This is a genomic window from Granulicatella sp. 20925_1_45 (genome assembly GCF_041433555.1).
GTDB lineage: Bacteria > Bacillota > Bacilli > Lactobacillales > Aerococcaceae > Granulicatella.
The window spans coordinates 1-57,671 of record NZ_JAPWBR010000003.1; the positions used below are offsets into that span (position 1 = coordinate 1).

The 57,671-nt window shown below is 37.2% G+C and carries 51 protein-coding genes, 1 tRNA gene, 1 other RNA gene and 1 pseudogene; 7 read left to right on the forward strand and 47 right to left on the reverse strand.

The annotated features are described in order from the left end of the window. Nucleotides 1–19: 19 nt before the first annotated feature. From dtd to prmA, 4 genes are all read right to left on the reverse strand, one after another. Complete coding sequence (dtd, locus tag O3798_RS01635) at nucleotides 20–469, reverse strand: D-aminoacyl-tRNA deacylase (RefSeq protein ID WP_285252033.1); 450 nt, start codon at nucleotides 467–469, stop codon at nucleotides 20–22. Between the two features lie 9 nt (nucleotides 470–478). After that, nucleotides 479–2,695, reverse strand: a complete 2,217-nt coding sequence (locus O3798_RS01640; RefSeq protein ID WP_371462762.1) for a bifunctional (p)ppGpp synthetase/guanosine-3',5'-bis(diphosphate) 3'-pyrophosphohydrolase — start codon at nucleotides 2,693–2,695, stop codon at nucleotides 479–481. 78 nt (nucleotides 2,696–2,773) lie between these two features. Continuing rightward, nucleotides 2,774–3,520 (reverse strand): 16S rRNA (uracil(1498)-N(3))-methyltransferase, encoded by a 747-nt coding sequence (locus tag O3798_RS01645; protein ID WP_371462764.1) that lies wholly within the window; start codon nucleotides 3,518–3,520, stop codon nucleotides 2,774–2,776. Next, nucleotides 3,520–4,464, reverse strand: a complete 945-nt coding sequence (gene prmA / locus O3798_RS01650) for a 50S ribosomal protein L11 methyltransferase (protein ID WP_175814809.1) — start codon at nucleotides 4,462–4,464, stop codon at nucleotides 3,520–3,522. Before prmA ends, O3798_RS01645 begins: the two co-directional genes overlap by 1 nt. Nucleotides 4,465–4,629: 165 nt before the next feature. Here prmA and gpsB point away from each other — a divergent pair, with 165 nt between their 5' ends. The 3 genes from gpsB (at nucleotide 4,630) to O3798_RS01665 (ending at nucleotide 6,669) form a co-directional block, all read left to right on the forward strand. Then, nucleotides 4,630–5,043: a cell division regulator GpsB gene (gene gpsB / locus O3798_RS01655; RefSeq protein WP_285252489.1), complete on the forward strand. Its 414-nt coding sequence runs from the start codon at nucleotides 4,630–4,632 to the stop codon at nucleotides 5,041–5,043. Between the two features lie 40 nt (nucleotides 5,044–5,083). Further along, an RNA gene (gene rnpB / locus O3798_RS01660) (RNase P RNA component class B) lies at nucleotides 5,084–5,441 on the forward strand. A 79-nt stretch (nucleotides 5,442–5,520) separates the two neighbouring features. Continuing rightward, entirely contained in the window at nucleotides 5,521–6,669 is a 1,149-nt protein-coding gene (locus O3798_RS01665) for a class I SAM-dependent RNA methyltransferase (protein ID WP_371462767.1), read from the forward strand. Nucleotides 6,670–6,766: 97 nt separating this feature from the next. Here O3798_RS01665 and O3798_RS01670 read toward each other — a convergent pair whose 3' ends face one another. From O3798_RS01670 to O3798_RS01685, 4 genes are all read right to left on the reverse strand, one after another. Continuing rightward, complete coding sequence (locus tag O3798_RS01670) at nucleotides 6,767–7,255, reverse strand: hypothetical protein (RefSeq protein ID WP_371462768.1); 489 nt, start codon at nucleotides 7,253–7,255, stop codon at nucleotides 6,767–6,769. Nucleotides 7,256–7,278: 23 nt separating this feature from the next. Next, nucleotides 7,279–9,171, reverse strand: coding sequence for an AAA family ATPase (locus tag O3798_RS01675; protein ID WP_371462770.1), 1,893 nt, complete (start codon nucleotides 9,169–9,171; stop codon nucleotides 7,279–7,281). A 390-nt stretch (nucleotides 9,172–9,561) separates the two neighbouring features. Further along, a complete protein-coding gene (clpB, locus tag O3798_RS01680; RefSeq protein WP_371462772.1) occupies nucleotides 9,562–12,168 on the reverse strand; it encodes an ATP-dependent chaperone ClpB in 2,607 nt (868 codons plus the stop codon). Nucleotides 12,169–12,307: 139 nt separating this feature from the next. Beyond that, entirely contained in the window at nucleotides 12,308–13,420 is a 1,113-nt protein-coding gene (locus O3798_RS01685; RefSeq protein ID WP_371462774.1) for a hypothetical protein, read from the reverse strand. A gap of 98 nt (nucleotides 13,421–13,518) precedes the next feature. Between O3798_RS01685 and O3798_RS01690 the strand changes: the two genes are divergently transcribed. After that, nucleotides 13,519–14,460, forward strand: coding sequence for a diacylglycerol kinase family protein (locus O3798_RS01690; protein ID WP_371462776.1), 942 nt, complete (start codon nucleotides 13,519–13,521; stop codon nucleotides 14,458–14,460). A 33-nt stretch (nucleotides 14,461–14,493) separates the two neighbouring features. On the opposite strand, the gene O3798_RS01695 is transcribed toward O3798_RS01690, so the two are convergent. From O3798_RS01695 to O3798_RS01800, 22 genes and pseudogenes are all read right to left on the reverse strand, one after another. Next, nucleotides 14,494–14,856 (reverse strand): DUF956 family protein, encoded by a 363-nt coding sequence (locus O3798_RS01695; protein WP_048710435.1) that lies wholly within the window; start codon nucleotides 14,854–14,856, stop codon nucleotides 14,494–14,496. A gap of 23 nt (nucleotides 14,857–14,879) precedes the next feature. Continuing rightward, nucleotides 14,880–15,806, reverse strand: a complete 927-nt coding sequence (locus tag O3798_RS01700) for a PTS system mannose/fructose/sorbose family transporter subunit IID (RefSeq protein ID WP_371462780.1) — start codon at nucleotides 15,804–15,806, stop codon at nucleotides 14,880–14,882. 14 nt (nucleotides 15,807–15,820) lie between these two features. After that, a complete protein-coding gene (locus O3798_RS01705; RefSeq protein WP_371462906.1) occupies nucleotides 15,821–16,636 on the reverse strand; it encodes a PTS mannose/fructose/sorbose transporter subunit IIC in 816 nt (271 codons plus the stop codon). 17 nt (nucleotides 16,637–16,653) lie between these two features. Beyond that, nucleotides 16,654–17,646 (reverse strand): mannose/fructose/sorbose PTS transporter subunit IIB, encoded by a 993-nt coding sequence (locus O3798_RS01710; RefSeq protein ID WP_371462782.1) that lies wholly within the window; start codon nucleotides 17,644–17,646, stop codon nucleotides 16,654–16,656. Nucleotides 17,647–17,816: 170 nt separating this feature from the next. Beyond that, nucleotides 17,817–18,017, reverse strand: a pseudogene (locus tag O3798_RS01715) (CHAP domain-containing protein); the annotation flags it as partial. Between the two features lie 36 nt (nucleotides 18,018–18,053). Continuing rightward, the gene (locus O3798_RS01720) at nucleotides 18,054–18,932 is read right to left on the reverse strand and encodes a YitT family protein (RefSeq protein WP_371462784.1); all 879 of its coding nucleotides are present in this window, start codon (nucleotides 18,930–18,932) and stop codon (nucleotides 18,054–18,056) included. 12 nt (nucleotides 18,933–18,944) lie between these two features. Then, nucleotides 18,945–19,838 (reverse strand): YitT family protein, encoded by an 894-nt coding sequence (locus O3798_RS01725; RefSeq protein ID WP_371444984.1) that lies wholly within the window; start codon nucleotides 19,836–19,838, stop codon nucleotides 18,945–18,947. Continuing rightward, nucleotides 19,835–20,713: a VOC family protein gene (locus O3798_RS01730; protein ID WP_371444986.1), complete on the reverse strand. Its 879-nt coding sequence runs from the start codon at nucleotides 20,711–20,713 to the stop codon at nucleotides 19,835–19,837. Before O3798_RS01730 ends, O3798_RS01725 begins: the two co-directional genes overlap by 4 nt. A gap of 68 nt (nucleotides 20,714–20,781) precedes the next feature. Continuing rightward, nucleotides 20,782–21,711 carry a manganese-dependent inorganic pyrophosphatase gene (locus O3798_RS01735; protein ID WP_371462789.1) on the reverse strand — a complete coding sequence of 310 codons (930 nt, stop codon included), beginning with the start codon at nucleotides 21,709–21,711 and terminating at the stop codon, nucleotides 20,782–20,784. A gap of 138 nt (nucleotides 21,712–21,849) precedes the next feature. Then, entirely contained in the window at nucleotides 21,850–22,611 is a 762-nt protein-coding gene (pflA, locus tag O3798_RS01740; protein WP_048710461.1) for a pyruvate formate-lyase-activating protein, read from the reverse strand. A 188-nt stretch (nucleotides 22,612–22,799) separates the two neighbouring features. Next, complete coding sequence (pflB, locus tag O3798_RS01745) at nucleotides 22,800–25,028, reverse strand: formate C-acetyltransferase (RefSeq protein WP_048710464.1); 2,229 nt, start codon at nucleotides 25,026–25,028, stop codon at nucleotides 22,800–22,802. A gap of 336 nt (nucleotides 25,029–25,364) precedes the next feature. Further along, nucleotides 25,365–25,438, reverse strand: a tRNA-Arg gene (locus O3798_RS01750). Between the two features lie 57 nt (nucleotides 25,439–25,495). Then, nucleotides 25,496–25,723: a hypothetical protein gene (locus tag O3798_RS01755; protein ID WP_371462791.1), complete on the reverse strand. Its 228-nt coding sequence runs from the start codon at nucleotides 25,721–25,723 to the stop codon at nucleotides 25,496–25,498. A gap of 2 nt (nucleotides 25,724–25,725) precedes the next feature. Further along, the gene (locus tag O3798_RS01760; RefSeq protein WP_371462793.1) at nucleotides 25,726–26,496 is read right to left on the reverse strand and encodes a TrmH family RNA methyltransferase; all 771 of its coding nucleotides are present in this window, start codon (nucleotides 26,494–26,496) and stop codon (nucleotides 25,726–25,728) included. A 4-nt stretch (nucleotides 26,497–26,500) separates the two neighbouring features. Then, on the reverse strand, nucleotides 26,501–26,866 hold the full coding sequence (locus tag O3798_RS01765; RefSeq protein WP_371462795.1) for a hypothetical protein: 366 nt from the start codon (nucleotides 26,864–26,866) through the stop codon (nucleotides 26,501–26,503). Then, nucleotides 26,832–28,019 (reverse strand): DEAD/DEAH box helicase, encoded by a 1,188-nt coding sequence (locus tag O3798_RS01770; RefSeq protein ID WP_371462797.1) that lies wholly within the window; start codon nucleotides 28,017–28,019, stop codon nucleotides 26,832–26,834. The genes O3798_RS01765 and O3798_RS01770 overlap by 35 nt, the downstream gene beginning before the upstream one ends. Before the next feature lie 133 nt (nucleotides 28,020–28,152). Next, nucleotides 28,153–28,800: an amino acid ABC transporter permease gene (locus tag O3798_RS01775; protein ID WP_371462908.1), complete on the reverse strand. Its 648-nt coding sequence runs from the start codon at nucleotides 28,798–28,800 to the stop codon at nucleotides 28,153–28,155. 13 nt (nucleotides 28,801–28,813) lie between these two features. Continuing rightward, nucleotides 28,814–29,689 (reverse strand): transporter substrate-binding domain-containing protein, encoded by an 876-nt coding sequence (locus tag O3798_RS01780; protein WP_217950522.1) that lies wholly within the window; start codon nucleotides 29,687–29,689, stop codon nucleotides 28,814–28,816. 141 nt (nucleotides 29,690–29,830) lie between these two features. Continuing rightward, nucleotides 29,831–31,606 carry an excinuclease ABC subunit UvrC gene (gene uvrC, locus O3798_RS01785; RefSeq protein WP_371462800.1) on the reverse strand — a complete coding sequence of 592 codons (1,776 nt, stop codon included), beginning with the start codon at nucleotides 31,604–31,606 and terminating at the stop codon, nucleotides 29,831–29,833. A 20-nt stretch (nucleotides 31,607–31,626) separates the two neighbouring features. Beyond that, nucleotides 31,627–33,126: a hypothetical protein gene (locus O3798_RS01790; RefSeq protein ID WP_371462802.1), complete on the reverse strand. Its 1,500-nt coding sequence runs from the start codon at nucleotides 33,124–33,126 to the stop codon at nucleotides 31,627–31,629. Between the two features lie 47 nt (nucleotides 33,127–33,173). After that, the gene (locus O3798_RS01795) at nucleotides 33,174–34,352 is read right to left on the reverse strand and encodes an iron-containing alcohol dehydrogenase (protein ID WP_371462804.1); all 1,179 of its coding nucleotides are present in this window, start codon (nucleotides 34,350–34,352) and stop codon (nucleotides 33,174–33,176) included. 111 nt (nucleotides 34,353–34,463) lie between these two features. Then, a complete protein-coding gene (locus O3798_RS01800) occupies nucleotides 34,464–34,790 on the reverse strand; it encodes a hypothetical protein (protein ID WP_371462805.1) in 327 nt (108 codons plus the stop codon). Nucleotides 34,791–34,940: 150 nt separating this feature from the next. Between O3798_RS01800 and O3798_RS01805 the strand changes: the two genes are divergently transcribed. Continuing rightward, a complete protein-coding gene (locus tag O3798_RS01805; RefSeq protein ID WP_371462806.1) occupies nucleotides 34,941–35,975 on the forward strand; it encodes a glycosyltransferase family 4 protein in 1,035 nt (344 codons plus the stop codon). Between the two features lie 11 nt (nucleotides 35,976–35,986). Then, nucleotides 35,987–36,613: a TVP38/TMEM64 family protein gene (locus tag O3798_RS01810; RefSeq protein ID WP_371462808.1), complete on the forward strand. Its 627-nt coding sequence runs from the start codon at nucleotides 35,987–35,989 to the stop codon at nucleotides 36,611–36,613. Nucleotides 36,614–36,659: 46 nt separating this feature from the next. Here O3798_RS01810 and O3798_RS01815 read toward each other — a convergent pair whose 3' ends face one another. Further along, entirely contained in the window at nucleotides 36,660–38,168 is a 1,509-nt protein-coding gene (locus tag O3798_RS01815) for a serine hydrolase (protein ID WP_371462809.1), read from the reverse strand. Between the two features lie 90 nt (nucleotides 38,169–38,258). After that, complete coding sequence (locus O3798_RS01820; protein WP_371462810.1) at nucleotides 38,259–38,858, reverse strand: hypothetical protein; 600 nt, start codon at nucleotides 38,856–38,858, stop codon at nucleotides 38,259–38,261. 183 nt (nucleotides 38,859–39,041) lie between these two features. Here O3798_RS01820 and O3798_RS01825 point away from each other — a divergent pair. Continuing rightward, nucleotides 39,042–40,183 (forward strand): IS3 family transposase gene (locus O3798_RS01825; RefSeq protein WP_175814681.1). Its coding sequence is split into 2 segments (ribosomal slippage): nucleotides 39,042–39,327 and nucleotides 39,327–40,183, totalling 1,143 coding nucleotides; the frame shifts between segments, so codons are not numbered across the junction. A 71-nt stretch (nucleotides 40,184–40,254) separates the two neighbouring features. Here the strand turns inward: O3798_RS01825 and guaC are convergent. The 15 genes from guaC to folD form a co-directional block, all read right to left on the reverse strand. After that, nucleotides 40,255–41,241 (reverse strand): GMP reductase, encoded by a 987-nt coding sequence (gene guaC / locus O3798_RS01830; protein ID WP_371462812.1) that lies wholly within the window; start codon nucleotides 41,239–41,241, stop codon nucleotides 40,255–40,257. 150 nt (nucleotides 41,242–41,391) lie between these two features. Continuing rightward, complete coding sequence (locus tag O3798_RS01835) at nucleotides 41,392–42,108, reverse strand: Bax inhibitor-1/YccA family protein (RefSeq protein ID WP_048710504.1); 717 nt, start codon at nucleotides 42,106–42,108, stop codon at nucleotides 41,392–41,394. Between the two features lie 35 nt (nucleotides 42,109–42,143). Further along, on the reverse strand, nucleotides 42,144–43,148 hold the full coding sequence (gene ftsY / locus O3798_RS01840; protein ID WP_048784006.1) for a signal recognition particle-docking protein FtsY: 1,005 nt from the start codon (nucleotides 43,146–43,148) through the stop codon (nucleotides 42,144–42,146). A gap of 14 nt (nucleotides 43,149–43,162) precedes the next feature. Continuing rightward, complete coding sequence (locus O3798_RS01845; protein ID WP_371462815.1) at nucleotides 43,163–43,984, reverse strand: Cof-type HAD-IIB family hydrolase; 822 nt, start codon at nucleotides 43,982–43,984, stop codon at nucleotides 43,163–43,165. Nucleotides 43,985–44,114: 130 nt separating this feature from the next. Further along, nucleotides 44,115–47,684 carry a chromosome segregation protein SMC gene (gene smc / locus O3798_RS01850; protein ID WP_371462817.1) on the reverse strand — a complete coding sequence of 1,190 codons (3,570 nt, stop codon included), beginning with the start codon at nucleotides 47,682–47,684 and terminating at the stop codon, nucleotides 44,115–44,117. A 17-nt stretch (nucleotides 47,685–47,701) separates the two neighbouring features. Beyond that, the gene (rnc, locus tag O3798_RS01855; RefSeq protein ID WP_371462819.1) at nucleotides 47,702–48,412 is read right to left on the reverse strand and encodes a ribonuclease III; all 711 of its coding nucleotides are present in this window, start codon (nucleotides 48,410–48,412) and stop codon (nucleotides 47,702–47,704) included. Nucleotides 48,413–48,526: 114 nt separating this feature from the next. Next, nucleotides 48,527–49,729 (reverse strand): GTPase HflX, encoded by a 1,203-nt coding sequence (hflX, locus tag O3798_RS01860; RefSeq protein WP_371462821.1) that lies wholly within the window; start codon nucleotides 49,727–49,729, stop codon nucleotides 48,527–48,529. A gap of 1 nt (nucleotide 49,730) precedes the next feature. Next, complete coding sequence (gene miaA, locus O3798_RS01865; RefSeq protein ID WP_371462823.1) at nucleotides 49,731–50,684, reverse strand: tRNA (adenosine(37)-N6)-dimethylallyltransferase MiaA; 954 nt, start codon at nucleotides 50,682–50,684, stop codon at nucleotides 49,731–49,733. Continuing rightward, nucleotides 50,674–51,402: a glycerophosphodiester phosphodiesterase gene (locus tag O3798_RS01870; RefSeq protein ID WP_371462825.1), complete on the reverse strand. Its 729-nt coding sequence runs from the start codon at nucleotides 51,400–51,402 to the stop codon at nucleotides 50,674–50,676. The genes miaA and O3798_RS01870 overlap by 11 nt, the downstream gene beginning before the upstream one ends. After that, nucleotides 51,399–53,120: a DNA repair protein RecN gene (recN, locus tag O3798_RS01875; RefSeq protein ID WP_371462827.1), complete on the reverse strand. Its 1,722-nt coding sequence runs from the start codon at nucleotides 53,118–53,120 to the stop codon at nucleotides 51,399–51,401. Before recN ends, O3798_RS01870 begins: the two co-directional genes overlap by 4 nt. A 3-nt stretch (nucleotides 53,121–53,123) precedes the next feature. After that, complete coding sequence (locus O3798_RS01880) at nucleotides 53,124–53,939, reverse strand: TlyA family RNA methyltransferase (protein WP_048713769.1); 816 nt, start codon at nucleotides 53,937–53,939, stop codon at nucleotides 53,124–53,126. Nucleotides 53,940–53,948: 9 nt separating this feature from the next. Then, nucleotides 53,949–54,827 carry a polyprenyl synthetase family protein gene (locus tag O3798_RS01885; RefSeq protein WP_371462829.1) on the reverse strand — a complete coding sequence of 293 codons (879 nt, stop codon included), beginning with the start codon at nucleotides 54,825–54,827 and terminating at the stop codon, nucleotides 53,949–53,951. Nucleotides 54,828–54,831: 4 nt separating this feature from the next. Next, nucleotides 54,832–55,044 carry an exodeoxyribonuclease VII small subunit gene (gene xseB / locus O3798_RS01890; protein WP_371445025.1) on the reverse strand — a complete coding sequence of 71 codons (213 nt, stop codon included), beginning with the start codon at nucleotides 55,042–55,044 and terminating at the stop codon, nucleotides 54,832–54,834. Beyond that, entirely contained in the window at nucleotides 55,044–56,378 is a 1,335-nt protein-coding gene (xseA, locus tag O3798_RS01895) for an exodeoxyribonuclease VII large subunit (RefSeq protein ID WP_371462831.1), read from the reverse strand. The genes xseB and xseA overlap by 1 nt, the downstream gene beginning before the upstream one ends. 3 nt (nucleotides 56,379–56,381) lie before the next feature. Further along, nucleotides 56,382–57,230 carry a bifunctional methylenetetrahydrofolate dehydrogenase/methenyltetrahydrofolate cyclohydrolase FolD gene (folD, locus tag O3798_RS01900; RefSeq protein WP_371462833.1) on the reverse strand — a complete coding sequence of 283 codons (849 nt, stop codon included), beginning with the start codon at nucleotides 57,228–57,230 and terminating at the stop codon, nucleotides 56,382–56,384. Nucleotides 57,231–57,671 lie beyond the last annotated feature (441 nt).

Below are 57,671 nucleotides of genomic sequence, written 5' to 3' on the forward strand. Positions count from 1 at the left end.
TTCTCCTGTGCTTCTTTTTTTATTGATTTTTGGTGTCGAGTAAGATGGTTACTGGCCCATCATTTACAAGACTGACTTGCATATCCGCCGCAAACTCTCCTGTTTCAACAATTAACCCATACTCCGTGCGCAGGATTTCATTGAATTCTTCGTAGAGCTTATTTGCAGCTTCAGGACTAGCAGCTCCAGTAAAAGAAGGTCTGTTTCCTTTTTTCGTATCAGCAAACAGCGTAAACTGCGAAACGGATAAAATCTTTCCGCCGACTTGATCAATCGACAGATTCATTTTTCCATTCTCATCGCTGAAGATACGCATTCCAGCAATCTTTCTTGCTAAGTAAGACGCATCATCTCTAGTATCATCAGGCCCTACTCCTACTAGTAACAGAAACCCTTGTTCGATTTCACCAACAACAGTCCCTTCAATCGATACGCTAGCGGACTTCACTCGCTGTAATACAATTCTCATGAACTCCTCCTATGAAATCACACGACGTACACTATATACATCAGGAATTTGTTTGATTTTATCTACAATAAAATCTAATTGTTGCGTATTCATAATTCCGATATTGACAGAAATCGTCGCCATCTTATTCGCATCAACTTTACCATTGACAGAATTTAACGATTTAGTCGTACTGTTGATGACATTCAAGACTTCATTCAACAATCCATTACGGTTGTATCCTTCAACAACCAACTCTGTATCGTATTGTTGACCAGTATTGGCTGTATCTTCCCAATCCACTTCGATTAGACGGTTTTGTTCACTCTCAGGAAGTTGAACGTTAGGACAGTCTTTTCTATGAACTGAAATCCCGCGACCTTTTGTAATATAACCAACGATATCGTCTCCAGGAACTGGATTACAACAACGGCTTAAGCGGATGAGAAGATTGTCCACACCTTCGATGATGACACCACCTTCGTGACGAATTTTCATCTTTTGGCTTTCCTTCTTCAGTCCTTGAGTCGTCGTTTTCTCAAAAGCAGTTTCGACCACTTTTTGATCTTCGATTTCCTTACGCGCTTTGTCCGTCATCTTATTAGCAACGGTTTGGTATGAGATTTCTCCAAAACCAATCGATGCTAGTAGATCTTCTTCTGTTCCAAAGTTGAAACGGGCTGCAATGTCTTTCATGCCCTGTTTCGTCATAAAGTCTTTGAAGTTAAATCCAAGTTCTGTAATTTGTTTTTCAAGTAACTCGCGACCTTTGATAATATTTTCATCACGGTCTTGTAACTTGAAGAAACGTTTGATTTTATTTTTTGCACGAGTCGTATAAACCAGATTAATCCAGTCACGTGAAGGTCCAAATGAATTCGCAGACGTTAATACTTCTACGATATCTCCAGTCTTCAACTGATAGTTCAATGGAACAATCTTATTATTGACTTTTGCACCTACAGTTTTGTTTCCAACTTCAGTATGGATATTATATGCAAAATCAAGTGGCCCTGAACCTAAAGGAAGTTCTGAGACATCTCCTTTTGGTGTAAATACATAGACCTTATCTCCAAAGATGTCTTCCTTCACGCTATTCATGAAGTCTTTGGCATCTTTCGTTTCATTTTGTAGTTCGATTAAGTCTTTGAACCAATCCAATTGTTTTTGTAATGGATCGTTCGTCACTTTTTCTTTATTTCCTTCTTTATATGCCCAGTGAGCCGCAACCCCGTATTCGGCAACTTGGTGCATTTCGAACGTACGGATTTGAATCTCCACAGGACGTCCACCAGGACCAATCACGGTTGTATGGATAGACTGATACATATTCGCCTTTGGAATCGCGATATAATCTTTAAAACGCCCTGGCATTGGTTTCCATTTTGTATGAATCGCCCCAAGAACGGCGTAGCAATCTTTAATACTATCGACTAATACACGAATCGCAAGTAAGTCATAAATCTCGCTAAACTGTTTCTTTTGGTCCTTCATCTTACGGTAGATGGAATAAATATGTTTTGGGCGTCCATAAATAACCGCTTCGATATCTAAGTCTTTTGTAGCTTCTTTAATATTTTCGATTGTTGTATTAATATACTCTTCTCGTTCATCACGTTTTGAATTCATTAAATGAACAATACGATAATATTGCTGTGGGTTTAAATAACGGAGAGACGTATCTTCTAACTCCCACTTAATTTTATTCATCCCAAGACGGTGTGCAAGAGGTGCATAAATCTCAAGTGTTTCTTCTGCAATCATGCGTTGTTTTTCAGGCTTGTGGAATTTCAACGTACGTAAATTATGCAAACGGTCCGCTAGTTTCACCATGATTACACGAAGGTCATTGGCCATCGCAAGAAGCATCTTACGGTGATTTTCCGCTTGTTGCTCTGCATGAGATTTATATTTAATTTTCCCTAGTTTTGTTACACCTTCAACGAGAAATGCAACATCTTTTCCAAATTCATATTCAATATCATCAATACTAAAACCAGTATCTTCGACGACATCATGAAGAAACCCAGTCGCAATCGTGTCTGGATCTAACTTTAATTCAGCAAGAATTCCAGCTACTTGAATGGGATGCACAATATAAGCTTCTCCAGATTTACGAATTTGATCTTTATGAGCATATGTCGCAAAATAGATGGCTTTTTCAATAAATTTAATATGTGTTTCGTTCATGTACTCCTTACACATTGCAAGGACATCATCTGCGGTATAAGTCTTATTTTTAGACATTTGTAAACTCCTTAAGCATTGCGCTCTAATGTATTCCTAATAGTACCGCGACAATAGACTATCGTCAACTATTGGTTCCTATAATAACTCACATTGATATGAAACTGCTGCTAGTGCATATAAAGGTGCTGTTTCAGCGCGTAAAATACGTGGGCCTAGTGAGCAAGGAAGATACCCACTTTGCTCTAATAACTCCACTTCTTGTTCTTCGATGCCACCTTCTGGACCAAAAACAAAAATAATGCGCTCATTTTCCTGTAAGGACTGCAAACTTTTAACGAGTTGAAGGCTTTCTCCAACCTTGGCAGATTCTTCATAAGCAATTAATTTTTGTTCGAAATCACTTGTGTAATTTGCTAACTCTTTTAGTGTCATCACACTTGTTACACATGGGACTTTCAGGCGATGCGATTGTTCACTCGCTTCTTCGGCAATCTTTTGAAGACGTTCAATCTTCTTGTCTGCCTTATCTCCAGTCCATTTAACCACATTCCGTGTCAATGAGAGCGGAATGATTTCACTTACACCAAGTTCAGTTGCCTTTTGAACAATAAAGTCGAGTTTATCTCCTTTAGAGAGTCCCACTGCAATCGTAACTGATACGGGAAGTTCTACTTTTTGCTCCAAAAGTTCAACCACTTTCACTTCAAATGGGTCTAATTCAGTGACTTCAACAATGGCTAATTGACTCGAATCATCCACTACTTCGAATTGTTCTCCCGCTCGAACGCGCATCACTTTCTTCAACTGATGGACTTGGTCTTTTGAGAACACTAATGAATGCGTCGTTTCACTTACGTTTCCTTTTACAAAATACCGTTGCATTACTCAACATCCTTTTTCATTACAAAGCAATTCCACTCTTTCATCGTCATGCGTTCTACTAGAGTGAAGCCTGCTTTTTCATATGCTTCTTGTACTTCTTTTGCTTTTGATTCGATAATTCCTGATAAGATTAATGTTCCATTATCATTCAAATTACGATAAGCATCTTCAGGCATCTGCACTAAAATCTCCGCTAAAATATTCGCTACAATTAAATCACTCTTTTGGTCTACACCAACAAGTAAGTTGTTTTCGTAGACATAGATTGCGCCAATCGTAGGGTTTAATGCGATATTTTCCTTAGCCACTCGTGTAGCCATTTCGTCAATATCAAAAGCCGTCACTTGACCAGCTCCTAAGAGTTTAGAGGCGATACTTAATACTCCAGAACCAGTACCAACGTCTAGCACACTTTCCCCACCACGAATCGTTTGTTCAAGGGCTGTGAGTGAGAGCTGTGTCGTTGGGTGCGTTCCTGTTCCGAATGCAAGTCCTGGATCGAGTTCAATTAGAAGTTCATCTTCTTGTTCTTTCTCGTAGTCTACCCAGCTAGGAACGACTGTTAAGTAACGTGTTACACGTACTGGGAAGTAGTATTGTTTCCAGGCTGTTGCCCAGTCTTCCTCTCCAACTTCACTAACACGAACGGTTAAAGGTCCTGTTTGTAGGCCGTAACTTTCTAGTTCTTTTAATTGTTCGTCTAATTGCGTTTTGGCTTCTTCAGTCCATTGGCTTGGTTGGAAATAGCCCTTCACAATCACGGTATCCGTTTCATATAAGTCTTTTTGTTGTACTTTCAACCATTCTAATTGTTCATCAGTTAATTGATAATAGTCTTGAGGGTCATCAATTGAGACTCCTTTTGATCCTAATTCAATTAAAATCGAACTTACGACTTCGACACTCTCAGAATGCGTATTTACTGTGACTTCTAACCAGTTCATGTTAACCCTCTTCTTTACTTGTATTTTTTAAAAATTATAACAAATTTCATTAAAAATAACTAAAAATAACCCTATCCTATTTGTATTTTTGCATGGATTTTAGTATCATTAAGAAGATAAATTAATTAATGACTATTTGACAGATTAAAAAAGGGGAAAGCAATTATGGCACGTATTTCATTAAGTACAAAAGATATTTTACAAAAACAATTCAAACGCTCATTCAGAGGTTTCGACATTGAAGAAGTCGATGCATTTTTAGATTTAATTATTCGTGATTATGACACATTCCAAAAAGAAATTAGCTTCCTACAAGCTGAAAATGAACGCTTATTAACTAAAGTAGACGAATTATCTCGTCAAGCAACTGTTTCAAAAGCTAACCGTTCAAGCAATGTATCATCTTCAGGTGTAACAAACTTTGATATCTTGAAACGTTTATCAAACTTAGAAAAACACGTTTTCGATTCTAAATTAGAAGAAGACAGCTACTCTTCTCCTTCTCAAGATGTTGCAGAAGACGATGATGATTTCTACAAAACTCGCGTGATTACACCAGTACGCGACAATAATTATTAATATATCAAATTTGATATAACGAACTTTTTTAAATTTAGTAAACTTTGAGTAATCGCGGCATTAATTTGCTGAGGAAAGTCCATGCTCGCACAGGCTGAGATGCTTGTAGTGATCGTGCTTAGCGAAACAATAAGCTAAGGCAACTTTAGGTTGACGGCAGAAAAACGAGCTAAGGCAATGCTATGCTCTAGTATTCTTGAAAGTGCCACAGTGACGAAGCAATTTTGGAAACGGAATTGGTGGAACGCGGTAAACCCCTCGAGCGAGCAACCCAAACTTATGGTAGGGGCACTCTTACTAGGAAATGAACGAAAAAAGAGACACATGATGTGTAGACAGATGATTACTGAAATTTAATAGATCCTGCTATTAAATGGAACAGAACATGGCTTACAGAAGTTTACTTCAGGATTTTAGCGAATTGTAAGGAGTGTGGCCTTGTGTCCACTCCTCTTTTTACGAATAAAGGAGAAATCTATGACAAAATATAAATTAGTAGCGACTGCAGCTGCAGGAATTGAAGCTCTTGTTGGTAAAGAATTACGCAACATGGGTTACGACGTACAAGTAGAAAACGGCAAAGCCTTCTTTGAAGGTGACGATTACGATATTGCTCGTACAAATATTTGGCTTCGTACAGCCGACCGTATCAAAATCATTATGGGACAATTCACTGCAAAAACATTCGACTCGCTCTTTGAGCAAACAAAGGCGATTCCTTGGGAGAAAATTCTTCCAGTTGATGCGGAATTCCCAGTATCTGGTAAATCTGTGAAATCTACTCTTCACAGTGTTCCTAACTGCCAATCCATCGTTAAGAAAGCGATTGTGAATCGTTTAAGCGAGGCTTACCACCGTCGTACTCACTTACCTGAGACAGGTGCCCTCTATCCTATCGAAGTGGCCATTTTAAAAGATGTTGTGACCCTTACGATTGATACAAGTGGAACTAGCCTCTTCAAACGTGGTTACCGTACTGAAAAAGGTGGCGCACCGCTAAAAGAAAACATGGCTGCGGCTCTTGTGATGCTTACAAGCTGGTATCCTGATAAACCGTTCTACGACCCTACTTGTGGTTCTGGTACGATTCCAATTGAAGCGGCTCTTATCGGTAAGAACATTGCTCCTGGTTTGAATCGTTCATTTGCCGCTGAAAAATGGACTTTCTTTACTCCCGGTGTCTTCGATAAAGTCAGAGAAGAAGCTAGAAAAGAAATCCGCACTGAACTTCAACTCGATATTCTTGGTGCCGATATTGATGGTTCTATGATTGAAATTGCGAAGCAAAATGCCATTAAAGCCGGTGTCGCAGACCAAATCGAGTTCAAGCAAATGCAATTGAAAGACTTCCGCACAAAGAAAGAAAATGGAATTATCGTTTCTAACCCACCATACGGAGACCGTCTTCTTTCAGAAGAACAGGCTCAAGCTATCTATAAGCAAATGGGTGAAACTTATGCTCCACTTGAAACTTGGAGTAAGTATATCTTAACGAGCGATTTAACATTCGAAGACCACTATGGTCAAAAAGCAACGAAGAAACGCAAACTCTATAACGGTGCCATCCGTACCGACTACTTCCAATTCTGGGGGGTTAGAAAACGTCGCGTTCAAGAAGACAAATAAATCGCATTTTTGATATAAAACAAAGACTTAAAAACAAGAAATTTAATTTCTTGTTTTAAGTCTTATTTAATTACAATTAAATTCTTAATTCTTTAAATTATGATAATTTTTCAACATATAGGATTTTGTCGTTTTTGACTGCTTTTCTCCAAGTTTTAATCCCACTAAAAGGTGCTATAAATGTAATCCATAAATATACTAAAACATGTTGTAAAATTGTTCTTCCAACTAGATTCCAAAAAGTTCCAAAACGAATATAATTTCTTAAGAAAGTATCAATGAGACCTCCTTGATAACTCCAATATGAATAATGCCAAAATTTAAATGAAAGTACAGTCATTACTGAAGCCAATAATAAAGGAATAATTGACGATTTAGTCATTGAAGCAAAAATAATAATCCAGATAAGGAAAATAAAAAAGCAACATAAGATTTTACGTACTAGATATTTTTTTCGGTATTCCGGAGTTAAATGGTCATTTATTGAGTTCCATAGACTAAATATACTCTTGTCTGTACCATTATCTCCATTCGGTAATACATATTCAATTTCTTCTTTAACTTCATTTTCAATTTTCTCTGTCATTTTAGTTCCTCATTTCTTATATTTTATAAATAACATTGTTTTATAACTTCATTAGGAATAGTATTTAAATCCTCTGTTCCTTTCTCGAACATAAATACAGCTAATTTCCTTAAGATTTTCTCGTTTTGATTTCTTACCCAACGACCATTGCTGTGATCATTCGATTTTTCTAAATTATTTTCGATTAAATTTTTGTATAAATCATATTCAACTTTATATCCATTCGCAGTTAACTCATCAAATCCAATTTTCACTAATTGTTCAACAGTATAATCATCAAAAGTAAATGTATTTGGAATTCGACTTCTTAACCCTTCGTTCATTTCTAAAAATCTTTCCATATCTTTAGTGTATCCTGCAAAGATAATCACTAAATCCTGTCTATGGTCCTCCATGAACTTTAGAATCTCATTAATAGCCTCTATTCCAAAATCGTTATCTCCGCCAGTAGCTAAAGTATATGCTTCATCAATAAATAGTACTCCACCTAAGGCAGATTCAAGAACTTCTCTTGTTTTTTGAGCTGTATGTCCTATATATTGTCCTACTAAATCACTTCTGGATGTTTCAACATATTTATCAGCAGAAATAATTTGATTTTCATACAAAAGTTGTCCCATCAATCTTGCTACAGTAGTTTTTCCTGTACCAGGATTTCCTAGGAATAACGAATGTAATGTAAAACCGGAAACGTTGTATCCCTGATCTTTTCTAATTTTATTCATTTTAGAAATTGCTATAAACTCTTTCACTTCATTTTTTAAGTTATCGAGCCCAATCATCTCTTCCAATTTTTCATTTGCTGTTTTTTCACCAAAAAACTCTGATTGAATTTCTCTTTCGTCAATCAATAATGAACCATCTTCATCTACTATCAAATTATCTTCTTTATCAGTACGTAAAGATAAAATATTTTTTACATCAAATGAAACACCGCGTTCAATTTTTATATCCGGGTTCGACTCAGCACCAATAGCTAATGTTTTCAACTCAACGCAACTTTTTCCATTAACAAAGAAGTTTACGTCACCATTATATTTACCAGCAATAAATAATTCATTTCCGTAAAGACGTGTATTACTTCCAACACTGGCAGTTTGATTAACTAATAATCTACTTTTTAGGAAAATTTTTGAATTTATAGAATGTAATGTCTCAACATTCACAGAATCTATTTCGATATTTGTATTTATAAGTCCTAATGCACAATGGTATTCATTGTCATCATTTAGAAATGAAATAGATGTTCCTGACATACTCCCTTCTGAATCCTTAGAAACGAAAACCTGATGTTCTAAAACGTTTTCACACAGTAAATTAGATTTATTAACATTAAAAATTGAACTATTTACTATTTCTAAACATGGTCCGATTTCAGTTTTAATTTCTGAAGAATCTATTGTGATTGTTGAATTATCACTAATCACACTACCATTGATATGTGATTCAACGGCTTTAAAAGTAGAATGGTGTGAAGAGACACTTATTTCACTTATAAAAACAGAATTTTGTAAAATTAATTCAGAATCTTCTAAAAAGCACAGAGGATACACTTCTCCACCAGTAAATTGATTTTCAACAATTAAATTACTAGTAATAACTTTAGAATTCTCTTTAATAACTAAGGCATTTGATTCCTCACAGATATTAATAATTAGATTATTTAAAACTACATTACAGTTTTTAACTATAATTGCATTTCTAATCTCTGGAAATTCATTCAAGTTATTACTACTAACTTTTCCAATGATGGAGATATCTTTATCAATTAATAAATTAGTTCCTTGAAATACATATCCAGGCTGAATTTCAATAACATCCCCTGATTTAGAAGCATTTATAGCTGCTTCTAAATCCCATGTTGTTCTTTTAGAGAAAAAAGACGAATTATCATTTCCAACTAAAAAATAAGCCATATTTTAACCTCAATCTAATAAAATTTAATATAAATAGGGTAATTCCTATCTGTAGCTTCATTCTATACAGTAGAATTATATATCTCTTATGAAATAATTATATTATTCAAAGCGAATAAAAAAATGAATAATTACGAAGAGATAGCAGTGTTGACACTACCTCACAAAAAGTTCTATTATTTTTGACCATTCTACCCTCTCCTCATAATACATACTTTATTTTTTAACACATTATTCATATTATCACATTTTTTATTCTAAAACAATATCATTTTAATTCATATTTCATTTATAAAAACGAATATCAAACCTAATACTATAATGATATTCTCACATAAAAAAGAAAGAAAAACGCAATGGACAGTTGTCCATTGCGTTTTCATTTATCGATTATTCATTCTTTCCAATGACTTCAAATGTCACGTGATCGATTCCTAAATCACATTTCACTTGGTCTCCTGGAAGGATGCTTGCACGAATGATTTCTTTTGCAAGTGGTGTCTCAATTTCACGTTGGATGTAACGCGCTATTGGACGAGCACCATACACTGGATTATATGCATTATCTGCAATCCAATCTTTTAATTCATCTGTGAAGCTTAGGACGATTTCTTGTTCTTCCACACGAACTGCTAATTGGTTCAACATCTTCGTAATGATACCACGAATATTGTCTTTAGAAAGCGGTGTGAAGAAGATTGTTTCGTCGATACGGTTTAAGAACTCTGGTTTGAATGTTGCTTTTAAAACACCCTCTACTGCCGTACGAGTTTCTTCGTCGATTGTATCGCCTTGTGTTTCAAGCAAGAATTGTGAACCAATATTACTTGTCATAATCATCACTGTATTCTTGAAGTCAACTACTCGTCCTTTAGAATCGGTTAAACGTCCATCGTCTAATACTTGTAACAAGATATTAAATACATCTGGATGTGCTTTTTCAATTTCATCTAATAGAACGATTGTATATGGATTACGACGAACAGCTTCTGTTAATTGGCCCCCTTCTTCATATCCAACATATCCTGGAGGAGCTCCCACTAAACGAGACACTGAATGTTTTTCCATATATTCGCTCATATCGATACGAACCATATGGTCTTCTGAGTCGAATAAATCTTCTGCAAGAGCTTTCGCAAGTTCTGTCTTACCAACCCCTGTAGGTCCAAGGAATAGGAAGCTTCCGATTGGACGGCTAGGATTTTGTAAGCCTGCACGAGAGCGAAGTACTGCTGAAGCTACTTTTTGTACAGCTTCATCTTGACCGATGACACGTTCATGAAGAATATCTTCTAAGTGAAGAAGTTTTTCACGGTCGCCTTCCATAAGTTTTGTTACAGGAATACCTGTCAAGCGTCCCACTACTCGAGCGATTTCTTCAGAAGTTACTGATTCTTGAACGAGACGTTGCGTGCTTTCAGCATTCGCTTTGTTTTGATCTTCTAGTTCTTTCAATTCATGTTCAAGAGCTGGAATACGTCCGTGGCGAAGTTCAGCAGCTTTTTCAAGGTTGTAATCAGCTTCTGCTTGTTCTAATTCGTGTTTAGCACGGTCGATTTCTTCGCGTTTATTACGGATTTTATTGACTTCTTCTTTTTCGATTTCCCATTTCATTTTGAGGTTATTCGCTTTTTCACGTTGTTCTGCTAATTCCTCTTGTAAAATAGCAAGACGTTTTTGAGAAGCGTCATCTTTTTCCATCTTCAACGCTTGTTCTTCGATTTCAAGTTGCATCAAACGACGAGTGACTGCATCGAGTTCTGTTGGCATTGAGTTCATTTCAACGCGAATGGTTGCACAGGCTTCATCGACTAAGTCAATCGCTTTATCTGGCAAGAATCTGTCAGTAATATAACGGTTTGATAAAGTCGCAGCAGCTACTAACGCACTATCGTGAATATTTACACTGTGGTGGATTTCGAAACGTTCTTTCAATCCACGAAGAATTGAAATCGTATCTTCAACAGTTGGTTCTTGCACAAGCACTTTTTGGAAACGACGTTCTAACGCTTTGTCTTTTTCCATGTTTTCACGGTATTCGTCAAGCGTTGTAGCACCAATACAATGTAACTCACCACGAGCCAACATTGGTTTTAGTAAGTTACCAGCATCCATTGAACCTTCTGTCTTACCAGCACCAACGATAGTGTGGATTTCATCGATAAATAAGATGATGCGTCCTTCTGATTTTGTCACTTCTTTAAGAACGGCTTTCAAACGTTCCTCGAATTCACCACGGTATTTTGCCCCCGCGATTAAAGCACCCATATCTAATGAGTAGATTAATTTATCTTTTAAGTTTTCTGGTACGTCTTTTTTAACGATACGTTGAGCTAATCCCTCAACGATTGCTGTTTTACCAACACCAGGTTCCCCGATTAAGACAGGGTTATTTTTTGTTTTACGAGATAAAATACGAATCACATCTCGAATTTCTTCGTCACGTCCAATCACAGGATCTTGTTTACCAGATTGAACGGCTTCATTTAAATTACGCGCATATTTTGATAATGCTTCATATTGTTCTTCTTGATTTTGACTAGTCACACGTTCTCCCCCTCTTAGCTCTTCAATACGAGCTCTCAAATTTTCTTTTGTTACGTGATGTTGTACTAAATAACGAGTCAATGGATGATTTTGTAGTTCCATCAACGCCAGTACAACTACCTCCGTAGATAAGTAATCGTCTTTAAAGCTTTCTCTAATCTTTTCAGCTTCTGTAAAGAGTCGATATAAGTTTTGACTCATACTTTGACCATATTGGACATTTTGTCCTTCTACTACAGAAATACGGTCTAATTCTTTATCAATTAATTCCTCAAATTCTTTGTCATTCACTTGTAGATCACTATATAAATTTCTTGCAAAGTGATTTGGTTCCATAAATACTTTCCATAAATGAGGAATATCAATTTCTTGATGTTTACGGACCATCGCAATTTGTTGCGCTTGGCCTAATGCTTGTTGCATTGTTGTAGTCATTTTTTCAATATTCATCTTCATTCCTCCTTTTGTGGTCTCTTGACCATGATTAAAGTATACACCTTTAGTCAGGAAAGGTCAATAATTTTATTTGACTTTTTTTGACTTTAATAAATATTTAAAAAATCAGCCACAACTGTGACTGATTTCATCATTACATTTCAATTCGAATCGCACGTCTTGCACAGTAATAACCTGCTGCAAGATGCCCATTAGGATCGACTAATAACGGTAAATTCACTGAGTAATAAGACGATAACGGTAATAAGTTCAACACTGGTGCTTTGAAGTTTTCTTCAAGCCACGCTCCTTTGGTATAAGGTCTACCCTCGATTAATTCAGGGCCAAATTCCGCATTGGCGATTTCCAATCCAAACATATTTTCATTCCATAAGGGAGAATTCTCTTCATCTTGAATAAGGGAACGTTGTAATTGATTTCCCCATTTAAACAGACGACGAGTACCACTGCCGCAGCAATACTCCCACTCATCCTCGTTTAAGAGGCCCATCCCTGTACGTTCAATTTCTTTACGAGCCTCTTCATAACCAACAGGGTCCGCCACATAGCAAGCAAAATTGTCAGGATTCTTTAGATCTTGTTGCATAAAGTAACGATCCACACGTACCGCTCTTGGGAAATCTTGGAATAATGCTTCCATCGAGTTATCTGGAGTCACTGCTTCTTCTAAAATCTCAAGCGTTTCGGGTGAAGGTTCCTCGGCTCCTGTTAACTGCCCTGTAACCACTGAATAATTCCCAATAAAGCGTAGTCCTACAAAATTCGGTTTCTTTTCGACTAACATCGCTGGGATATTCACTTTTCTTAAATCTGACGTCATTAAATTAATGCCGTCTTCAACGATTTGCGTGGTCAATTTTTCACTCGATAAGTCTTTTTCTTGAACATCTTGATTGAGGAACATAAAGCCCGTTAGATGTTGATTTAAATAACGTTTAAAGGCAAAACGAAGCTCTTGACGTTCTTCACTACAGTCAAGACCAGAAAGGCCTGACAATCCGCTATCCCAGCCTAAAATAACCTCATTTTGTCCAGGAACGAATACAAACTCTCTTCCATCAATCATGACTTCAAAAGTTTCATTAGTGATTCCACCGAATTCAAATTTGACACTTCTTAGGTTCTCAATGGTCGACATTGGATTTACAAAATATCTTAATACATTTCGAAAGACAACTTCTTTCGATTCACTAGGTAAATTCTTCCACGTTGGATTTAATACGTGTTCAAAAAAATCATTTGCCATACTTTCACCTCGTCTCTATTATACGGTATTCCGTAAAAATTGCACTCTATTTTGACTACTTTTATGCTATAATAATGGCAATTGAAAGGATGTTTAGCATGAATTTATTTATTTTTGGGAATCCGATGTCTGGAAGCCAATCCGGTCAACTGCAAATTAATCAAATTGTGGAAGCCTGCACGAAATGTAGCATCCACTTTAAACTCTTCCAAACACAAAGAGCTGGTGAACTACCTGATCTTCTTGAGAAGCATTTATCAGAAAGAAATGAGCACACTAAAGTCGTCATTATTGGCGGAGACGGAACTCTTAATGAAGCTCTCCATTATTTAAAACAGAATAAAATCGAAGTGCCTCTCTCCTATCTTCCAGCTGGTACTGGAAATGACTTTGCTAGAGAGATGAATCTTACTCATGATGCGGATGTGTTCGTACAAAACTTAAAGAATGCACCTTCTATCGAATTAGAATTCCTTACCTACCATGAACAGAATTCAGGAACATCAGGAATTGCACTGAATTCCGTTGGATTTGGAATCGATGCTGCTATTTGCGAATTAAACCAAAAACAAAGACAAGCTGTTCTTGAATCAAATGGAATCAAAAAGGCATCTTATCTCACACCGATTTTAAAGGCGTTTAGAGAGCGTGAAGAATTTGAAGCGGTAATTACTATCGATAATAACGAAAGCTTCACAGTGACCGAGAATTTGCTTGTAGGAGCATTTAATCATTCCTACTTTGGTGGAGGAATCCGTTTTGTCCCAACTGCCAAGCAAGGAAATCACTCATTTGAAGTCGTCGTTGCTCGTAAAGTGAGTGGGTTTACGATTGTTAAAGCTTTTCCTTTTATTTTGACGAACGGTAGTCATTTTAAGCACTTCCCTAATCACTTACAAAAGTATCAGTGTACTGCGGCTCGTATTCAAATTAACGGACCCATTAAATCACAAACCGATGGCGAATTTACCAAATATGGTAATGTAGATATCAAAATTCAATTGGATTCTTATCCATTTATTCTTACAAGACAAAATTAAAAAGGCGAATGTTATTACACATTCGCCTTTTCTTTATCTTTTGAAAAGTTTTTTGAAACTGATAATCGGCTCAGTTCTCACGATTTTCTCGTTTCCAATAAATTCTCGCATCACTTTTAGGGTGCGCCCAGAATCTTTGGAGACAAATTGGAAAGTTTTAGAAGAATTCGTATCAATGTAATACGCACGAATAAACTTCCCTTTAAACATTACATGAGCTCTTACCAGCTTAATTTCTTCCCAAGGAATTTGAAGATAGCTTTCTGGATTCTGATGATTGTAAAATTCAAAAGCACGGTCTCCAATTAGAATATCCCCATTGGTATATCCAAAGCCCCCATTGAATAGGTTTGCTTTTGTTTTATAAATGGCTTTTGTATTTAACGATACAACCATAATCTACTCTCCAGTCCTCTTTATTAAGGAGCCATTACTCCTGTTAATCCAGCTAAAATACCTAATGCAAATAGCCCAAAGATAATGTAAATTGGTTTTACATTTTTCTTCAATAACCACATTACGAAGAATGTTAATAGTAATGCAGCTAATCCTGGAATCAACTTGTTTAGGTTGTCTTGAAGAGTTGTCACAGCTTCTGGTGATAATGTTTTACCACCTAATAATTTAGTAACAATATCTCCTAATTGACCTCCAGTAACAACGTCATCTGCTCCAGGTAATTGAATATATTGCTCTGGTTTCAATTCTACTCTCGTTAATACAAGTGGGAATTTCATACTTGTCCAACGTTGTACTAAGATCCCCATTACAAACATCCCCACGATTGAAGATACTTTTGTAATAGATTGTAAAATACCACCTGATAAGTCTTTTGTGATTTCAGAACCTTGACGGTATCCTAATTCTTGTGTAGACCACATGAATGCGATACGGATTAAGTTCCAAACGATGAAGAAGAACAATGGTCCAATGATAGAACCTGTTGCAGCTAACCCTGCAGCAATCGCTCCTAAAATAGGACGAATTGTAAACCAGAATACTGGGTCACCGATACCTGCTAGAGGTCCCATCATCCCCACTTTGACCCCTTGAATCGTTGCATCATCGATTGGTGCACCATTTGCACGGTCTTCTTCAAGTGCTAATGTTACCCCTAAAATTGGTGAAGCGATATATGGGTGTGTATTAAAGAATTCTAAGTGACGTTTTAACGCTGCTTTTGAGTCTTCTGGATTTGGATATAATTTTTTCAATGCTGGAATAAGCGAGAATGCCCAACCACCATTTTGCATACGTTCATAGTTCCAAGAACCTTGTAAGAATTGTGAACGTAGCATAACGCTTAAGCGGTCTTTTTTAGTTAAAGATACTTTTTTCTCTGTCATGTCATTCACTCTCCTTAATAATCATTTAAAATGTCACCAAGTGGGTCTCCTGAACCAGAATTTCCACCAGTTGAACCATTTCCACTGTTGTTTGATAAGTTTAAATAAATAAATGCTAAGCTTAGTGCAATAACCCCTGTAGCAATTAAAGTTAATTCGTTTAATGGAGCAATTGCAAAACCGATGAAGAAGAATGGCCATGTTTCTTTTGAAGCCATTAAGTTAATAACCATCGCTAACCCTACAGCTACAACCATGTTACCACCAATTGTCATACCGTTTGCAAACCACTCTGGGATTAATTTTAAGTATCCTTGAACCACTTCTGAAGAAACGAATAGAAGTGCTCCTGCTGGAATCATAATACGTAATCCTTGCATTGATAATGATACATAGTGCCAGAATGCTACGCCTCGGAAGTCTCCATTTTCAGCTGCAGCATCTGCTCTGTGAACTAAACCAACTGCTAATGTACGTACAACCATTGTTAATACAAGACCAACTGTTGCTAAAGTAATTGCAGTACCAATCGCTAAGTTACGACCAGCATCAGAGAAGTCATTCCCTTTGATATAAATAATCGCTGAAGCAACTGATGCTAAGGCAGCATCTGGTGCAACTGCGGCCCCAACGTTAGCCCAAGCAAGTGCGATAATTTGTAATGAACCGCCAAGAATAATTGCTTCGGAAAGATGTCCTGTTGCAAGTCCGATTAATGTACACGCAATAATTGGTTGATGGAATTGGAATGCGTCTAAGATTCCTTCCAAACCAGCTAAGAATGCGACAATTAGGACTAAAATAATTTGAATTGCATTAAAATCCATAATAATCTCCTATCTGTATGTTATAGTTTTAAGCCTTCATTAGACTTTGCTTCAATTAATTTAAAGATATCCGCAGGAGTATCAGAAACTACTTTACGAACATCCATCTTCACGCCTAAGTCGCGAAGTTTCTTAAAAGTTTCTACATCATCTTGGTCAACAGATAATGCATTACTAATTTGAACTTTACCGACTGAGTGCGCCATTGAACCAATATTCAAATCATCAATTTTCACACCTTGTTCAATCACTTCAAGTGCTTCTTGAGGTGTTTCGAATAATAATAATGCCTTTGTATCCCCAAAACGTGGATCATTATATACTTCCACTAATTTCTTAAGTGGAATCACGTGCGCACGAACTCCTGGTGGAGCTGCTTGCTCGATTAATTTCTTACGTAAATCATCTTTTGCAACTTTATCAGAAACAACGATGATACGATTTGGATTTGTTGCCTTTGTCCAGCTTGTTGCTACTTGTCCATGTAAAAGACGAGTATCCACACGCGCTAACACAAATTTAATCTTGCCATCTCCGATGACAGTTCCTTCTGGAATTGCACCATTTGAAACTGTAGCAGCAGATTCTGCTTTCTCCTCTTTCTTCTCTTCTGGTTGAAGTGATTCAGGACGAATCTTCACACCTTCAATAGCTGTTGGTGCAATCGCTTTTGCAATCTCATGTGATGTATTCATTGAGAAACGACTTGCGTACGCTTCAATTAACATCGGCAAGCTTAAACCAGCTACGATTGCACGGTGGTCTGGGTCTTCTTCAAACAAGATGTTTGCTTGGTTGAATGGACTACCACCCCATAAGTCTACTAGAAATAGAATTTCTTCAGTCTCTAGCTTTTCAACTGCTTCACGCAGTTTTCTTTGTAAGTCTTCAGGTCCTTCACTAGGCATAAAAACAACAGATTCAACTTTTTCTTGATTCCCGAAAATCATTGAACCTGATTGCTTAATTCCATCAGCAAATTCGCCGTGACTTGCAATGATAATTCCTACCATAAAGCTACCTCCTTTATTTAAATTAAATCGCTTTTATGATTTAGTCTATTTTACCATAACCACACACTCACTTAAAGAAATCTTAACTTTTAAATTGTTTTTTATCGGTTCCAAATCCTAATAAACGAAGAAAAAAAGCTAATCCCTGAGAACTAGCTTTCTTTAACTCTTTATCTATATTGAGGACGACTATACCCGATAATATATCGAGCAATCAATCTATGTGATTTACGAACGACTTTTGATTCATCATAATTACGATCACTTGTATTTCCTTCAATCGTAATCACTTTGTCGCCTTCAACTTTTTCAACAATTGCAATATGGTCGGCTACACCGTCAATGTTCCAGTCAAATGTAATCACATCTCCTGGATGAGGATTTGGTTTTCAAATCAAAAAACATATTTAATGATGTAGTTTATTTCCGTTATCATCGAGATAGAATGTAAATCCTTCTCCGATAACTTGGTTCACGTCTGTAATAATTACAAATGCTTCTGGATCATACTCGTGAATAATTCGTTGAACTGGCATCAATTGTTGACGACTGACAACAACGTATAACACTTGTCTCTTCTCTTTTGAGTAAAAGCCGTGTCCATCCAACACCGTAATTCCACGATCTAAATCCGTTTGGATTCGCTGTCCAATTTCATCATATTTATCCGAAATAATCATAATCGCTTTTCGTGGATTAAAACCTTCTAGAATAAAGTTAATCACTTTACTTGCGATAAATAACATGATTAATGTCAGAACTGCTTTTTCAAAACCAATCACAAACGCAAGTGGTGTCACGATAATGAAGTCAATCATCAGTAATGAAGAAGAAACGCTCCACCCTAAATATTTATGCATCATCATCGCAATAATATCCGTACCAGCTGTTGTTCCTTTCCCAAGAATAACAAGACCTAATGCTATTCCGACCAATACTCCAGCTGCCACACCAGCAACAACTAGGTTTTCTGGAACGAATACAGGCCAGTCCTGTGTCACTTTTAAGAAAGTTGGTAATTCAAAAACCGCTAAAACAGTATATACCATTGTTTTTCTTTCAAGATAACGATATCCAATCAGTAATAAAAATCCATTCAAAATTAAGTTTGATAAGGCTGGATCAATTTGTAATGTATAGTACCCTAATAAGGTTAACCCTGTAATACCGCCTTCTCCAAAGTGGTTAGCAATTACAAGTGCATTAATTGTATACGAAAATATAAAACAGCCTAATGAAACCAGGATGAAGGATTTTAATGTGTCTTTGTTTAAATATTTCTCCAATTAAATCCCTCCTTATTCTGGCTCCCTATGGAATCGACCATAGAAGTTTTCAGTACTAATTTGATTAATAATCGCACGCGGATCAGCTTCTTTAATGACGGCAACTGCATCAATCACTTCATAAGAAGATAACACTGTATGCAGCAAATACATTCTTTCGCGACTAAATCCACCGATTGCTTCAACACATGAAATCCCATGACGCACTGTCTTTAAATAGGCATCCATGACGTCTTCACCATAACGCGTTGTAATTTGCAACGTAACTTTATGATAACGTTGATGGAAGGTGCTAATCACTTTTGTTGAAATATATTGGAAGATAATCGAATATCCCGCATGTTTCCAGCCAAATAACGCACCGAATATTAATAGTAATGCTGTATTAAATAAGAAGACTTCTTGCCAAATCGTTTTCCCATTACGGTTCGAAACGTATAAAGCCACAAAGTCCATCCCACCGGTAGAAGCATTTCCCTTCAAGGCCAGTGAAACATATAAACCATTTAATACCCCACCGAAAATCACGTTCAGCATTGTATCATCCACAAATAACGGCTCAAAATTCAATACTCGAATAAAGAAACTTCCCACAAATACTTGTAGAATCGAATAAAACGTGAATCGTGGACTGATTCCGCGGTAACATAAAATTGCAACTGGAATATTAAGCATAATCAGTAACATTGAGATTGATAATTCTACCCCAAAGAGTTCTGCGATTTGATTCATTAAAATCGATACTCCAAGGAACCCACTAGACAATAGATTCGATGGTTGAATAAAAACTTTCAGTGTAAACGCCTGTAGAAAACCAGAAATGACAACGGCTAAGAGTGATAATACATGCCTAATCATTTTGTTTTTACGGTATTTACGATATGAAGATGGGTTTAAAAAACTCATGCATGATCACCCACTTTGAAACAATATTGGATGCCGTTTGCTGTTGGTACTTTTAGCACAGCATCATAATAATGAAACGGCACTTTTTTAGATTCCAAATTTAACACCAAATTTTCTAATTCTCGCATATTTGGAACACGCCATTCGATTTCAGAAACCCCATAAAAATCTTGATGTGAATGAGGAATGAACTCCCAAGCATTAATCGCTAGTGAGTATCCATCTCGATTCACTTTAAAATTCTTACGACGAGTCACATAATCATAGGTAGTCTTGAATAAAAACGCTTCGGTTAAAAACGCTCCCGTTTCTTCAACATCGGACACATTATAGTGCACTTGTGCGATACTAGCGGTTGGTGGAAATTCTTCTGCCATCGCATCGACCCCATCGATAAACTCATGAAGCGAACGATTCATTTCTGTCCCTTCAAGATATTCATCAACGAGTTCAGAACCACTTTCGCTTTCAATCATAAACTTCAAGCGATTCCCTTCAGGATCTAAGATATAAAAGTTATCCGTGTAGCCATCAAAACCTGTCGCAGTGATTGTTTGTTCTTCTAAAATCAATCGATTAATTAACTCGCCCATTTGGAATGGTTTTGTTAACTTAAATCCGATGTAGTATGTTGTAAGAATTGAATCTCTACTTCCTTTACCTTGAACTAAGCGAAGCAAAGGAACGCTACCCCTACTGTGACCAATAAGGATTTCGTTATCAAAGTCCTGCAGTACAACAAGACCTAAAACTTGCGTATAAAATTTCTTCATCACTGAAAGATTACGCACCGTTATCGTTACAAGAGAAATCGTCCACTCTTTTTTAGATTGTGGTACAAGCGCATCTTTCACTAACTGTAATAGATTTCGCATTTTCCTTTTCCTTTACTAAAAAAGTGGGGGAGGACTTAAAGGATGTTCCTCACCCACTCCGTTAATTTTTATCCTTCAAAAGCCACTGTTAAAGGTGGGACAACTTGTTTCTTACGAGAAACAACTCCTGGTAGTGTTAGTACACCGTCTGTGTAGCTTGCGTTAAACGCTTGAGCCACTTTATCTAAATGGTCACCAACAACTAATACTGTTGAGACGCTTGTTAAGATGTTTGTAATGACAAATACAAATGTAGCATATCCGTTTTTATCGTTTGCAACACGCATGCTTTCTTCTAATGCATCGCGACGTGCTAACAATTCTTCAGGATCCACTACGTTCACTTGCGCAATACGTAAGTTTGCTCCTCCCATTGGGAATGATTTCGCATCTAAGTCGATTAAATCATCTTCAGATTTATTTCCTAAGTTTGTACCAGCTTTTAGCATTTCTAAACCATATACATTCACATCGATTTCAGCAATGTTTGCTAAGTCTGTTGCTGCTTCGATATCTTGTTGTGTGCATGTTGGTGATTTGAATAATAATGTGTCTGATACAATGGCTGAGACCATTAATCCAGCGATATCTTTTGGAATATCTACTCCATATTCTTTGTACATTTTGTATAGAATTGTATTTGTACATCCTACTGGTTCTGCACGGTAGAATAATGGGTTTGCTGTTTGGAAGTTTGCGATACGGTGGTGATCCACAACATATTCTACTTCCACTTTTTCAACTCCTGTAGCACTTTGTTGAACTTCATTGTGGTCTACTAATGCTACACGATTTGTTTCTTCTGAAACATCTCCAATCACGCGTGGAGCTTCTTTTTTGAAATATTCTAAAGCGTATTGTGTTTCTTCATTTGGAGTCCCTAGGGCAACTGCTTCTGCATCTTCTCCTAAATGACGTAATAAGTAAGCATATGAAATTGCTGATGTAATTGCGTCTGTATCTGGATTTTGATGTCCGAAAACTAATAATTTACTCATAATTTGGCCTCTCTCTATATAAATTTACATTGACAATTTTAACATAATTATCACTTAAAACCAATAGATAATGCATTATTTCTAAGATTTCTAAAAAAAAAGAACTGTTATAGCTTTTAAACTATAACAGTTCATTCATTATGCATTTAAATAACCTTTATATTCGTCTGTTCTTAAAATACGACGAGCATTGTCCACACGTTCTTGTGTTGGTGGTTCAATATGGTCTAATTTATATGGAATTCCTAAGTTCTTCCATTTATACACACCCAATTTGTGATAAGGTAAAATTTCAAACTTCAATACGTTCTTCAATTTACTTACAAACTCACTTAATCGGATGAGATATTCATCATAATCTGAACGTTCTGGAACTAACACGTGGCGAATCCATACTGGTTGTCCTTTATCTGATAAATACTCTGCTAGTTGAAGAATATTTTTATTCGTCCATCCTGTTAATTTCTTATGTTGTTCATCATCAATATGTTTAATATCTAATAAAATAAGATCCGTATATTCTAATAGCTCTTCGAATTTTGAGAAGAATGGTTCGTCATACGTAAATGGCATTCCACAACTATCTAATGTTGTGTGTACTCCAGCTTTCTTACAGCGTTTAAAGAAATCGATTAAGAAATCAATTTGCAATAAAGGCTCTCCTCCGCTGACAGTTACGCCACCTTTACGTCCCCAGAATGCACGATATTGCAACGCTTGATCGAGTAATTCTTGAGAAGTAATCGGATGACCGCCCCCAATATTCCAAGTATCTGGGTTATGACAAAACTCACAACGCATACGACAACCTTGCATGAAGGTTACAAAACGGATACCTGGTCCGTCTACAGAACCAAAACTCTCTGTAGAATGAATATATCCAGTTACTGGTTCACTCATCATTATTCCTCCTATCTTTTCTCTTCTAGTATATCACAATTCGTGCCTTTTAGGGCCATTTCGATTAAAAAACGGATGGACGATTTTGCCCATCCGTTTTCTTAATTTCAGCAATTTTGCGAGTCAACCTCACACTTTTGCGTAATCCGGTTCGGTCTCCTTAGAACAGTCGACCTCACACTTTGTGATTACATGCTTTCGTGCATTGTACGGTTGATTACGTCTAATTGTTGTTCACGAGTTAATTTAATGAAGTTAACTGCGTAACCAGATACACGAATTGTTAATTGTGGGTATTCTTCTGGGTGTTCCATAGCATCTAATAATGTATCACGGTTGAATACGTTGATGTTTAAGTGGTGACCACCTTTAGAAGCATAACCATCTAACATAGCAACTAAGTTTTCTTCTTGTACATCTAATTCACGTCCTAAAGCTTTAGGAATGATTGAGAATGTATTTGAGATACCATCTAATGCATATTTGTAAGGTACTTTAGCAACTGATGATAATGAAGCTAAAGCTCCGTGTGTGTCACGACCATGCATTGGGTTAGCACCTGGTGCAAATGGTTCGCCAGCACGACGTCCATCAGGAGTGTTACCTGTCTTCTTACCATAAACTACGTTAGAAGTAATTGTAAGGATAGAAGTTGTATGTTTAGCATTACGGTAAGTTTTATGTTTTTTAACTTTAGTCATGAATTCTTTCAATAACCAAACAGCGATTTCGTCAGCACGATCATCGTTGTTACCATATTTAGGGAAGTCGCCTTCTACTTCATAGTCAACAACAACGCCATCTTCGTCACGAATAGTTTTAACTTTCGCATATTTAATAGCTGATAATGAGTCAACTGCTACTGAGAATCCAGCGATACCAGTTGCCATTGTACGTAGAATTTCAGTGTCATGTAATGCCATTTCAATTCTTTCGTAGCTGTATTTATCATGCATGTAGTGGATGATGTTTAATGTGTTTAAGTATAAACCACAGATCCATTCCATCATGTCGTTGTATTTAGCCATTACTTCTTCGTAATCTAAGTATTCTGAAGTAATTGGTTGATATTTAGGACCAACTTGTGCTTTAGATTTTTCATCGATACCACCGTTGATCGCATATAATAATGTTTTCGCTAAGTTAGCACGAGCTCCGAAGAATTGCATTTGTTTACCGATACGCATAGCAGATACACAGCAAGCAATTCCGTAGTCGTCGCCCCACTCTGGACGCATTACATCATCGTTTTCATATTGGATTGCAGATGTATTAATAGAAGTTTTAGCTGCAAACAATTTGAAGTTTTCTGGTAAACGAGTTGACCATAGAACTGTTAAGTTTGGTTCTGGAGCTGGTCCTAAGTTTACTAATGTGTGTAAGAAACGGAAACTGTTCTTAGTTACTAATGGACGTCCGTCTTCACCAACACCGGCGATTGATTCTGTTACCCAAGTTGGGTCTCCTGAGAATAATGCGTTGTATTCTGGTGTACGAGCGAATTTAACTAAACGTAATTTCATAACGAAGTGGTCAACAAGTTCTTGTGCTTGTTCTTCAGTTAATGTTCCGTTTTCTAAGTCACGTTGTACATAGATATCTAAGAATGTTGAAGTACGTCCAAGAGACATAGCCGCACCATTTTGTTCTTTAATAGCTGCTAAGTATCCTAAGTATAACCATTGGAAAGCTTCGCGAGCGTTAGAAGCTGGTTTAGAAATATCGAATCCGTAGATGTTACCTAATTCTTTTAATTCTAATAATGCACGGTATTGTTCTGAAACTTCTTCACGTAAACGAATTACATCGTCTGACATAGTGCCATCGCCAATGTTAGCGAAGTCTTTTTGTTTTTCAGCGATTAAACGATCAACCCCGTATAAAGCTACACGACGGTAGTCACCGATGATACGTCCACGTCCGTAAGCATCTGGTAAACCTGTGATAACACCTGATTTACGAGCTGCACGCATTTCTGGAGTGTAAGCATCGAATACACCTTGGTTGTGAGTTTTACGCCAGTCACGGAAGATACGAGAAATTTCTTCGTCGATTTTGAATCCGTAAGCTTCAGCTGATTGTTCACTCATACGGATACCACCAAATGGTTGTAAGCTACGTTTGAATGGTTTTTCAGTTTGGAAACCAACAACTGTTTCTAAATCTTTGTTTAAGTAACCAGGACCATGTGAAGTGATTGTTGATACAACTTTAGTGTCCATGTCTAAGACACCACCAGCTTCACGTTCTTGTTTGTTCAAGTCCATTACTTGTGCCCATAAAGCTTTAGTAGCTTCAGTAGGTCCAGCTAAGAAACTGTCGTCTCCTTCATAAAGTGTGTAGTTTTCTTGGATAAAGTCACGGACGTTAACTTCTTCTTTCCATACTTTACCTTTGAAACCGTTCCATTGTTCCATAAATTTTTCCTCCTTAGATAATTGGTTGTGAAACTTATAACAGCTATCTACATGAATATTATAACACAATAAAAATTAGTTGCAATACTTAAGTGTAAAAAAATACAAAGATTTTGTTAAATATTGCTATAATCGCGATTTTAAAGTGTTAAAAGTTGTGAAAGATGTATTATAACAGCGTGTTTCGCTGTACTATTTTTTTGAAACAGAATGAAAAGTTTCACAATCTAAGGTTCTGTATTCACAATATGTCTCTTTTCTTACTTTATTTTTACTAAGCAAAAATAAAAAAAGAGTATTATCGAAATAAATCCGATAATACTCTATATAATTTAGCGTTTCAGGAGGGATTCGAACCCCCGACCGTTCGCTTAGAAGGCGAATGCTCTATCCTGCTGAGCTACTGAAACAGTACTAAATTAGTATACCTAAAGACGAACATTCTGTCAATTGATTTTACAGCTTTATTACGACTCTTCTGTTTCTTTTTCTTTGCTCTCTGTATTCTTCTTTTTAGAGAAAAACATGCAGATGTAGATAACTAACATCACTACTGCCATAATTAGCACTCTTGCTGCTAAGGTAAAATTATATAATGCTGCAATCGCACTTAACGCAAAGGAAATGATAGTCATATTTCTAACCGTTTCAAGAATTGGGCGTTTCCTTCCCATTGGATTTGGTCTATTGTCCATTGTTACTCCTTCATCTCTTTCGTTTTATACATTAATAGCGCCGAAGCAATAGCGACGTTTAGCGACTCTGCTTTTCCAAACATCGGAATGGTCACTACAACATCCGCTAAATCAATCACGTCATCAGAGACGCCTTGGCCTTCATTACCAACCACGATAGCAACATCTGTTGAGCCTTGTAAGATAGTGTAGTCTTTTGAATCACGGTGAAGTGCTGTTACAGCCACTTGTACACCTTTGTCTTTAAGCGTCGGCAAGTAATCTTTCAAATCCGCTTGAAAAACTGGGATATGGAAATGGCTTCCTTGCATGGATCGAAGAACTTTATCGTTATATAAATCTACTGTCCCTGTTCCTAATACAACTGCATCAAATCCGGCAGCATCTGCTGTTCTCACAATCGTTCCTAAATTACCAGGATCTTGAACTGCATCTAACACAATGAAGCGACCGCTATAAGGCAATGAATCCTGTTTAACAATCTTCACAACTGCTATAATCCCTTGAGTGGTTTCAGTCATTGATAACTTATGAAAGACATCTTGAGAAACAACTAGCACCTGTACATCAGTTTGAGTTAACAGATTTTGGTAATCTTCAAGACGATTACTAGTAACCACAATCAATTCAATCGGAGCTTTCTCTTTAATCGCTTCTTCTACAAGATGCTCTCCTTCAAGAAGATACATCCCTGCTTTCTTACGCCCTTTTGCAGTCTGAAGTTTGACAAGCTCTTTAATTTTTTCATTTTTAGGTGAACTAATGATATCCATACAACTACCCTTTTAATCCTTCTATTGTATTCATGAGTTTCTTGACTTCTACTTTTTGATTCTGATGAAATCCACATTTCATAGGTACAACATAAGTTTCCTCTTTATCAAGATATTGCAATGTTAATTTGGGATTTCCTAAAAGTTTCTTCTCCATGGAAACCTTTTGAATGCGTTCTGAAGGGATAACGATTGGTCTATTCGCTCTCCATACACCTTCTTTAGAAGTTTCAAAAAGAACGAAACCATCTTTAGCCCAATAGAGTACAAAGGTTTGCTCCCCTTTTTCCAAAGCCACTAAGCTATCAGCATCCGTCATTTCGAATCCAAAAAAACTAATTTGACTTTTTAAATCCTCGATGATTTCCATTCTTATTCCCCTTCTTTCGTTTCTGAGTTGGTGTCTTAGAACTTACTTCTTTCTTTTTCGGTTGTGTGACTGGTTTTAATTGTCCTGTATATAGTTCAAACTGAACTAGTTTATGTTTCCCTGCAACCTTCTTCAAGTCTCTTAGTTCGCGGTCATTCACTAGACTGAGTACTAACCCTTCTTTTCCCATACGTCCTGTACGTCCAGAACGGTGGGTATATTGTTCTGTTGAATCTGCAATATCATAATGAATGACAAGTGGTAAATCTTCAATATCAAGGCCACGTTGTGCGACATCGGTACTTAGTAAGAATGGAATCTGTCCCTTCTTAAATAAGTCGATAGCTTTCTTACGTTCCGTTTGATGAGCATCACTTGAAAGAAGTGCAACTGGAACTTGATGATACGCTAACTTCTCGCCAAGTAATGCTGCATTTGCAATCGAATTGACAAACACTAATGCTTGGTTTGCATTTTCGGAGAATGCTAGTTTGCGTAGCACTTCATCACGTTTTCTAGTTGGACATTCAATATATCCATGGGTTACGTTCGAATGAGCAGAGTTCCCCTCTGAAACTTCAACAAAAGTCGGAAGCATATTAATCCATTTATTAACTTCTTCTAAATTCTTATTCTTTGTTGCAGAGAAACAAAGCACTTGTCTTTCAGAAGGAAGTTTCTTAACAAGCTCTCTTGTGTTATTCAATTGTTCTGGATCGAGTAAATAATCGGCTTCATCTAATACAAGCATCTCTACTTGGTGAAGCTTTAATTTACGAAGCTTAGACAGTTCAAGTAATCGTCCTGGTGTTCCTACAACGATTTCTGGCTTTTCCTTTAACTTCTCAACTTGTCGTTTAACGTTTGCCCCACCTGCTAAAACTTGCACACGGATTTCCTGTGTTTTCCACTCTCTAATAACAGTTCCGATTTGTTGAGCTAATTCTTGAGAAGGAGCCACAATTAAAGCTTGTAGCGTTTTATCCGCTTTTACTCGCTCCAAAATAGGAACGACATACGCTAATGTTTTACCAGTCCCTGTTGGTGAGATGGCTACAATATCTGTTCCCTCTTTAATCAGTTCTTGTGTCTTTTCTTGTATCGGTGTTAATGTGTGGAAGCCATGTTGCTCCCAAATTGTTTTTGTATTCATATGCGTCCTTTCCGATAACCATTGTTCTTTTGAGTCCTATTCATTTTAACGAAGAAATGCCTATACTTCAAATAGTTTCAACGTTTATTAAAAAAGAGAACTGCTTTTACACAGTTCTCTTTACTATTTTCTATTAAAGTGCCAATTTCTTTTCTAAATATCGTTGGCCTTGCTCGAAAAGCAAACAAATTACCCAGTACATAATCGCCACCAAAATATAAACCGTCATATAGTTTTGTTCACGACCGCCTACAATTTTCGCATTTTGGAAAATATCGGGTAAAGAAATCATCGCAACAAGAGACGATCCTTTAATCATATCCAGTAACACATTACTTAATGGTGGAATTGCAATTCGAAACGCTTGAGGAACGATTACCTTCTGTAACGTTTGACGATAACTCATTCCAAGAGACATCGCCGCTTCCCATTGTCCATTATCTACTGCATCCATTGCCGAACGCAACACTTCAGAAATATAGGCACTACTTGCAATACTAAAGCAAAGAAGCGCACAGACTAAAGCTGGTAACGTGATTTTTAAGAAAGGCAACCCAAAATATAGTAAGAATAAAAATACTAACGTTGGTGTCCCCCGCATAAAGGATACGTGAAAAGTCGCAATCCATCTTAACAAACGAAATCTAGACCGTCTCATTAATACAAGAATAAAGCCTAAAATCGTTCCAAGTATAAAACTCGTCAATGCAACTCCTAATGTATATCCTAATCCACTAAGAATAAACCAAAAGTTATTAATCGCAATATTAATATCGAAAATTTTATTTAACATATTAGTCTACATCTGAAATATCGATTTTTTCTGTTTTGAAATCTTTAGGTTCTGTTACATCTTGGCCAGCGAAGAATTGCTCAGAAATCTTTTTCAATGTTCCATCTTTCTTCATCGCGTCCATTGCTTCATTGAATTTATCACGTAATACAGTGTTGTTTAGTGAAATTGAGAAACTAGAGCTGTATGGGTTAGCATATACACCTTCGTTAATCTTGATGTCGTATTTGTCTTTAGCAAAAGCAACTGCAATTGATTGTAAGTAGTAATCGTTAATGATTACGTCTGTACGGCCGTTTACTAAATCTGACATATATACGTCATTTGTTACGTTGTCATATACGACTAATTCAGCGCCAAGTTTTTTAGCAATCTTCATGTAGTTTGTACTTGCAGCACCAGCAGCTTTTTTACCTTTTACATCTTCCCAAGAATGAATTCCTGAGTTGTCGCTTCCACGAACAACCATTGATGTAAATGAGTACTTATGTGGTGTAGTGTGTAAGTATGCATCGAAGTTTTTCGCACCTTCTTCAATTGAATAGTTTGCGATATCTGTCATCCCACTGTCTAAAGCTGTTAACATTCCGTCAACACCCATTTCAGTAAATTCAACTTTAAGGTTTAAGCGTTTCGCAACTTCCTTCATAATTTCCACATCATAACCAGTTAATTCGTTCTTATCATTATGGAATGATTGTGGATATAAAGTACCTGCAGTTGATACTTTAATGACACCTGATTCAACAATTTTGTCCCAGTTCGCTTGCGCTTCTGAAACTGATACAGTTGTTTCTTGTGTTTTAGTCGTGTTTGCTCCGCATGCTGCTAATAATGTAGCCACAGCAACGAAACCAGCTTTCATCCATTTTTTCATTGGTTTAACCACCTTTTGTTTATTTTTTCAACATAGTGAACGATACCATACTCCCCATTAAAACACAATGAATAAAGCTTGAAAAACAAAATAAAAATGAAACAGATTGTACAACCTGTTTCATTTTGAAATAATATATAGTTATTTACCTAGTTCTTCAAGAATATTTCTGGCTACTCTTTCGGAAATTCCAATAGATTGTAACTCCTCAAGACTGGCTTGTTTCATTGCTGTTATCGTTTTAAAATGACGCAATAGTTTCTTTCTTGTCTGCGGGCCGACTCCATCAATCATTTCCAATTTCGAAGCAAATGTATTTTTACTTCGCACTTGTCTATGAAATGTAATCGCAAATCTGTGAACTTCCTCCTGCACACGTTGAATCAGTTGGAACGCTTGCCCTTTTCTATCTAAATCGATCTCCTTATAGTCTTCACCATAGAGTAATGTAGCGGTTTTATGTTTTTCATTTTTCACCATTCCACATACCGGAATCTCTAGACCTAATTCATCTTCTAAAACTTCAATAGCAGCTCTCATTTGGATTTTACCACCATCCATTAAAATCAAATCTGGAAGTCTGGCACCTTCCCTTAATAATCTTGAATAGCGTCTACGAATGACTTCTTGTGTCGTCGCAAATTCGTGACTTCCGACAACAGTCTTCACTTTAAATTTACGGTAATTCTTCCTGTCTGGTTTTCCATCTTTAAAGACAACCATCGCCGATACTGGATTGGTTCCTTGAATATTCGAGTGGTCAAACGATTCAATAACCGATACCTTCTCTAACCCTAATGCATCTGCAAGTTCTTCTAAGGCACCTTTCGTCTTCAACTGACTTTGCTCTTCTCTTCTAAATTTTTCATTCAGTGAAATCTCACTATTTTGAGTAGCAAGGTCTAACATTCTTTTCTTAGAACCACGTTTCGGTGTCATCACCTTCACTCCGAGCGTTTCTGCTAACAATTCTTTATCTATCGCTTCAGGTACTAAGATTTCTTTTGGAAGAATGTGGTTTTGATCCTCATAAAACTGAATGATAAAGGACAATACTTCATCTTCTATCTGGTCATATATCGGAAACATTGCGGCTTCCCGTTTAATAATTGTCGACTGTCTGAGTAAGAAAACTTGAATCGAAATCCAACCACGATCAACAACATAAGAGAATACATCTCGGTTCGTGAAATCTGCGTTCATAATGTTTTGTTTTTCTACAGTTGCTTCGATGTACTTAATTTGATCACGGTAATCCATCGCCTTTTCAAAATCAAGTCTTTCAGAAGCTTCATTCATCTTCGTTGCTAAATCATCTTTTATCGTCTTAACATCTCCGTTTAGGAAACGTTGAATCTTCTTGATTTGCGTATCATACTCTTCTTTTGAAACTTCATGGTCACAACACCCAATACATTGCCCTAAATGATAATAAAAGCATGCACGTGTTTCGTTCTTTCCACATTTACGAAGTGGATAGATTTTTTGAATGAGCTGTTGCGTTCCTGTTGCTGCAGTGACGTTTGGATAAGGGCCGAAGTAAATCCCCCCATCCTTTTCTACCTTATGAGAAATCACTAATTGCGGATCTTTTTCAGAAGTAATCTTCAAATAAGGATACATCGTTCCTTGTTTTAGTTTAATATTGTAATGCGGTTGATATTTTTTAATCAGGTTAATTTCGAGTAAGAGAGACTCCTTATTGGTCTTCGTCACAATATACTCAAAATGATGAATCTCACTAACCAACTTTTCTGTTTTAGTATCATGCGCTCCTCTAAAATAAGACCGTACACGATTCTTTAGATTTTTCGCCTTTCCGATATAAATAATATCGTCATTGGCGTTACGCATAATATAACAACCTGGTAAATCAGGAAGATTTTTTAATTTACTTTCGATTAATTCACTTGCCATTCAATCTTCCTTTCTAAACATTATCGTTGCCATACAATTTTTTCAAATTCATCTTTTAATTCTCGGTCCATTTCATCTTTATACACTGGATATAAGAATAATCGTACCTCTCTTTTACTCAATAGTTTCAGTGTTTTGAACAGTTCTATCACTTTCAAACGAACAAGATGGTCAGGAAAATGAAGCACTTGCCAAATATAGTCATAATCAATCAGTTGAAACTGAATCATTTTATTTAAGATGACCTCGTGCCATTTCGAGAGTGCGAAGAACTGAGGAGGTAAAACTAAAGTCGAATGTTGTTTCATGTAGTCATAAACTTCTGGTCGCACAACTCCCTTAATATAATCAATCGTTCCTTCAATAAAAACTTTCGAAGTTGATTTCTCGATGTACTCTAATGCCGTTAGCGACAATGGATCTTTTTCGAGCAATTTATTGAACTGTGAGAATCGTAGTTTACTATTCGTTTTACTTAAGGCAAATAAAATAATCGCATCATCACGATCTGCAGCTTTTAAAGACGTCCCTATCAACGATTCCACTTTTGACTGCGTCGACCATATAACTTTATCCACAAGTCCTTTTAAATAATGATATTGATGAAACTCCTCAGATTTCACGTTGTCGAATGCCGTCAATTCTAATTCTAAACAATCTCTCATCCTGTACAATAGAGCCACTGCTTCAATCGTCAATAACCGATTCTTTTTCGTTAAAAACGATAATGGATAAATCGACTCTACCAACCACTGACTAAACATTTTATCAGTAGTTCCATGTAAAATGCAAAGTTGGTAATTACGCTCAACCTCTATAGTCATTTCATGAGCCATAATGACTCTGAGCAATTTCGGATGATACATACAACTTTTAGCAGCAATTGAACGCATGTTGACTTGTTTCATCATCACATTTAACAAATAAAAAGCATCTGTTTTCGTTTGGATTGGGTAGAAAAATAAGTAAAATAAACGTCCATATCCACTTAGAGACGGTTCAAGCTTTTTTAAATACTCTCTCCATTGACTTTCATGAATACAATAAGATTTTGCAAATATAATGTAAAAGGTATACGCGCTATGCTTCTCGAAGTATTGAATCTTCCGTTGCGTTAATTCATTATCGAAGAAAACTAGTAACATCAAAACTATTCTGAATTCCTCTTTTCCTGCAGTTACTTCAAGCAATACCGTTAATCGGTCACACAGGAAATCCTTCATTTCGTCCGATAACTGGTCGATAAACTGCCTCCAATGAATGAGTAATGGTTCAATCCAGTAAATGACAGGGATATCAAACTTTAGGATTCCTTCGCACACTTCTTCATTAGGATTCAATAACTTCGTCATCGCATGATAGAATTGAGGCAATCTATCTTGACTTTTCACTCGTTTCCCGAGTGCAAAAGCAAAAAATTCTCTCTTTCCATCAACGGTATCCTTCATAAAGGTATATGGAATTTTTGGAACTTTTTTTATACTTCGAAGAAACTCTTCGTAGATGGACTGTTTACCCATTTCTATTCCCTCCTACGGCTAGAAACACCAAACACCTATCTAAAACACTATAATGCTACTTTATATACTTCCATTGCTACTTCTGGCGTTAAATCTCCATGCTCAGATAATTTCACTTTTTTATGGCGTATTAATCCATCTACAAGTGCTTGAATTACCTCTTCACCTAAACCAACATCGCTAAAGCGAATTGGAGCTCCTAATGATTTGAAGAATTCTTCAGTTTTAGAAATAGCCCCATCAACGATTTCTTCATCACTTCCTGATAAATTCCAAACACGTTTTCCATATTGCACTAATTTATCAAACTTTTGTTGTTTTCTTACTTTCATCATTGATGGAAGAACAATCGATAATGTACGTCCATGGTCAATACCGTGATTTAATGTGATTTCGTGACCTAACGCATGTGAAGACCAATCCGTTGGAACTCCAAGGTTAATCGTTCCATTTAACGCATTGGTAGCGCACCACATGAATGTTCCACGGTCATTGTAATCAATATGATTCGTATCAATAACACGAGGAGCAATCTCGATTAACGTTTGTAAAATACTTTCTGCATAACGGTCTTGAAGCAAGGCCCCTACTGGATAAGTTAAATAGTTTTCCATTACGTGGATATAAGTATCTAGTAACCCATTCACTAATTGACGAACTGGTAACGTATAAGTCAATTCAGGTTCTAATACTGAAAATACAGGAAATGTCTTTGATCCACGAAAGCTCACTTTTGCTTTTTTCTCAACAAGAGTAATCACTGCACCCGAGTTCATTTCAGAACCTGTTGCGGGAAGTGTTAGAATCGTCCCAAAAGGAACCACTTCTTGCACAGGTAATCCTTTACCTACACCCCAACCAAATAAGTCGACAGGGTCTTCAGTAAAAAGACTTGCTGCAGAAACGAATTTAGTCCCATCGATAACCGACCCACCACCGATTGCTAGTAAATACGTAAAGTTTCCAGCTCGAACTTTCTCAACTGCTTTCATTAATGTTTCAAATGTTGGGTTCGCTTCAATTCCAGAAAACTCATCCCATTCACGGTCTCCTAGTGCCTTAACAGCACGATCAAACGCACCATTTTTCTTAACAGAGCCACCACCATACAGTACTAGTACTTTAGCATCTTTAGGAATTTCATTATCAATATCTTCAATTCTGTTTCTTCCAAATAAAATTTTTGTTGGATTTTGAAATGTAAAATTTTGAATTTCATGTGCCATTACATATCACCTCATTATTTCTTACTTTAATTGTACCAAAACTAATAGACCTATTCTAAAATATCGGCTCTAAAAACAAAATAAACTGGACAATTGTCCAGTTTATGATTCTTAGTCTTTAATTTTTGTTTCAATATATTTTTTGAGACGATCTGCTGAGATTTCTTTTTCTAATTTAGAAACTTCAATAGGACTTAACGTGATTTCGCATGTCATAACGTCATTTTGATCATACGAAACAACGACTTCTCCAACATCCTCTCGTCTTTCTCTTGTCACTTTTGGAAATAACGCTGCTAGTTCCTTTTCAACTTCAAGTGCACAGTGCTCTCTAAGCAAGCGAAACTGTTCTGCAATCACTGTTGGAATATAATAGCAGTCCACTAATGTCATTTCTTCATCTTTAGATTTTCGGTTTGACTTTTTCGCTCTTTTCATAAATGACCTCGTTTCTTTCTTCTTGTCTAGTATACAAAAATTCACTCAAGAAGGCAAAAACATTAAATTTATCCAAAAAATAGGAACCTATTTTCAAAATGCGCGATTTCATGGTAAAATAGCTATGAATTACACTTATAAGGAGATACTATGCTTACAATTAATATGCTAACTCGTGCAGACAGCGTGAAAGGCCAAGGGGTAATGTCTGCGACTGAGGAACAAATAAACCTTGTAACAGAAGGATTAAAGGGATATAACGTTGTTGTGAATCAGCTTAAAATTGCTGATATTAATCATATTCATACGATTAACCCAGATTTTCTTTTTAAATCCTTTTTAAACAATAAAAAGCAACCGACAATTGCGTCAGTTCACTTTTTACCAGAAACATTAGAAAAAAGTATTTCTCTTCCAAAACCTATTAAAGAATTATTCTATAAGTACGTACTCTCTTTCTATAAACAAGCAGACTATTTAGTTACTGTAAACCCTCGTTTCATTGATGATTTAGAAAAGTATGGAGTGGATCGTTCTAAAGTAACATACATTCCAAACTTCGTATCTCGTGAAACGTTCTATAAGATTACAAACCAATCAAAAGCGGAATTACGTAAAAAGTTCGGGTTGAATCCAGATCAATTCACTGTCGTATCTGCTGGACAACTCCAAATGCGTAAAGGAGTTTTAGAGTTTATCGACTTAGCGACTAAAATGCCAGATATCCAATTCGTTTGGGCTGGTAACTTCGCCTTTAAAGGAATCTCCGAAGGTCGTAAAGAGATTATGGAACATATGGATGATCTTCCAGATAACGTTCATTTCCTTGGACTTGTTGAGCGTGATCGCATGAATGAGTTCTTTAATATGGGTGATGTGATGCTTCAACTGTCATTCGAGGAATTATTCCCAATGACGATTTTAGAATCGATGAACGCAAACATCCCACTACTCTTACGTGACTTACCTGAGTACAAACCAATTTTATTTGACTATTATTTAAAAGCAAATAGTCAACAAACGTTTAAAGACGAATTAACAAAACTAAAAGAAGACGCCGATTATTACGCAAAAGCCTGCGAAGGTTCCAAACGCGGCGAACAATTCTATTCAAAAGAAAGTATTCTAGAACAGTGGCAACAATTTTATGATAAAGTTGCAACAGAAAGAAACTTGTTATCATAAAAGGAGAAATAATGACTACAGAAGAAATTAAACAAGGAAAACCTCTTTCCCCTACGGCTCAAAAAGTCATGAACATTGCTTCAATTCTCGGAGCAATTGCGACAGTGGTCTTTATCGTTTGGGCTTGGCAAAAAGGACTATTCACGTCACAAGAGACGTTATCAGCCTACATGCTTCAGGCGGGAATCTGGGGGCCACCAATCTTTATCTTTTTACAAATCTTACAAACTGTTGTTCCAATCATTCCAGGAGCCCTCACTAGTATCGCTGGTGTTTATATTTACGGAAACTGGATTGGAAATGTATATAACTACATCGGTATTGTAATTGGGTCAATCATTGCCTTCTATCTTGCAAGACAATATGGCCAGCAATTCGTAAAATCAATGGTTAGCGAACATACGTATAATCGCTATATCAATTGGTTGGATAAAGGACAATGGTTCGACTACTTCTTTGCATTCATGATGTTCTTCCCTGTTTCACCGGATGACTTCTTATGTATGCTTGCTGGTTTAACAAAGATGACTTATAAGAAATTCATTATTATCATCTTAGTCTTTAAACCATTTACACTGGCTGCCTACACGATTGGGTTACGATTTATTATCGACTGGGTCTGGGCATTCTTTCAATAAGCACAAACAAACCCTTGAGAAATTTTCTCAAGGGTTATTTTTTATGTTAATCTTTCTTTTTAAAGACTTGAACAGTTGCAAGTACAATTCCACTAATAAATACGCTGAGTGTTAAAATAATACCCGCTAATAATAGAGGATTTTTGCTTAAGCTTCTTAACCAGTTCGCAAATGATCCAAGATCACTATCTTCATCAAATGATAAGATTCCACCATTAGATGAACCTTCTGTTGATGAGGCTTCCTCTGTCGTTGTTTCTTCAACCACTTTTGTTACTTTAAATACATTTGACTTAATCTCTTTTGTTAAAGTTGGGAAAGTATGCTCCACAATGATTTCATCTCCAACAAGTTTATATGTTGGTTTCTCATTGCCTCGTGTTAACACTTTAATGTCTTTTTCCACTTTAATCTTTTGACCATCAATTTCATGAACCCCAGCTTTTAACACTGTTTCTTCATGATATTCTGTAAATCCTTTTTCTAAAAGCGCATTTCCGAATTGTGCACGGTAAAATACACTCGTGTTATAGTCGCTCCAGCTACCCACACCCATTAATACTTCAATCAAACGGCGGCCTTTTCCTTTTGCAGTAATGACATGGTTTAATGCAGCATTTGGTGATGAACCTGTCTTAAATCCATCTACATCAAAATATCCTTGAGGCATCCCACTTGCGAGTTGGTTTAGTGTATAGAACGTTTCTTCTACAGGAGTTCCTTCCATTGTTGTAACAGCTGGTTCTCTTGTAATTTCTAAGAATTCCGGATAGTTCTTTAAGAAGTAATACGCTAATGTTGCTAAATCACGTGCTGTTGTTTGGTTGTACTCATCTGGCACACCTTCAACAACATACAATCCACGAAACACTGACACAACAGCCCCACTAGGATTATAGAATTTAGAATTTGTCATTCCTAATTCTTTGGCTTTATCATTCATCATCTTAATGTATTCTTCGTTTGTTTTACTAATCGCGTGTGATAACATCACTGTCGCAACGTTTGAAGAAGGATACATCATCAAATATAGTAAGTCACGAACTGGATATTCAATTCCTGCTCTGATTTGGTTGTTACTAATATCGTCGATTGTAGAAATCGCTCTATCTTCTTCTGTTGCTGTAATTTTAGTATCTAATGTGAGTTTCCCTGCTTTAATCGCATCATACACAAGATACGCTGTCATTAATTTAGTAGTACTTGCAGGATCCCAAGGCTTATCGATATTATCACCATAGAGGATTTGCCCAGTCTCCGCATCGACTAAAATAGCTCCTTCAGGTTTATAGTATTCACTAACATCATACCCATAACGAGCTGTAATCTCGAAAATATCTTCTTCAATCGGAAGCTCTTTCGACTTTGTTGTTGTCGTTGTTTGCTCTGTTGTCTCTGTTGCTACAGTTGTTTCTGGAGCCTCTGTTTGTTCAACAACAGTAGTTCCTTCTCCCGGTTCTTGTGTTGTTTCTTCAGCAGCAATTGGCGCTAAAGCAGAAAGTGCGAATGCACATGTCATTAATCCCAAAAGAAACTTAAATTTACGTTTTTCCATTCCTATCCTCCTTGTAATTCAATTTATTTTACAAAGAAATTCTTAAGATTTCAAATAGAAAGAAGCAAATTCGTAACATTTTTGTAATCTTTACGAAATTTGCTTCCAACTTTTTTCAACATTATTCATTAAATTGTTGAGACGTTCTACTCTTCTTTCTAATATCGAAAAAATTAAAACATTCTCATCATCCAACTCAATCGTACCTAATGCGATTCCCGCTTGTTGTAATTTTGCAGAAACACACTCTAAATACTCTGATACAGAACACTCTACAGAGCAAGTCTGCAATTCTTGCTGTGCGATTCCTTTTAACAACTTTAATTTGGGAAGCTTACTGGCTAAAGTACTAGCATTATCTCTCCAATAAATTTGAGTTGCATAGGATTCTTTTTCAAGTGTTAATAGCATTAGTAACCAATAGTCGTCTTGCGCTTGTTCCAATAGGTCAGCGAACTCATCATTCCAGTCCACATCATCTTCTCGTAGTTCTTCAATCAATAAATCAGGATTATCAAAATAACTCTCTAAAAGTTGTCTGATACGTTCACTATGACCAGTAATGATATCGGCAATTTGATGATAAGCTTCCTCATCAGAATCACTATCCACTTCCACAGATTCACTATAAAACGTTTCTTCCATTTCAAAGTCATCTTTACGTTTATTTTTCCGATTAAATAACCACATAGGTCGCGCCTCACTTTGACTGAGTTCTTTTCCATAGTATATCAAACATATTCCGAAGAATAAATACGAAAAACAAAAAAGCAGAAAGATTTGGCACTGACCCCCGTAAATGAGAATTAAATAAAAACACCTCCAAGTTGGATTTGGTACAATATTATCAAATACGCATGGAGGTGTCTTTTTATGGTTAAAAATCGTGTTGCTTATTCAGCCGATATTAAAAATAAAGCCGTAGAAATGAAATTACAGGGATATAGTACAAAACAAGTAATGCAGGAGTTAAACATTAAAAACAAAACGCAAGTAGAAACATGGTTTAGATGGTATAAAAATGGAGAAACACATCGTTTCCACCAACAGGTGGGTAAACAATATTCTTATGAAAAAGGAATGGCTAAACTTTCTGAAATCGATCAATTAAAATTAGAATTACGAAGAAAAGAAGTTGAATTAGAAATATTAAAAAAATACAAGGAATTGGAAAGGAAGTGTCGCCTCAAGCAGTTGTAAAATTAGTAGAAGAATTGAAAGGTAAATATACAGTTCATTTAATCTGTTTTTGCCTTAATGTACCCATATCTACTTACTACCGATGGAAAAAGAAAGACTTTTCTCCAACCGTTATCGAGGAAACTATTGGTAAAATTTGTAAGAAAAACAAATTTATTTACGGGTACAGAAAGATTAAGCATTTGATTCAGAAGGAATTAAATCAGATTGTTAACCATAAGGTTGTGCAGCGGATTATGCAGAAAAATGGTTGGAATTGTGCCGTGAAAACGAAAAAAGCTATCAAAATAGGTAAACCTTTCTCAATTACTGGCAATACTCTGAATAGAGATTTTTCAGCGGATAAACCTATGCAAAAGTTGACTACTGATATCACATATTTACCTTTCGGCCCTAAACGATTATATTTGTCGTCGATTATGGATTTATACAACGGAGAAATACTAGCTTATACAATTGGTTCTAAACAAGATACTAAGTTTGTATTGGATACTTTAAATCAAATTGACTTACCTAAGGGTGTTCTACTACATAGTGATCAAGGCAGCGTTTATACTTCCGCCGAATACTACAATTTATGTAAAGAAAAAAACATTATCCGCAGTATGTCCCGTAAGGGGACACCCGCAGATAATGCGCCCATCGAAAGCTTCCATTCTTCCCTAAAGTGCGAAGCTTTCTACATAAAAGATGAAGTAATAACTTCATCTTCTATTGTAATTCAAATTGTAGAAAATTACATCAAATATTATAATGAAAATAGAATCCAACAAAAATTGGACTACCTGTCTCCGGTTGAATACCGGAGACGGTAGCCCTAGGGTGTTTTTATTAAATTCTCACTTTTTGGGGTCAGTCCCATTTCTCCTTCTGCTCGTTAATAATTCTAAATTGAATCTCCGTTAAAAATTGAGTTTTTAACGATGACATAATCTACTTTGCGGATAGCTTCAATATCTTTACCACCTGCATAAGAGATTGATGATTGTAAGTCTTGTTGCATTTCGATAAGCGTATCTTGCAACGATCCTTTATAAGGAACGACAATTTTCTTACCTTCAACGTTCTTACGTTCACCTTTTTGGAATTCAGATGCACTACCGAAGTACTCTTTATAAAGCATTCCATTCACTTCTACAGTTTTACCTGGTGATTCTTCGTGACCTGCAAATAATGATCCAATCATGACCATAGTCGCACCAAAACGAATGGATTTAGCGATGTCTCCGTTAGTACGGATTCCACCATCTGCAATCAATGGTTTACGTGCTGCTTTTGAGCACCAACGTAGTGCAGCAAGTTGCCATCCACCAGTACCAAAACCTGTTTTAATTTTCGTAATACATACTTTACCAGGTCCAATCCCTACTTTAGTAGCATCAGCCCCAGCATTTTCTAATTCACGAACGGCTTCTGGAGTACCTACGTTACCAGCAATCACAAAGGCCTCTGGTAAATGTTTTTTAATGTGCTTAATCATGTCAATCACTGAATTTGAATGACCATGCGCAATATCAATTGTAATGTAATCAGGAACAAGTCCATTTTCTTTTAATTCTACAATAAAATCATATTCTTGAGGTTTTACACCTACACTAATTGATGAGATTAATCCACGTTCTTTCATTCGTTTAACAAATGGTAAACGGCTTGCTTCATCAAAGCGGTGCATAATATAAAAATATCCGTTTTCTGCTAAAAATTCAGCAACAGATTCATCAATAACGGTTTGCATGTTAGCAGGAACCACCGGTAATTTAAAGGTGTGTTTCCCTAATTTAACCGTAGTATCACACTCCGAACGACTATTTACAATACATTTATTTGGGATTAATTGAATATCCTCATAATCGAATGCATTTAATTCAAACATTTAACATCCTCCTAATTCGTTAATGCGTACTCATGTAGTATACATGAATTTACGTGAAAATGCATTAAATTCTTTTCAGAATCTTTCAAAAACTTCTTGAATGAAGTCAAACAAAAAAGCCTAGGCGAACCTAGGCTATAAAAGTCTAAATTAGTCTTTTCTGCTTCCGAATAAACGTAAGATATCTAAGAAGATATTGATGAAGTCTAAGTATAATTCTAATGCACCTAGAATTGCAATCCCTTCAAGAGCTGATTGTCCTTCGTAGTAGTCATACATATTTTTTAATTTTTGAGTGTCATACATTGTTAACACAGTGAATACTACTAATGAGATACCAGACATAATCAATTCAACTAATGAACTATGGAAGAAGAACAAGTTAATCAAGCTAGCAATGATTAACCCTAATAAAGCTCCCATTGCTTGACGACCAAAACTTGTTAAGTCTTTCTTCGTTGTAAATCCAACGATTGATAAACCTGCGAATAACGCACAAGTAGAAATAAATGCTTGTACGATACTTCCTAACTCATAAACTTGTGTTACTATGAAGAATGTAAATCCTGTTAATGCTGCATATAAACAATATGAAACAATATAACGAATTGGTCTACCAAGTTCTTCATAATTTGGACGCATTACAAATACAAGTATTAATTGCGCAATAAAGATAACCCACATTCCGTATCCACGAGTCGTTACCATGAAATTGAAGAATGCACTATAAAGCGCTGGAACTGTACTGAATAGGTAAGCAACTAAAGCAGAAATTGCTAGTCCTCCAAACATCCAAGCATACACTTTCATGAAAAATTGATTGCGCCCAGCAATACTGGATTCAACACCATAATGATTATTTTCCATTATTTCGCCTCATTTCAAATTTTATTATAGATGTATTATAGCATATCTTTTACTAAACCGTAAATAAATTGTTCTGGTTCAAACGGTTGTAAATCGTCCATTTGCTCCCCTAATCCGATAAACTTCACTGGAATGTTTAATTCATGACGAATTGAGAGGATTACCCCACCTTTTGCAGTTCCGTCTAATTTCGTTAAAATCAAACCAGTAATGTTAATCGTCTCACCGAATTGTTTCGCCTGAACAAGAGCATTTTGACCAGTTGTTGCATCTAACACTAATAATGTTTCATCTGCACCTGTTTCAATTTCACGAGAGATAATACGATTCATCTTCTCTAACTCTTTCATCAAGTTCACTTTGTTTTGAAGACGACCCGCTGTATCGATTAATAAGTAATCAAAATTTTCTTCTTTGGCTTTCTTAATCGCATCGAATACAACAGATGATGGATCTCCACCTTCACGCCCTGATACAACAGGAACGCCCACACGTTCTCCCCATACTTCTAATTGTTGGATAGCGCCGGCACGGAACGTGTCTCCAGCAGCAAGTAATACTTTATTACCTTCTTGTTTTAATCTCCAAGCGATTTTACCGATTGTAGTTGTTTTACCAACCCCATTCACGCCGACAAACATTAATACGGTTGGGCGACCTTCCGCTTTCTTCAATGCAGATAAGTTGTCTTCCCCTTTTTCGTAAATATCGACCATCTTCTCAATGATGACCTCTTTTACTTGGCCTGAAGTCGTTGCATTTTGCAGACGAACTTCATCACGTAAGGCGTCTGTAATGGCTAATGTCATTTCAAAACCAACGTCTGATGAAATAAATGTTTCTTCTAAATCTTCAAAGAAGTCTTCGTCGATTTCTCTGAAGTCTGCTAGAAATTCGTTTAAACGATCAGAGAAACTACGACGCGTTTTCTCCATCCCTTTGTCATATTTCTCAATGACAATTGACTCTTTCGTCTCCTCATGTTTAATGACTTCATCTTCACCGGTAAAGGCACGTTTAATTCGATCAAATAATCCCATATTTTCCCCTCACTTTACGCTTGTTTATTCATTTCAATAATATGATAAATGGCCTGTGCAACACCTGATTCTTCATTGGTTGCTGTAACATATTTTGCCACATCTTTGACTTCTTTAGAACCATTTCCCATCGCCACTGGATAACCGACAACAGTTAACATTGGTAAGTCGTTTTCCTCGTCACCACACGCTGCCATTTCATCTAATGAAATTCCTAGAATTTCTCCTAACATCTTTAATCCGTTTCCTTTTGAAACATGTTTAGGAACGACTTCTAATAAGAATGTTCTTGATTTCATACAGTTGAAGCGTTCGAAGAATTCTTTTGGTAATTTTGCAATTCCTTCATCCAAGATATCTTGAGCGATACAAAGAACAGCTTTATTAAAGATATGTCCTTCTTCAAAATCTTCTGGATTCTTTTGTTCAAATGTAATTGGGTGAGGTAATGTGTTATAAATTGACGGACGTCCTGCTGGAGGCGTTGGCTCGTAAGCTCTCACCGTATCAATCATCACTAATGGAAGACCAACTTTTGTGACTTCTTCATGGCAATACTTCATATCTTCAACAGTATGTCCTGTTTCATAGACGATTTCTCCATGTTTAGTTTTTTGAATCAAACCACCATTGAAGTTAATCGCGTAATCATCGTCCCCCATTAAGTCTAAATCTTCCAGTAAGTGAACAATACTTACAATTGGTCTACCAGTACAAAGAACCACTTTAATTCCATTTTCTTTGGCCAATTTAATGGCTTTTTTATTTTCTTCCGTTATTTTCTTTTCACCAGTTAATAATGTTCCATCTAAATCTAGTGCAATTAATTTAATCAACTATAAAACTCCTTTAAGCATTTCTGCTTTCATTATACACTCATTGAACGTATCTCTTATAGTATACCACAAAACAAGCCATTCGTATTAAAAAAATAAGAGGTAGCACACGTTTGCCACCTCTTATTTCCTATTTTGCTTCTTCTAATTCATCGAAGTCTTCAAACTTAACTGAAGCAAGTTTTGAGACCCCAGATTCTTGCATCGTTACTCCATACAATACATCTGCTTCTTCCATCGTACCACGGCGGTGCGTAATTACGATAAATTGCGTACGGTTTGTAAATTCTTTTAGGTAACGACCATAACGCGCTACGTTCGCCTCATCCAGTGCTGCTTCAACCTCATCGAGTAAGCAGAACGGAACTGGCTTCACTTCTAAGATTGCAAATAGTAATGCAATAGCGGTAAAGGCACGTTCCCCACCAGAAAGTAGACTGAGTGACTGAAGCTTCTTACCAGGCGGTTGAGCAATAATCTCAATCCCTGTCTCAAGTAAGTTATCCGGATCCGTTAACTCAAGCGTTGCACGTCCACCACCAAATAAGCGTGGGAATGTGCGCTCAAATTGAGTACTTACGGCATCAAACGTTGTCTTGAAGCGTGTAGTTACTTCCTCGTCCATTTCCGTAATCGTTTCTTCCAGCGTTTGTTTTGCTTCTAGTAAATCTTGTTGTTGCGCTGTTAAGAATGTAAAGCGTTCTTGTACCGCTTCAAACTCTTCAATCGCTAATAAGTTTACTGCACCCATTTGTTCAATTTGTTGTTTTAGGCTACGAACGAGTTTCGAAGCTTCTTCAATCGACATGTCTAGTGTTGTTTTAGCAATTGCTGCTTCAAACGTTAATTCGTATTCTTCACTCAAGTACGTTAATTTTTGGTCAATCGAGATTTCGAAACGATTCGCTTTTGTTTCTAATCGTGTTTGATTTTTCAACTGATCTTGTAATTGATGTTGCGCTTGAGTTCTAGCAGCTTCTGACTGTTTTACATGAATTTCAAGAGCAGCACGTTCCTCACGTAATTCCTTAATCAGTGCATCTAATTCATCCACTTGATCTTTTAACGCATCAAACTCTTCTTGAATCTTCGCATAAATCGCTTCGTCTTCCTCTTGGTTACGAGATTGTTCGGATTTCTTAGAATGTAATAATTCAATCTGATCTTCTAAGCGAGTCTTTTGAAGTTTCGTTTGATGAATTTCACGTTTTTCTTGGTTAAATTGCTCTTGTACACGAGCACGATTGGTTCCAAGTTCTTGCAATTCTTTTTGCTTTTCTTGAATTTGTTGAGTCTTATCTTCATTCGATAATTGAAGGTAATCCAATTCTTTTTTCAAGGCTGCATTTGCTTTTTGAAGAGCCACCAATTTCTCATGGTTTTCAACATATTGCTCTTCCAATTGCTCATATGCTTCAATCAATTCATCCATTTCAAATTGGTTTGCTTGTTGAATACGTTCATGCTTTTTAACTTCTTCAAGAGCAAATCTTGATTGGAATTCTAATTGGTTTAAGGTTTGTTCCAATTGAGTATGACTTGCATTTAATTCGCGATACTCTTCTTCTAGCTTGTTCTTTTCAACTGTCACTTTTTGGAACTGTGCTGATAATTTTTCGTATTCAGCCTTTGCTTCTTCAAATTGCTTCGTCACTGTTTCTAGTTGACTGTTACGTCGAACGAGTGACTGTTGGCCAGAGTTCTTAGAAGCTCCCCCTGTCATCGAACCACCTGCGTTTACGACATCCCCTTCAAGTGAGACAATACGATAGCGGTAACCGAGTTGTTTCGCTAAAAGTTGTGCTACTTCTAAGTTTGTTGTCACAAGTGTAGTTCCAAGTAAGTTTTTAATAATCGAAGCATATTTATTATCAGTTGAAACTAGTTCACTTGCGATACCAATAAATCCGTCGACTTTTTTCGCTTGGTTTAATACAGTATCTGGTACTTGTTTTTCTTTAATAATTGATAAAGGTAAGAACGTTGCACGGCCTAAACGATTCGTCTTCAAATACGTAATCGCTTTGGCAGCAGCCTTCTCATCGGTTACAACGATATGTTGACTCGTCGCTCCTAGCGCAATATCAATCGCCGTTGTTAATTTCTCATCTACACGGATCAGTTCCGCTACAGAATTCACCACACCTGGCAACTCAGATTTGTGTTTCAGAACTTCACGAACCCCTTGATAATAACCAGCGTAGTCTTCAGAAACTTGTTTTAAGCTTCGAACCGTCGCTTGTAATTGTTGAAGATGGCGTTCTTTTTCCATGCCTTCACTTGAAAGAGTTGCATGTTTCTCATTCACTTTTGCTAATTTTTCTCTAAGCTTGGAAAGTCGTTTTTCAGAAGCGGCTTCTTCTTTGGTGAGTTCTTCAATTTTCTCAACAAAGTGGTTGGCTTTTTCTTCTAAAGCACGATGTTCTTCATCAAAGGAATCAAAACGCTCCGTCATTTTTTCTTGAGCGTTTTGGTTTACTTCCATTGACTTCTCGAGGTTCTTCTCTTGGTTCATTAAACGTGAGATTTCTTGTAATTGCTCAATATAACGATTTTGAAGCTCTTTAACGCTTTCCTCGTTACTTTGACTTAATTGGTCTAACTCTTCTACTAATTGGCTCCAAGCCTCTTCTACGTTCTTTAATTCAACCTTACGTTCTACTTGATTCTTTTCAAGAAGAGCTAATTTTGCTTCCACTTCTTCTAACTCACGAAGAGCAGCAGCTAGTGCTTCTTGATTTTCCTCATCACTACGTTCCGCAAATTGACGACGTTGCTCAAAGACTTTACGTTGACCATCCAATTGTTCTACTTTTTGGATTAATTCGACGTATTCTTCTTGCTTGGCATCGAGTTCTTCGTTACGAGCTTCAAGTTTTACTTGGTTTTCCTCGATATCAACTTGAAGGTTTTCTAATAGCGCTTCTGTTTGCGCTAATTGCTCTTGCAGTTGCTCTACTTCTTGAAGGGCTACTTTCCACTGAGCGTTTAATGTTTCGATTTCAACCGCCAAGAGGGCTGTTTCGACATCTTCTAACTGTTCTTTCTTAGAAACGTACGCAATCGCCTTTTCGCGTTGCTCTTCCAGCGGTGCTAATTGGCCTTCAATCTCATGAAGAATATCTTCCACACGATTCAAGTGATCTTGTGTTTGATTCAATTTACGTTGCGCTTGATTTTTACGGTCTTTGTATTTTAAAACTCCAGCTGCTTCTTCAATAATCATTCGACGTTCTTCAGGTTTTTCGTTAAAGATTTGCTCTACTTTCCCTTGCGAAATCAAAGCAAATGAGTCTTTCCCTAACCCTGAGTCCATCATTAAGTCTGTAATGTCTTTCAAACGAACTGGTTTCTTGTTAATTAAGAAATCACTTGCCCCATTACGATTCAAACGACGCGTTAACACGACTTGCGTTTGATCCGTTGCCAACACTTTGTCTTCGTTGTTGATATACAGATTCACTTCGGCGATATTCACTGGCTTTCTTGTTTGAGAACCTGCGAAAATAACGTCATCCATCCGTTTCCCACGTAAACTCTTAGCCGATTGTTCCCCAAGAACCCACTTAATCGCTTCAGAAAGATTCGACTTTCCACTACCATTAGGTCCCACAACCGCAGTCACGCCTTTATCGAATTCAATTGTTGTCTTATCGGCAAATGATTTAAATCCCGACATTTCAATTTTCTCTAATTGCATGCTTTAATCCTTTCTTTCTATGAAAGCGAACCCTGTGTTAGTTCTTCCATAGTCAATTTTGCGGCCATTTGCTCGGCTGCCTTTTTCGTTTTGCCACTCGCAGTTTTGTATTTCTTCCCATCCACAGTTACTTGAACGGTAAATACTTTATCGTGCGAAGGTCCTTCTTCTTTAATCAATTCATAACGAATATGAACCGTACCATTTTGTTGCAAATACTCTTGTAACTCTGTTTTGAAATCAGTAATCAGTTCATAACGTCCATTTTTAATTTTAGGAACAATCACTTGGTCTAAGAAGCGTTGCACTTCTTCCATCCCTTTATCAAGATAAAGAGCACCGATAAACGCCTCGAACACGTCACATAAAACAGCTGGCTTTTCATGCCCACCGCTAAGTGTTTCTCCCTTACCTAGTAATAAATACTCATTCAGAGAACATTCCTTTGCAAGCATCGATAAGCTATCTTCGCAAACGATTTGTGCTCTTAGTTTCGTTAATTGTCCTTCTTTAAAATGAGGAAATTGTCTAAAAAGCCAATCCGAAATATTGAGTTCTAAAACGGCATCTCCAAGAAACTCGATGCGCTCGTTATAGATTCCCTTCATTTCTTTATGCTCATTGGCATACGAAGAGTGAGTCATCGCTTCGACGAGCAATGCCTCGTTTTTAAACGAAATATCGAACTTCTCTTTTAAAATTGCTGAGAGTGCTTTTATCTCTTTCATGATGGCCTCCTGAAAAATTCCTTATCTTCAATATTATACGCGTTTTGGGGTTAGATTACAAATTTACACCACAAAAAACGGCTTGAATTCAGAGTTTCAAGCCGTTGATTATTTTTATTTACGATACCCTTTTACGCAATATTGATTTTTCTCTTCGTCATAGTTTAATGACTCGACTAGAGTACGCTGTTGAAGCTGATTTAACTCTTTCGTCTGAGTCACGTCTAACCACTCTTCATAGTAAGTCATTTGCGCTTTTACTTGTTCTTTTAGGAATGCTTTTAATCGTTCCACATCTGCTTCATTTACTGCAGAAATTTGAATCGATGGATAAAGGTTAGGCTGGAATTCGCCTTCGATTAAGTCTGTCTTATTATAGACTGTCACCATTGGAATTTCTTGCATTTCCAAGTCGTTTACTAAATCGATAACCGTCTTTTCATGTAGGGAGAACTGCACGTTTGACGCATCCACCACATGAACTAATAAATCGACATCGGCACTTTCTTCAAGCGTCGATTCAAACGCATGAATCAATGTCGTTGGTAACTCTTGGATAAAACCTACAGTATCCGTTAAAGTCACTTCGAAATTCGGGAACAAGTCCACTTGTCTAGTTAATGGATCCAGTGTCGCAAACAATTGGTCCATTTGGTAAGTACCCGCCTGCGTTAATTGATTTAAAATCGTGGACTTTCCAGCATTCGTATATCCGATTAATCCAAGTTGGAATCCATTAGAACTCTTTCTCTTCTCCCGTGAACGCTCACGATGTTTCTTAATTTGTTCTAACTGTTCTTCGATATCTTGGATTTGCTTACGAATATAACGTCTATCAGTTTCCAAGCGTGTTTCCCCTGGACCACGAGTACCAATACCCCCACCTTGACGAGACAAGCCTTCACGTTGACCCGAAAGACGAGGTAGTAAGTAGTTTAATTGTGCGAGTTGTACTTGAAGTTTCCCTTCTTTAGAACGAGCACGCATCGCAAAAATATCTAAAATCAATTGCACTCGGTCAATGATACGACAGTTAATCGATTCATTGAGATTTTTCACCATCGAACCTGTGAGCGATTGATAGAATACAACAAGGTCCACTTCTAGTTCATCGACAAGATGGCTGATTTCTTCCACTTTTCCTTTTCCAACAAGGGTACGTCCACTAATCGACTCACGTCTTTGGGTCACGGTAGCCACCACTTCACCCATCGCTGTATCGACCAATTGAGCCAGCTCTTGGTTAGCATATGCGAAATCCTCATCCGTTTGCGTCGTTTGTACGCTTACGATTAATACGTGTTCTCTTTGTTCCATTCTATCCCTCCTCTACAAAAGCTGATAGTTCTTCTAATAGTTCTTCTAATAGTTCTTCTTTATCTTTTGAATTCTCTAATAAATTCACCCAACGAATTTGCGGTAGTCGATTTCTAAACCACGTTAATTGTCGTTTGGCGTATCGTCTTGAGTTTTGTTGAATGGTCGAAATAATCGCCTCACGCGACTGTTCCCCTTCAAAATACGGAATCCATTCCTTATATCCAATTCCACTAATCGATTGGATATCTAGACCTTTTGATTTTTCGTAAAGGTCTCTTGCTTCTTCTTCAAGACCAGCCTCACTCATCAGTTCTACACGCAAATTGATGCGCTCATATAGAAGTGCTCTATCGGTATTTAAACCAATAATAAACGCATCATAGTGCGGCGTCTTTTGAATTTCTAGGCTTGAAAACTTCTTACCGGTCGCATGAATCACTTCTAGCGCACGAATCACCCGTCTAGGATTATTGACCGAGATCTTTGCAGCGGCTTCTGGATCTACGGCATTCAATTCATTCCAAAGAACCTCAGAGCCTTTATCTTCCAGTTCTTTTTCTTTTAATAAACGATAGTCTGAATCATTCGACCCTTCGCCACTATAATGAAATCCATATAATAGACCTTCGATATAGAGTCCTGTTCCACCAACGATAATCGGTAGTTTTCCACGACTCGTAATGTCTGCAATAGCTGCTTCTGCCTTCTCTTTAAAGTCACTTGCAGTAAAAGGTTCATCCCACTCACAAATATCGAGCAAGTGGTGAGGAACGCCTTCTTTTTCTTCCTCAGTAACTTTTGCTGTCCCAATATCAAGACCTTTATACACTTGAAGCGAGTCTCCATTAATGATTTCGCCATTGAAGTGTTTTGCTAGTTCAATACTGAGAGCTGTTTTTCCTACCGCAGTTGGTCCCACGATTATAATAATTTTTGGTAGCTTATCGCTCATAGTTCTCCTTTAATTGTAACGCCTTTTCCGGATAGTCAGTAAAAATAGCTTCAATCTGTAGTTCAAAGCAACGGTTAATGTCTTTATCTTCATTCACGGTCCAAACACGTAAAGGCAACTGATTCTTATTCCATTCAAGCGTCCAATCGAGCAACTTCAAGTCAGGATGATACGATTCTTTTTTAAGCATGGCATCCCCTTTATTTGCCCACTCTTCTGACTCAAAGAGAAGCCCAATTTCTTGAGAAGGATTTGCTTGTTTCAGTTCAACTAGTGTATAAGGATTAAAACTTGAATAGACAATGGCAAATGGCCAATCCTTAGTACTTTGCAATGCTAGACATTTCTCAACGAGACCTTCATATTGAATAACATCTGTTTTTAACTCAATATTTAATTGACCATTGAAACCTAGCTCTTTCAGCAATAGGAGTACTTCTTCAAGAGATGGAATCTTCTCGCCGGCAAACGTCTCATTAAACCAACTCCCTGCATCCATTGCTTTAATTTCTGCAAGCGTTAGGTTTCTAATTTCTCCAGTTCCGTTGGTTGTACGATCAACCGTTTCATCATGAATCACAACTAAATGTCCATCCTTTGTTAAATGGACATCGAGTTCAATACCGTCACTTCCCACACGCACTGCTCCCTTAAATGAAGCAAGTGTGTTTTCCGGATGAGTCCCTTTACTTCCTCTATGTGCAAAGATTTTTGTCATTTGCGTTCACCTTCTGCTCGTGTATCATTTTCCTGCTTAATTGCGTTTGAAATTTGTAATAATTCTTTTGCATTTTCAAGTGTTAATGCGGTAATTGTCGTACCTGAAAGCATACGTGCAATTTCTTCAGTACGCTCTGCTTCGCCCATTACTTTAAGAATCGTATGCGTACGTTCGCCTTCTTCCACTTTTTCAATATGAATATGCGTATCCGCCATGTTTGCCACTTGTGGTAAATGCGTAATACTCAACACTTGAGCGTATTCTGAAATGTAGTGCATCTTCGAAGCAATCGCCTGCGCCACACGTCCGCTGACACCCGTATCCACTTCGTCAAAAATAATCGTTCCAACGAGTTGTTCTTTCGTGAAGATGGATTTCATCGCTAATGTAATACGCGACAATTCCCCACCGGAAACAATCTTGCTAAGAGGTTTTAATGGTTCCCCTTTATTCGTTGAAATATAAAACTCAACAATGTCAATTCCTGTTTCGAGTAATGCTTCCGAAGTCTTAAATTGGATGGCAAATTGCGCATTCTCCATGTAGAGACCGTGCAATTCACTCACAATATCTGATTCTAAGCGTTTGGCTACTTTACGACGAATACTTGAAATCTTCTCTGCAATCCCAAAGGCTTCAAGAGTGACCTGCTTCAACACTTTTTCTGTTTCAGCAATCAATGCTTCTTTATTTTCAATCTTATTCAAAGCATCTCTTGCTTTATCTTGGAAGGCTAGAATCTCTTCTGCATCATCCCCATATTTACGTTTTAATTGATAGTAAACATCGAGACGTTCTTCGATAAACGCCAGGCGTTCTTCATCAAATTCAGCATTTTCAATTTCATGACGAATCGCACTCGCGGCATCTTGTAATTGATAGTAAGCCTCGCTCATTTGTGTAGAGAGTGTCTTAAAGCTTGTTGAAATCAACTCTAGGCTTTCCACTTCACGTGTCGCTTCTCCGATGGCATCGACGCTTGAATATTCTTCCCCTTCAAGAGCAGCAAGAGCTGTTTGAAGTGCCGTTTGGATTTTTTGGAAGTGCGTGAAGTATTCTTTTTCTTCACTTAATTGTTCTTCCTCACCCACATAAATATTGGCTTCTTCGATTTCTTGCAATTGGAATTTCAACATATCTACGCGTTGTGCATCTTCTTTTTCTGCTGTTTGAAGCGCTCTGAGTTCTTGTTTTGCAGCAACCACTTTGTCGTACGCCTCGTCATATTCAGCTATTAAATCGCCCATTTGATGGTGTGCAAACTCATCTAATAACCCTAAATGTTTCTCTTCGTTTAATAAAAGAAAATGCTCATTTTGGCCATGAATATCGATTAAATAAGGTCCGATTTGTTTAAGGAGCGCCACTGTGGCTAACTGTCCATTAATACGACAGTTTGATTTCCCATTTTGCAATAGTTCACGTTGAATCATTAATTCGTCTTCAATAACTTCAACCCCGAATTCTTGCAGCTTTTCAACAACGGCTGGATCCTCAATTCGGAATACCCCTTGAATCAAGGACTTTTCTTCACCATAACGAATCATTTCGAGCGATGCACGTTCACCAATTAATAGGCCCACCGCATCAATAATAATCGATTTACCAGCGCCCGTTTCCCCGGTTAAAACCGTCATCCCTTTTTCAAACGTACACTGAACTTCTTCGATAATGGCAAAATTCTTAATATAAATCTCTTGAATCAAGTTCGTCACCCTTTACTTTTTTAATCGTTGCGCTTCTTTAACCGTCTCACGCGCGAGTTCTTCAAACGAATGAACCTCACTAGGAGCCGTATTTTTCAAATGCGCTAAAAATTCAATATTCCCACTTCCACCAGTGATTGGTGAATACGTTACTTTTTCGACAGTGAATCCAATTTGTTCACTGAAGCTTAAAATATCTACTAATACATCTTCATGTACTTTTGGATCGCTGACAATTCCTTTTTTCCCGATGCGTTCACGACCTGCTTCGAATTGCGGTTTAATCAATACAAGCACGTCTCCGCCTTCTTTTAGAATTGGTTTTAATGGCGGTAAAATAAGCTTTAATGAGATAAAAGATACATCAATCGAAGCTACATCTGGTTGTCCTTTTGTGAAATCATCTGGAGTTGCGAAACGGAAATTCATACGCTCCATGACAACGACACGCTCATCTTGGCGAAGTTTATAGTCTAATTGGTTATACCCCACATCGAGTGCATAACTTTGTTTAGCACCGTTTTGTAAGGCCGCGTCAGTAAATCCACCAGTCGAAGCACCGATATCTAATAAAATCTTTCCATCGACACTGACATCGAATTCTTTTAAAGCTTTTTCTAATTTCAAACCGCCACGAGACACATATTTCAACGGTTCACCTTTAATCATTAATGAACTCGTCACAGGAATTTTCTCCCCTGGTTTATCGTATCGGTTATGATTTACCGCATCCACGATTTGTCCAGCCATGACAAGTCGTTTTGCTTTTTCTCTGGAATCTGTCAATCCCTGTTGGACGACTAGAATATCCACACGTTCTTTTTCCATTTGTTACTCCTATATTTCTAAATACGTTAAAAATTCAACGAGTAGCGCCTTTGTTTGTTGATTTGCTGGTGTAAACTCAACTTCCTCTAACGTACGCTTACAAGACGAAATTTCGCTTGCTAAGGCATCTTTTGCGCCTTCTACTCCTAAGAGACTAGGATACGTATTTTTACTAAGTTCTGAATCCTTACCTGTTTCTTTACCAGTTTGCTCACTTGTCCAGCACACATCTTGCAAGTCGTTTTGAATTTGGAATGCTAGGCCAAAGTGAGTCGCATATGAAACAAAAGCTTCTTTCATCTTCGCATCATCGATAAATAGATTTCCAAGACGAACAGCAGCTAGTAATAACTCGCCTGTTTTCTCACGATGGATTTCTTTCATTTGTTCCAAAGTAATCGTCACTTCTTCACTAGCAATATCTTTCATTTGCCCTGAAATCATGCCACTCATACCAGAAGCTGTTGATAAAATCTTCACGGCTTCCACTAACTGATTCGCTTCTAAATTAGCATTCGCAGCAACCTCAAATGCTAATGTAAGTAATGCATCCCCTGCTAAAATCGCAGTCGCTTCGTCAAACGCCTTATGCACAGTTGGACGGCCACGACGCAGGTCATCATCATCCATTCCTGGTAAGTCATCATGAATCAGAGAATACGTATGAATCATCTCTAATGCACATGCTAAGTCTAATGCTGCTTTATTTCTCGATGTACCAGAAGCCCCAACTGCTAGTGTTAAAAGCGGTCTAATACGTTTCCCACCGGATTGAACCGCGTATAGCATCGCTTCTTTTAGGCGTGAATCTGAAGTTCTTTTTTCAATCAGCTGCGTTAAATGAAGTGCTACGTCTTGTTGAAGTTGTTGAATAACATCCTTCACCATACGACTATGCCTCTTTTCCTTCTGCATTCACTGTAATCATTGCACGAACGGTTTCTTCGGCTTTTGTCAATGTTTCATTACATAACTGGCTTAATTCCATTCCTTCTTTAAATTTATCAAGCGCTTCGTCTAAAGGAACATTTCCGCTTTCTAATTGGCGCACGATTTGTTCTAAGGCACCCATTGCTTCTTCGAATTTCATTTCTTTTTTAGCCATTATAAACTCTCCTTATTTTTTGCTGTGACAGTAGCATTCACTAAACCATCACTGAGTCTGATTTCAATTGGTTGTTTTTCTTCAATTTGGTCAATAGATTTTACGATATCGCCGTCTTTAAATACGATACCGTAACCACGTGTCATAATCTTTAATGGACTGAGTAAATCTAATTTCTCCACTAATTGTTGGAATCTGATTTGCTTATCTTGCAAGTAATTTTGATTGCTATCAACTAATTGCTTATGCAACCATTCGAGTTTTTGCTTTTGTTGAATTAAGATTTGTTCTGGCGACACTAATTGCAGGCGGTGCGTAAATTGCATCGACTGTTGTTTTGCCAAGTGAAGTCTTTGTTGCATGCCTTGCATCAATTTTAATCGCAGTTGATCGACTTGTTGCGCATAGACTTCATACATCCGCTCTGGTTTTACAAAAATACCAGATTTCTCTAGCTTACTTAATAACTCCTTACGAGTATTCAACTGATTAAGCATCGTGGTTTGCAAACGTCCTGTTAAATTTCCAAGTGTTAAATGAATGTCATTTAAGACCGGCGTTGCAAGTTCTGCTGCGGCAGTTGGTGTCGCTGCACGTTGGTCAGAAGCAAAGTCTGTTAAGGTCGTATCTGTTTCATGCCCCACACTTGAAATGATTGGGAGGGAGAATGAAGCAACGCGTCTAACGACTGGTTCTTCATTAAAGGCCCACAAGTCTTCGATGGAACCACCACCACGACCAATGATAACCACATCGGCATCCGACTGTTCTACTAAGTCCAAGTTTTTAAGAATGCTTGGAACTGCGTGTACTCCTTGTACCACGGTTGGATATAACACGAGTTGTGCGATTGGAAAACGTCGAGCAACTGTTGTTTGAATATCACGGATAACTGCACCTGTATCACTCGTTAAAATCGCAATTTTCTTTGGAAATACGGGAATTGGTTTCTTCGGTCCAGCAAATACGCCTTCTTCAGTTAACTTCTTCTTCAACTGTTCGTAAGCTTGATAAAGTGCCCCAACACCATCTGGTTCCATATGCTCGATAATCATTTGGTATTTCCCAGATTTCTCATAGACCGTAACGCGCCCAATCACAAGAACCTTCATTCCTTCTTCTGGTTGGAATTGAATTTTCTTATAGGCACCTTGGAACATCGTTGCTGCGATAATCGCATTTTCATCTTTTAAGTTGAAATACTTATGCACACTATTTTTATTAAAGTTCGAAATTTCTCCCGTCAAATAAACGCGGTCTAAGTGCGGATCACGGTCAAATTTAGTTTTTATATACTTCGTCAACGCGGTGACGGTTAAGTATTCTTGTTCCATGTCCTACCCCTTCTTACTTTTTGCATTTTTAACGGTTTGCGCTAGTAACATCGCAATGGTCATTGGACCTACGCCACCAGGCACTGGTGTAATCGCACTTGTGAGTGGCGCCACTTCTTCAAATAAGACGTCTCCACAAAGTTTTCCTTCCTCATTACGGTTAATGCCGACATCAATGACAACGGCCCCTTCTTTTACGAAGACTTTTGTAACAAGACCAGCTTTTCCTACGGCACTAATCAAAATATCAGCGCGTTTAGCCACTTTTTCTAAATCTTTAGTACGGCTATGACAAACTGTCACTGTCGCACCGTGATTCAACCCTAGCAATGCCATTGGACGGCCGACAATTGTACTTTGGCCGATAATGACCATCTCTTTTCCAACAAGGTCGATATCATATTCTTTGAAGAACTCCATGATTCCTTGTGGTGTACATGGAACAATCGATTCATCCTTTTGTAGTAACTTCCCTAAGTTCACTGGATGGAACCCGTCCACATCTTTTTCAGGAACAATCGCTTCTAAGACTGCATCTGTATCGATATGTTTTGGCAGAGGCAATTGCACTAAAATCCCATGGACGCTAGCATCATGGTTGAGTGTATTCACGTATTCTAATAGTTCTTCTTGTGTTGTTTCTTCACTGAGGCGAATCACGTTTGAATGAATGCCTACTTCTGTTGCTGCACGTTCTTTGTTACGCACGTACACTTGGCTAGCTGGGTCTTCTCCAACGAGAATGACCGTTAGCGAAGGTGTGACTCCACTCTTGGAAAGCTGTTGCACTTCCTCTTTTAGTTCTTCTCTTATTTTTCCAGCTAATGCTTTCCCATCTAGAATTTGCGTCATAGAAGCCTCCTTTTTCAAAAATAATATGTAATGTTGATAAAAATAAAATATGTATGGTGAAATTAACAAATGTGTGAATTATCATATATGATAATTTTTTAGTGCATTCAATGGGGTGTGACATGACTTAGGCGCGGGGGTTTATTGACTTTCTTTTCATCACTCGTGATTCAAGAAAGTCTAATAACCTGTGCGAACGCAAGACAACGAAGCAGAATATTCTCGCACTGTGAGAATATTCTTAGCTTCTGTCTTTCTGCTTCACATCCTTTATAGTTGAACTCGGGCTCACATCCTGTTTTTAGTTGAGCTCGCAATCGTAGAAATGGCGTGCGTTTCCCGAAACATCCGCGGAACGTTTCACGTTCCTTCCGGTGTTCCGGTCCAACGTTCCATTTCTGAGCGCGATTGCTCACATCCTTTGTAGTTGAACTCGGGCTC

What these genes read in the sequence shown, in the direction of transcription:
- O3798_RS01885 (WP_371462829.1), bottom strand. Translation starts at nt 54,827, where the DNA reads ATGGTGAAGGATGTTATTCAACAACTTCAACAAGACGTAGCACTTCAT.
- O3798_RS01760 (WP_371462793.1), bottom strand. Translation starts at nt 26,496, where the DNA reads ATGGATATCATTAGTTCACCTAAAAATGAAAAAATTAAAGAGCTTGTC.
- O3798_RS01735 (WP_371462789.1), bottom strand. Translation starts at nt 21,711, where the DNA reads ATGAGTAAATTATTAGTTTTCGGACATCAAAATCCAGATACAGACGCA.
- O3798_RS01810 (WP_371462808.1), top strand. Translation starts at nt 35,987, where the DNA reads ATGACTACAGAAGAAATTAAACAAGGAAAACCTCTTTCCCCTACGGCT.
- O3798_RS01755 (WP_371462791.1), bottom strand. Translation starts at nt 25,723, where the DNA reads ATGGACAATAGACCAAATCCAATGGGAAGGAAACGCCCAATTCTTGAA.
- O3798_RS01670 (WP_371462768.1), bottom strand. Translation starts at nt 7,255, where the DNA reads ATGACAGAGAAAATTGAAAATGAAGTTAAAGAAGAAATTGAATATGTA.
- O3798_RS01790 (WP_371462802.1), bottom strand. Translation starts at nt 33,126, where the DNA reads ATGGGTAAACAGTCCATCTACGAAGAGTTTCTTCGAAGTATAAAAAAA.
- O3798_RS01800 (WP_371462805.1), bottom strand. Translation starts at nt 34,790, where the DNA reads ATGAAAAGAGCGAAAAAGTCAAACCGAAAATCTAAAGATGAAGAAATG.
- O3798_RS01835 (WP_048710504.1), bottom strand. Translation starts at nt 42,108, where the DNA reads ATGGAAAATAATCATTATGGTGTTGAATCCAGTATTGCTGGGCGCAAT.
- O3798_RS01640 (WP_371462762.1), bottom strand. Translation starts at nt 2,695, where the DNA reads ATGTCTAAAAATAAGACTTATACCGCAGATGATGTCCTTGCAATGTGT.
- O3798_RS01685 (WP_371462774.1), bottom strand. Translation starts at nt 13,420, where the DNA reads ATGGCAAATGATTTTTTTGAACACGTATTAAATCCAACGTGGAAGAAT.
- gpsB (WP_285252489.1), top strand. Translation starts at nt 4,630, where the DNA reads ATGGCACGTATTTCATTAAGTACAAAAGATATTTTACAAAAACAATTC.
- pflA (WP_048710461.1), bottom strand. Translation starts at nt 22,611, where the DNA reads ATGAGTGAACCAGTAACTGGATATATTCATTCTACAGAGAGTTTTGGT.
- O3798_RS01795 (WP_371462804.1), bottom strand. Translation starts at nt 34,352, where the DNA reads ATGGCACATGAAATTCAAAATTTTACATTTCAAAATCCAACAAAAATT.
- O3798_RS01700 (WP_371462780.1), bottom strand. Translation starts at nt 15,806, where the DNA reads ATGACAGAGAAAAAAGTATCTTTAACTAAAAAAGACCGCTTAAGCGTT.
- O3798_RS01695 (WP_048710435.1), bottom strand. Translation starts at nt 14,856, where the DNA reads ATGGTTGTATCGTTAAATACAAAAGCCATTTATAAAACAAAAGCAAAC.
- dtd (WP_285252033.1), bottom strand. Translation starts at nt 469, where the DNA reads ATGAGAATTGTATTACAGCGAGTGAAGTCCGCTAGCGTATCGATTGAA.
- smc (WP_371462817.1), bottom strand. Translation starts at nt 47,684, where the DNA reads ATGCAATTAGAGAAAATTGAAATGTCGGGATTTAAATCATTTGCCGAT.
- O3798_RS01780 (WP_217950522.1), bottom strand. Translation starts at nt 29,689, where the DNA reads ATGAAAAAATGGATGAAAGCTGGTTTCGTTGCTGTGGCTACATTATTA.
- O3798_RS01690 (WP_371462776.1), top strand. Translation starts at nt 13,519, where the DNA reads ATGAATTTATTTATTTTTGGGAATCCGATGTCTGGAAGCCAATCCGGT.
- clpB (WP_371462772.1), bottom strand. Translation starts at nt 12,168, where the DNA reads ATGAATATTGAAAAAATGACTACAACAATGCAACAAGCATTAGGCCAA.
- xseB (WP_371445025.1), bottom strand. Translation starts at nt 55,044, where the DNA reads ATGGCTAAAAAAGAAATGAAATTCGAAGAAGCAATGGGTGCCTTAGAA.
- guaC (WP_371462812.1), bottom strand. Translation starts at nt 41,241, where the DNA reads ATGTTTGAATTAAATGCATTCGATTATGAGGATATTCAATTAATCCCA.
- O3798_RS01870 (WP_371462825.1), bottom strand. Translation starts at nt 51,402, where the DNA reads ATGACAAAAATCTTTGCACATAGAGGAAGTAAAGGGACTCATCCGGAA.
- hflX (WP_371462821.1), bottom strand. Translation starts at nt 49,729, where the DNA reads ATGGAACAAAGAGAACACGTATTAATCGTAAGCGTACAAACGACGCAA.
- O3798_RS01765 (WP_371462795.1), bottom strand. Translation starts at nt 26,866, where the DNA reads ATGGAAATCATCGAGGATTTAAAAAGTCAAATTAGTTTTTTTGGATTC.
- O3798_RS01675 (WP_371462770.1), bottom strand. Translation starts at nt 9,171, where the DNA reads ATGGCTTATTTTTTAGTTGGAAATGATAATTCGTCTTTTTTCTCTAAA.
- O3798_RS01815 (WP_371462809.1), bottom strand. Translation starts at nt 38,168, where the DNA reads ATGGAAAAACGTAAATTTAAGTTTCTTTTGGGATTAATGACATGTGCA.
- O3798_RS01645 (WP_371462764.1), bottom strand. Translation starts at nt 3,520, where the DNA reads ATGCAACGGTATTTTGTAAAAGGAAACGTAAGTGAAACGACGCATTCA.
- O3798_RS01770 (WP_371462797.1), bottom strand. Translation starts at nt 28,019, where the DNA reads ATGAATACAAAAACAATTTGGGAGCAACATGGCTTCCACACATTAACA.
- O3798_RS01665 (WP_371462767.1), top strand. Translation starts at nt 5,521, where the DNA reads ATGACAAAATATAAATTAGTAGCGACTGCAGCTGCAGGAATTGAAGCT.
- O3798_RS01730 (WP_371444986.1), bottom strand. Translation starts at nt 20,713, where the DNA reads ATGCGAAATCTATTACAGTTAGTGAAAGATGCGCTTGTACCACAATCT.
- O3798_RS01805 (WP_371462806.1), top strand. Translation starts at nt 34,941, where the DNA reads ATGCTTACAATTAATATGCTAACTCGTGCAGACAGCGTGAAAGGCCAA.
- xseA (WP_371462831.1), bottom strand. Translation starts at nt 56,378, where the DNA reads ATGGAACAAGAATACTTAACCGTCACCGCGTTGACGAAGTATATAAAA.
- uvrC (WP_371462800.1), bottom strand. Translation starts at nt 31,606, where the DNA reads ATGGCAAGTGAATTAATCGAAAGTAAATTAAAAAATCTTCCTGATTTA.
- rnc (WP_371462819.1), bottom strand. Translation starts at nt 48,412, where the DNA reads ATGAAAGAGATAAAAGCACTCTCAGCAATTTTAAAAGAGAAGTTCGAT.
- prmA (WP_175814809.1), bottom strand. Translation starts at nt 4,464, where the DNA reads ATGAACTGGTTAGAAGTCACAGTAAATACGCATTCTGAGAGTGTCGAA.
- folD (WP_371462833.1), bottom strand. Translation starts at nt 57,230, where the DNA reads ATGACGCAAATTCTAGATGGGAAAGCATTAGCTGGAAAAATAAGAGAA.
- O3798_RS01725 (WP_371444984.1), bottom strand. Translation starts at nt 19,838, where the DNA reads ATGAGTTTTTTAAACCCATCTTCATATCGTAAATACCGTAAAAACAAA.
- O3798_RS01880 (WP_048713769.1), bottom strand. Translation starts at nt 53,939, where the DNA reads ATGGAAAAAGAACGTGTGGATATTCTAGTCGTCCAACAGGGATTGACA.
- O3798_RS01710 (WP_371462782.1), bottom strand. Translation starts at nt 17,646, where the DNA reads ATGGTAGGAATTATCATTGCAAGTCACGGCGAATTTGCTGATGGAATT.
- ftsY (WP_048784006.1), bottom strand. Translation starts at nt 43,148, where the DNA reads ATGGGATTATTTGATCGAATTAAACGTGCCTTTACCGGTGAAGATGAA.
- O3798_RS01820 (WP_371462810.1), bottom strand. Translation starts at nt 38,858, where the DNA reads ATGTGGTTATTTAATCGGAAAAATAAACGTAAAGATGACTTTGAAATG.
- pflB (WP_048710464.1), bottom strand. Translation starts at nt 25,028, where the DNA reads ATGGAACAATGGAACGGTTTCAAAGGTAAAGTATGGAAAGAAGAAGTT.
- miaA (WP_371462823.1), bottom strand. Translation starts at nt 50,684, where the DNA reads ATGAGCGATAAGCTACCAAAAATTATTATAATCGTGGGACCAACTGCG.